The following is a 55,061-nucleotide window of genomic DNA, read 5'->3' on the forward strand; positions in this document are numbered from 1 at the left end:
GGCTCGATCTCGGCGAACTTCGGCTCGATCTCGGCGAACTTCTCTCTGCTTATGTCGCTTGGGTAGGGCTTTCTTTTCACCAAGCAATTGTCGACTCTGAAAAGATCGTAAACAGGCTCTGAGAGCGGCCTGCAAGCCCCTCGCTGCGCCGGCCCCTGCCGGCAACGCAGTGCCTCACCAGCACCGCGCTGCCCGGTGACCTGAGACGCACCCCCAGGCCGCCACGGCCCAGGTGGCGCGCACAAGGCCCGGATCGATCCGGCCGGTGGCGCCAGCGCTCAGTTCCCCCGATATCTCGCGCCGGCCGCCCATGTCGCCCGCTGACGTCCGCACCGCGGCGTCAGAACGGAATCGTCGCCTTCACCAGAAGGCCGCCACCTTCGGCCCGGTTGCGCACGTTGAAATCTTTCTGCCACTTCACCGTGACCAGGAAACCCTTGTCGTTGGCGTAGCGGATCGCAGGGCCGAAGCCGATGGCGCGCGCCTTGCCCTGTGCGCTGCCGGGGCCGCTGTCATCGGTGACCTGGCGGAACACGTGCCCGCCCACGCCCACCACCCAGCCGTTGCCCAGGCCCCAGCCGGCTGCGTAGTCGGCATGCAGCGCCTGGCCGGAACGGGTGTCGGTGTCGCCATTGCGGCGGTTGATGTCGTACATGAGCTTCAGGTCGGCGTTGAAGCCCGAGGGCTGCATGTAGGTGACGGCGTAGACCGGCTGGAAGGCCCAGTAGTTGCGCCCCAGGCTGGAGGGATCGTTGGCGCGGTACTTGCCGGTGGGCGCGACGATGTCCAGCCCGACCACCTGGTGCAGCTGCGGCGACAGGTGGTAGCCCAGCGCCGCGCCGACCGTGATGTCGCCCAGGCCCGAGCTTTTGAACGTGGCGCCGCCCGCGCGGAACTTCACGTCCAGCAGCGGCACCACGGTGTGGAAGGCCAGCTGGCCGCCCGCGATCGTCTGCGGCGTGACCCACACGACGCGCGGTGCCAGCAGGTTCACGTCCACCTTGAAGTCCGGCACCAGCGAATGGCCATCGTTGCCGCGCAGCGTGTCGTAGCGGTAGCCGCCGCCGTACGCCATCATATGCACGCCGGGGGGCGGCAGTGCGCCGACGAAGTAGTTCTCCAGGCCGTCGGGGTAGACGCCCAGGCCGCCGTTTTCCGTGGCATGCGCCGCGCCCGTGGCAGCCAGGCCGGCGGCCACGCCCATCAGGCCTGCCAGGCCCCTCTTCTTGAATGCGGTCTTGCGCATGGTGTCGTCCTTCGTCGTCGGTGGGTGGTTGAAAAGATCGGTACGGTGGGAGAAAGAAAGAAAGAGAGAAAGAGGCCGCAGGGCGCGCAGCGCCATCAGCCGGGCGCCAGCCGCTGCGCGATCTGGTAGCCCGAGCCCGCGCCCAGGCCCGGCCCGGGGTGGGTGCTGGCGCCGATGTGGAACACGTTGGCGAGCGGCGTGCGGTGGCCGCGCGCGCCGTCCGCGCCCGCGAAGGGCCGCAGCCGGAAGAACTGGTCGGGCGAACACAGGCCGCCGTATGGGTCGCCGCCCACCAGGTTGCAGTTGAGGCGCTCCAGGTCGGCCGGCGAATACGCACGGCGCCCGACGATGCGCTCGGCCAGCCCGGGCATCACCTGCTCCAGCCGGGCCTGCACGCGGTCGGCGAAGGCTTCGCGCACGGCCTCGTTCCAGCGCCCGTCGGCGGGCACCGCGATCTCGCCCGCCGCATCGCCGCGCAGGTGGGAGGGCAACTCCTGCATCTGGATCCACAGGATCCAGCCGCCTTCGGGCGCGCGCGACGGGTCCGCCGCGGTCGGCTGCCCGATGCCGAGCGTGGGCCGGGCGGGCAGCAGGCCGTTGTTGGCCTCGGTGACGGACGTGCAGACCTGCTCCATGCCCTCCGTCAGGTGCACCAGCGGTACCTTGAGCAGCTCCGGCTCCTTCCACGCGGGCGGCGCATTCAGGGCGAAATGGATCTGCATGTCGCCGCGCCCATGCTGGAAGGCTTCGGCGCGCTCGCGCACCACGGGCGGCGCGTCGGGCAGCAGCCGGCCGTAGAGCTGCCCGGGCGCGACGCTGCAGACCACCGATTCGCTCGCAGCATGGCTGCGCCCGTCGGCCAGCCGCACGCCGGTGGCGCGGCGCTTGCGACCCTGGCCCTGCGTGTCGATGCGGTCCACCTGGGCGTTGCAGACCAGGTCTCCGCCGTGCTGGCGGATCACGGCGGCCAGCGCCTCCACCAGCCGGCTGCCGCCGCCCTGCACCACCGGCATGCCGCCGCTGACCACGGCCGCGAAGGTGAGTTTGCCGATCAGCGCCGAGGTGGCGTCGTCCGGCCCCAGGCCCGAATGCAGCGTCCATGGCGCCATCAGGGCGCGCGCCATGTCGGAGCGCAGCGTGCGGTGCGACCAGCGCCGGAAGTTCTCCATCGCGCCGCCCGCATAGGCCAGCAAGCCGTCGGTGCCGCGCTGGCGCCATTCGGACCACAGCAGCTTCATGAGCGGCCAGCCGTACGGATCGCCGCCCAGCAGGCCGAAGGTGAGCGCGGCATCGCGGCCGAACAGATCGGCGGCCATGGCCTGGATCGCCGTGCCGTCGCCCGGCGCCACGGCGTCGATGCGGCGCGCGGCGTCGTCCAGGTCCTGGCGCAGGGCGATGCCCCGGCCGTCCGGCGCGACCCAGCCGGTCGTGTAATCGGGCGTGAGAAACCGCAGCCCGGCTCGCTCCAGCGCGGGCTTCAGTTCGGCATAGCCCGGGCTGCCGGTGAAGAGCGGATACCACGAGGCCATGACCTCGTGCCGGTAGCCGGGAAACAGTTCTTCGGTGCGGATGCAGCCGCCGAAGCGGTCGTTGCGCTCCAGCACCAGCACGCGCTTGCCGCGCACGGCCAGCAGCGCCGCTCCCACCAGGGAGTTGATGCCGCTGCCGACGAAGATCACCTGGGGGACTGCGGCGCTGTCCATGGCCGTCACTCCACCAGCGCCAGCACGCGCAGCGGGCTGCCCGAGCCGCCTTCGATTTTCAAAGGCGCCGAGACGATCAGCGCGCCCTGCGGCAGCAGCTGGTCCAGGTTCTTCAGGCACTGCAGGCCGTAGCGGTTGGCACCGTGCATCAGCGTGTGGCACGGATACGGCACGGGCCAGGTGTACGACTGGCCCGCGTCGGTGTTGATGGTCTCCACGCCGAAGCCGTGCACCTGCCGCTGGTGGATCAGCCATTCCACCGCCTCCTGCGTGGGGCCGGGGGTGTGGGCGCCGTCGTCCTTCAGGTTGAGGAACGCGCCCGCGTCGTGGGCCTTGAGCGACCAGTCGGTGCGCAGCAGCACCCAGGCGCCGGCCGGGATGCGGCCATGGCGCGCCTCCCAGGCTTCGAGGAAGGGCACGGTGAGCAGCCAGTCGGCATCGGCCGCCACCTCGGCGCTGGCATCGACCACCACGGCCGGGGCGACGAAGTTCTCCGGCGCGATGGTGTCCACGCTGTTCTGGGGGTGCTCGCGCCCGGTGATCCAGTGGGCCGGCGCGTCGAAGTGCGTGCCGGTGTGCTCGCCGCAGGAAAAGTTGTTCCAGTACCAGCCCGGGCCGTTCTCGTCGTAGTGCGAGATGCGCTCGATCGTGAACGGCTTGACCTGCCCGAACTGCGGCGGCAGCTGCAGCGTCGGGAACGAGGGCGAAAGCGTCTGCGTCAGATCGACGACGCGGACGTGGCCGCCGGCCAGTTGCGCGGCCAGCGCAGCCAGGATGGACGATGGGGCGGAGGGGGCGGCAGAGGAGGAAGCGGGGGTGCTCATGGCAGGCTCCATCGAAAGGAAGGCGGGGGGCGCGGACCTGTGCTCCGGCCGGCAGCGTTCGCTCGGCCGGTGGGCGCAAAGGCAGGTCCGCAGTGCGGGCGGCGTGTCAGGCAGCGGCGGGCTGGGGCAGGTCCAGCGCCGTGAACCGGCCTGCGTGGAAGACCAGCGGCGTGCCCGGTGCGCTGTGCGTGCGGACCACGCGGCCGACCATCAGCAGGTGGTCGCCGGCATGGCGGCTGTGGTCGGCCTCGCTCGCGCACACCAGGGTGGTGACGGCGCCCTGCAGCACGGGCACGCCCTCGGGTGCGTCGACCACGTCCACGCCCGCGAACTTGTCGGGCACCGCAGGGCTGGCGAAGCGCTTGGCCAGTTCTTCGTGCTCGCGCGGCAGGATGTGGATGGCGAAGTGCGTGCAGTCGCGGAACGCCGCCAGGTTGGGCGAGTGGTTGACCAGGCTCCAGAGCACCAGCGGCGGGTCCAGCGAGAGCGAGGCGAAGGAGTTGATGGTCAGGCCCACGGAACGGCCGTCGGCCGTGCGCGTGGTCACGATGGCGACCCCGGTGGGGTAGCTGCCCAGCAGGTTGCGCAGGGTGCGCGGCTGCAGGTCCACGCAGCCCCAGGGGGCGTTGTCGCAGTCGCAGTCGGTGGCGTTGGCGGCGGGGCTGGCGGCTTGCACGGCCAGGGCTTCGGGGGCGAGGCAGGCGGACATGGCGGTCTCCTTGGGTGGTTGCATCAGGCGCGGTCGCTCAGGCCGCGACGGCCTCGGGCGCCTGGTGGCGGGCGATGAGCTGGTCGGCCTCGTCGGCGTCGGCCCACCAGGGGAAGTAGCTGGGCGGGTGGTTGAAGCCGTTGGCGATGGTGCGGGCCAGGGTGGGCATGGCGGCGGCCGTGCCCAGCAGCTTGAGGATGTGCGGCGGCGGGGGCGTGAGCAGCGAGTTGGTCCACTGCACCACCCACTGGGCGTAGTCCCAGAAGCGCTCGAAGGTCTGCTCCATCCAGGCGCGGGTGTAGGGCTGCCCGCCGTGCGCCACGATGGCGTCCAGGTACACCTTGGCGGCCTTGGTGGCGTTGTTGGAGCCCTGCCCGGTGATCGGGTCGTTGGTGGCCACGGCGTCGCCCAGGCCGAACACCAGCCGGCCCGAGGGCAGCGTGAGTACGGGCTTGCGCACGGTGGGTGCGAAGGCGCCGGCCAGGATGCCGTTGGCGTCGGTCAGCTCGGCACCACGGGCGCGCTCGCCTTCCCAGGGCAGGAAGGTGTCGAGGAAGCGCTTGCTGGTCGCCAGATGCTCTTCGGGCGTCTTCACCTCGCGCCAGCAGTCCAGCGGGCCGCCGGGCACGCCCTCGAACACCATGATGTCGCACGGCCCGCTGAGCGTGAGCGAGGGGAACACGAAGTATTCGCCCACGCCCGGAATCAGGTTGAACGACACGCGGGAGTAGTCCTTTGTGGGCTTCAGGCCATGCACGTAGGTCAGGGCCAGCGAACGCTGCGGCTTGTCGAATGGCGAGCGGGCAGCGTCGCGCTCGAAGAGGCGCACCACCTCGCCCTTGCCGGCCGCAAGGATCACCAGGTCGTGCGAGTCCGACAGCGCCTCCAGCTCGGCGATGCCGGCGTCCTGGATCAGCACCTTGCCGCCGCGCTTTTCCACGTTCTCCAGCCACACGGGCATCTTGAGGCGCTGGTCCACCGACTGCGCGGGCTGGTCCAGCCTCGCGCTCCAGTCGATCAGCTTGGCGCCGGCCTGCTCGGGGTTCGGCACGGCGAAGCCGATGCCTTCCACCGGGGGGCATTCGGCCTCCCAGTGGTTGATGCCCAGGTCGCGCTCCACCTGCAGCGCGGGGTCGAACATGCACTGGCTGGACATCACCTTGCCGGCGCGGATCTGGTCGGGCGTGCGGTTGGTCACCACGGTGACCTCGTAGCCCTTGTCCAGCAGACCGAAAGCCAGCGGCAGGCCAGCCTGGCCTCCGCCCACGATTGCAACTCGACGCATGGCAGTCTCCTTGGAAGAAACGAAAAAAAGAGGGGAAAGAAGGTGTCAGGGGAAAAACGCGCTCACGCCGCCAGTCGCGGGATGGCGGGACTGGCCTGCTCGGGGCCCATGGCGGAATAGCCGCCGTCCACCGCGTAGTCGGCGCCGGTCACGAACGAGGCGCGCTGCGAGAGCAGGAAGGCGACGACCTCGCCCACCTCTTCGGGGTTGCCCACGCGCCCCAGCAGGTGGTAGTCCGCCGCCACGCGGTCGGTCTTGGCGCGGTCGCCCTGCGTGAGCTCGTCCATCACCCGCGACCAGGTCCAGCCCGGCGACACGGAATTGACGCGGATGCCGTCCGCGGCGAAGTCCATGGCCATGTTGCGCGTGACCTGCACCAGCGCGGCCTTGGAGACGGGGTAGAGCCAGCGGCCGGTCTGCGCGACCTTGGAGGAAATGCTGGTGAAGTTGACGATGGCGCCGCCGCCGGCCGCCGCCAGATGCGGGCGCACCGCGCGGGCGGCCATCACGGCGCTGACCAGGTTCACGTCCAGCGCGCGCAGCCAGTCGGCGCGCTCGGAGGCGGCACCGTCGTCCAGGTAGGTGGCGGCCAGGTTCACCAGGCCGTCGATGCGGCCGAAGCGCGCGGCCACGTCGGCCACGCCGCTGGCCAGTTGCTCGTCGTCGGCGATGTCCACCGGCCAGAAGCGGATGTTGTCGGCGTCTTCGGCGGCGATGCGGGCGCCGCCCTCGGCGTCGATGTCGAAGAGGGCCACACGGGCGCCCTGGTCACGCAGCGTGCGGACCACGGCCGCGCCGATGAGCGTGGCGCCGCCGGTGACGATGGCGACCTTGCCTTGCAGATCTTTCATGGAGCTGTCTCCTTGCACATGGAACCGGCCGGTTGGGCGCCGCTCGGCGCTTCTTCCGGTGATTTCGCAGCCGTTCGCTGCTTGGGCTCCATGGTGCGGCGAAGACCCGCCGGCGCCTTATCCGGCACCCGCAACCGCTATCCAGCCTCTGCGGGTATCGCCCGCAGGCTTGATCCGGCTGCTTGCCCCTGCAAGGTTTCTCAGGGTTTACGTGGACACAACGCGGGCCTGCCTAGCCCGCCCGTGCGCCCCGCGCCTGCCGAAGCGCTTGCCGTGACGCATGCCCGGGCTTCGAGCGGCGCAGCCCGACCGGGGCTCGGCCAAGGCGGGTCCGAACCCGCTGAACCACCCCACGCCTCTGCCGCCCGCGTTCACGCGGCCAGCGCGGCCTCGATGTCCTTCGCCAGCGCCTCGGGCTTGTCGGTGGGCGCATACCGGCGGATGACCTCGCCGTCCCGGCCGATCAGGAACTTGGTGAAGTTCCACTTGATGGCCTTGGTGCCCAGGATGCCTGGCGCCTCTGCCGTGAGCCAGCGGTAGAGCGGCGTCGCCTCGGCGCCGTTCACGTCGATCTTGGCCATCATCGGGAAACTCACGCCGTAGTTCCGCTGGCAGAAGCCGGCGATCTCGTCGTTGCTGCCCGGGTCCTGCCGGCCGAACTGGTTGCAGGGAAAGCCCAGCACCACCAGCCCCCTGTCCGCGTACTGCTGGTGCAGCGCCTCCAGCCCCGCGAACTGGGGCGTGAAGCCGCAGGCGCTGGCGGTGTTGACGATGAGCAGTACCTTGCCTGCGTATTGGCTGAGCGGCACGGGCGCACCATCCACGGACTGGGCTTCGAAGTCGTAGACACAGGTCATCGCGGGTCTCCTGCAGTGGCGGGTCGGAACGCTGGATGCCGGGCCAGCGGAGGGGGGGTGAGGGACGAACGAAAGAAGAGAGTCGGACTCAGCAGGGGCGCAGCGGCTTGCCGCCCAGCGCCGGGCGCATCCGGTCGATGCGGCCGGCCATGCCCTCGGTCACGGCGGGCAGGCGCAGCACGTACTCGGTGGTGGAGCCGGTGCGTTCCTGCACGACCCGCGCGGTGCGCACGCCCTGGGTGCCAAGCGCCGCCAGCGCGCGTTCCGCGGCCTCTTCGGTGGCATACCGGCCCAGCGACAGGCCCGGCTCCAGCCCCGCGCCCGGGCGGTCGTAGGGGACGTTGCGCGCGCGCAGCTCCGACCGCTTCCGGGCCAGCGCCTCTTCGTCGGCGAAGCGGCCCATGTAGACCATCCAGCGGCTGGACACGGGTGTGCCTTCCAGGTTCCACGCGTCGGCTGGCAGGCCGGCAGCCGCCAGGGCGACGCGCAGCGTGTCGGCCTGGCGCTGGTCGAACGGGCCGGCTTGCAGGCAGGACGCGGTGGGCGTGGCCGCGCCCGCAGCCGCCGGGCCCAAAGCCGGCGCGCCGAGGCTGGGGTTGGCCACGGCCGCGGGCTGCCCGGGCGCCGGCAAGGCCGCAACGGGGGACTGAGCCTCGGTGCCCTGCGGCCGGTGGGCTGCCCCGCCGGCCCCGCCGCCCGCACCGGCCGCACTGCCCGGCGCCTGGGGGCCACCGCTGCCCGCGGTTGCGGCCGCCGGCTGGATGCGCAGCACCTCGGGGCGGATCTGCTGCTCGATGCGGTGCGGCTCGGCCGGATCGGCGGGCGCCAGCCCCCAGCTGCGCAGCCACCCGCCCGACCAGGCGTAGTAGCCGGCGTTGGCCAGCAGCAGGGCGATGAAGGCGATGCGCAGCATGGGCGGAGCGGCGAAGAAGAAAAAGGGCCGCGTCAGGCCGGCGGCAAAGCCCGGCCCGCCGGGCGCACGCTGATCTCGGCACTGGTCACCGACTGCATGCCGGCGGCGGTGAGCACCCGCAGCGCGCCGTCGTCGCCCACGCCGTGGGCCGTGCCGGCCTGCCCGTCGCTGAGGCGGACGGCGCGATCGCGCAGCACGTCGCGCGCGTCGAAGCGGGCCTGCACCGGCGCGAAGCCGAAGCCCTCGAACGACTGCAGCATGGCGACCAGCGGTGCGGCGATGCGGCCCAGCGCGGCGGGGGCGTCCAGGGATGCATCCACCTCGCCCAGGAAGGCCGGTGGGGTGTTCATGCCGTCGCCGGAGCGCGGCAGCAGGTTGATGCCGATGCCGATGACCACGTAGCGCGCCGCGCCCGTCAGCGCCGCCGGGCCAGCGGCACCCTGCGGCGCAACGAAGCTGGCGGTTTCGACCAGGATGCCGCCCAGCTTGCGGTCGCCGTCCAGCCACAGGTCGTTGGGCCATTTCAGGCCGATGCGCGGCGTAGGGCCGCCGGGCGCGGGCAGGCCGGGCTGCAGGCTCTCGGCCACGCTCACGCCCACCGCCAGCGACAGGCCCGACCAGTCGCGCGGCGCGAGTGGCAGGCCGAGGGAGAAGGTGAGGGACGGCAGCGCGCCGGGGCCTTCGGATGCCGCGTCGGTCGCCTGGCTCTGCCAGGGCCGCCCCAGCCGGCCGCGGCCGGCGGTCTGCGTTTCGGCGACCAGCAGCGTGGGCTCGGTGCGGCCCGCGCGGGCCCGGCGCATCAGCTCGGTGTTGGTGGAATCGATCTCCGGCAGGATCTCGACGGTGAAGCCGGGCAGCCGGGGCGCCACGGCCTCCCAGATGGCTTCGGCCTGCCAGCGCACGGGGGCGCGGGTCACCGGCGGGAGCCCCGGCGCCGGGACTGCGGCGCGGTGGTTTCGGTGGCCGGCGCGGTGGCTGCGGCCTGGGGCCGCTGCGGCAACCCGGGCGGCGCCCAGCCGCGCTTGGGGGCCAGCAGCGTGCCGCGGCACGTGGCGGCGCCGCACCAGCAGGGGTATTCGGCCTTGAGCTTCGGGGTATAGCGCTCTTCCACGATCAGGCCGTAGTCGTAGCTCAGCTCTTCGCCTGCGGCGATGTTGCGCAGCGCAGTGATGAAGATGCGGCCGCCCCGCTCGTCGGCGAAGCAGTTGGGCGCGCAGCTGTGGTTGATCCAGCGCGAGGAGTTGCCGCCGTAGTTGGCGTCGATCACGCGGTCTTCGTCGACGTGGAAGTAGAAGGTATGGTTGGGCTGCGCCGGGTCGTGCGGGTGCCGGTCCTGCGCTTCCTGCCAGCTGATGACCTCGCCCACGTATTCGACCAGCACCTCGCCCTCTGCGATGTCCTGCACGGCGAACACGCCCTTGCCATGCACGCCCGAGCGCCGGGTCTGGATGCGCCGGCCCGAGGCGACGGGGGCGGCGACGGGTGGGGCGATGCGGGGCATGGCAAAACTCTGTTAATTTGAATAGGCACACATGCGTGCGCGTGCGCGCATGAAGAAGCGGATTGTAGAAGCGCCTGAAATGGCGAGACCCACAAAATGACCAAGACACTGGTAATTGCAGAAAAACCCTCGGTGGCGCAGGACATCGTGCGTGCGCTCACGCCCATCGCCGGCAAGTTCGACAAGCACGAAGACCATTTCGAGAACGACCGCTACCTGGTCAGCAGCGCCGTGGGCCACCTGGTGGAGATCCAGGCGCCCGAGGAGTTCGACGTCAAGCGCGGCAAGTGGAGCTTCGCCCACCTGCCGGTGATCCCGCCGCACTTCGACTTGAAGCCCGTGGACAAGACCAAGAGCCGCCTGAACGCGGTGGTCAAGCTGGCCAAGCGCAAGGACGTGACCGAACTGGTGAACGCCTGCGACGCGGGCCGCGAGGGCGAGCTGATCTTCCGGCTGATCGAGCAGTACGCCGGCGGCGCCAAGGGCGGTCTGGGCAAGCCGGTCAAGCGCCTCTGGCTGCAGTCGATGACGCCGCAGGCCATCCGCGACGGGTTCGAGAACCTGCGCAGCGACCAGCAGATGCAGGGCCTGGCCAACGCCGCGCGCAGCCGCTCCGAGGCCGACTGGCTGGTGGGCATCAACGGCACGCGGGCGATGACGGCGTTCAATTCGCAAGGCGGCGGCTTCTTCCTGACGACCGTGGGCCGGGTGCAGACGCCCACGCTGTCGCTGGTGGTGGAGCGCGAGGAAAAGATCCGCAAGTTCATCAGCCGCGACTACTGGGAGATCCACGCCGGCTTCCATGCCGAGGCGGGCGAATACCTGGGCAAGTGGTTCGACCCGAAGTGGAAGAAGAACAGCGAAGACCCCGAGGCGCGCGCCGACCGGCTCTGGAACATCCACGACGCCCAGGCCATCGCCGAGGCCGTGCGCGGCAAGGCGGCCACCGTCACCGAGGAAAGCAAGCCCACCAGCCAGGCATCGCCCCTGCTGTTCGACCTGACCAGCCTGCAGCGCGAAGCCAACGGCAAGTTCGGCTTCTCGGCCAAGACCACGCTGGCGCTGGCGCAGAGCCTCTATGAACGCCACAAGGCGCTGACCTACCCGCGTACCGACTCGCGCGCGCTGCCGGAAGACTACCTGCCGGTCGCGAGGGACACCTTCGGCATGCTGGCCACCAGCGGCATGCGCCACCTGGCGCCCTTTGCGCAGCAGGCGCTGGACGGCAGCTACGTGCGCCCATCCAAGCGCATCTTCGACAACGCCAAGGTCAGCGATCACTTCGCCATCATCCCGACCACGCAGGCGCCCAGCGGCCTGTCGGAAGCCGAACAGAAGCTGTATGACCTGGTGGTGCGCCGCTTCATGGCGGTGTTCTTCCCCAGCGCCGAGCATCTGGTCACCACCCGCGTCAGCCAGGTGGTGGGCCACAGCTTCAAGACCGAGGGCAAGGTGCTGGTCAAGCCCGGCTGGCTGGCCATCTACGGCAAGGAAGCGGCCGGCGAGGTCGAGGACGGCAAGGCCGGCGACAAGGGCCAGCCGCTGGTGGCCGTGCAGCCCGGCGAGATGGTGCGCACCGAATTCGCCGAAGCCAAGGGCCTGAAGACCAAGCCGCCCGCACGCTATTCCGAAGCCACGCTGCTGGGCGCCATGGAAAGCGCCGGCAAGCAGATCGACGATGAGGAGCTGCGCTCGGCCATGCAGGAAAAGGGCCTGGGCACGCCAGCCACGCGCGCGGCCATCATCGAAGGCCTGCTGACCGAAAAATACATGCTGCGCGAAGGCCGCGAGCTGATCCCCACCGCCAAGGCCTTCCAGCTGATGACGCTGCTGCGTGGCCTGGAGGTCGACGAGCTCTGCCGCGCCGACCTGACCGGCGAATGGGAATACAAGCTGTCGCAGATGGAAAAGGGCCAGCTCAGCCGCGAGGCCTTCATGCAGCAGATCGCCGGCATGACCGAGCGCATGGTGAAGAAGGCCAAGGAATACGACCGCGACACCATTCCCGGCGACTACGCCACCCTCTCGGCCCCCTGCCCCAACTGCGGCGGCGTGGTGAAGGAGAACTACCGCCGCTACGCCTGCGTCGGCAAATCGGGCGACGGCAGCGATGCCTGCGGCTTCTCGTTCGGCAAGTCGCCTGCGGGTCGCACGTTCGAGACCGCCGAGGCCGACCAGCTGCTGCGCGACCGCCGCATCGGCCCGCTGGAGGGCTTCCGTTCCAAGGCGGGCTGGCCGTTCACGGCGGAAGTCGCCATCGTGCGGGACGAAGAGGCCGGCAATTTCAAGCTCGAATTCGACTTCGGCGACGACCGCGCTGCCGAGGAATCGGGCGAGCTGGTGGACTTCGGCGAGCAGGTCAGCCTGGGCCACTGCCCCATCTGCGGCGCGCCGGTGTTCGAGCACGGCGCCAACTACGTCTGCAGCAAGTCGGTGCCCACGGCCGCGCAGCCGACGCCCAGCTGCACTTTCAAGAGCGGCAAGGTCATCCTGCAGCAGCCGGTGGAGCGCTCGCAGATGAGCAAGCTGCTGGACACCGGCAAGACCGACCTGCTGGACAAGTTCGTCAGCATGCGCACCCGCCGCGCCTTCAAGGCGCACCTGGCCTGGGACGCGGAGGCGGGCAAGGTGAACTTCGAGTTCGCGCCCAGCAAGTTCCCGCCGCGCCCGGGCGCTGCTGCAAAAACCGCAGCAGCCAAGGCAGGAAAGACAAGTGCCGCCGCCAAGAAGACGGCCAAGCCTGCCGCCGCCAAGAAGGCCCCCGCCACCAAGACCGCCGCGGCCAAGGCTCCCCGCAAGGCGGCGGCCGGCAAGGCGCCCAGCGCGGCGCTGGCCGCCGTGATCGGCGCGGAGCCGGTCGCCCGGCCCGAGGCCGTCAAGAAGATGTGGGAATACATCAAGGCCCACAATCTGCAGGACCCCAAGGACAAGCGCACCATCGTCGCCGACGACAAGCTGCGCGCCGTGTTCGGCAAGGAGTCGGCCGGCATGTTCGAGCTGGCGGGCATCCTGGGCAAACACCTGCAAGGAGATGGCGAATGACGGTCGTGACCTCTTCGGCGCAGGCGCCACGGCGCCCACGCTTTGCCTTCTCCGTGGCAGGCGGTAGGGTGGCCCTTCTGGCCTGTGCCCTCGCCATGCTCGGCGGCTGCGGCACTTTGGCGCCGCGCCCTGCCAGTGATCCGGCCACGGGCACGGGCGCCCAGTCGGGCGCGAGCGGGGTCACGGTCTTCGGGACGATCGACATGGGCGCGGGAGCGGTGCGGTCGTCGCGCTGACCGCCCACCGTCGCGCCACCCGTACGTGAGCCGGCTGCGCCGGACTCGCGGCCGCGGCGGTGGCGGGCCCGGCGCTGGCATCGCCGCCCGCACTGCGGAAAGTCTCCATCTCGCGCCGCTGCGTCGCCCAAGTGTCATGTCCGCGCCACGACCCACTTCTAGAGTCGTCCGTCTTTCTACAGGAATGACGATGCTCATGAAAACCACCCTGATGGCCGCTGCGCTGTGCCTCTCCACCCTGGGCCTGGCCGCATGCGGCGGCAGCGACAACGCCGACGATGACGCGCGGCCCCAGGTGATCGCCCACCGCGGCGCCAGCGGCTACCTGCCCGAGCACACGCTGGGCGGCTATGAGCTGGCCATTCGCATGGGCGCGGACTTCATCGAGCCGGACCTGCAGATCACCCGGGACGGCGCGCTCATCGCCATGCACGACGACACGCTGAACCGCACCACCAACGTCGCTTCGCTGTTCGCACAGCGCAACGGCGGCTACAAGGTGGCGGATTTCACGCTCGCCGAAGTCAAGACGCTTACCGTGGTGCCCACCGGCACCGGCAAGACCAGCTACCCCGGCTTCACCCCCAGCGCGCCCAACCCCTACGGCGTGCCCACCTTCCAGGAGGTGGTGAGCTTCGCTCGCCAGCAGACCGGCACGGCCGGCCGTACGGTGGGCCTGTACCCCGAGGCCAAGCAGGCCGACCCGGCCATGGAAGACGGCATTCTGAAAACGCTGGGCGACAACGGCTTCGACGCCCGCAGCAAGCTCTTCATCCAGTCGTTCAGCGACGCCACGCTGCGCAGCCTGCGCGCCAAGCAGGTCGCCCAGAACAACAAGATGCCGCTGATCCTGCTGGGCGTGGCCGTGACGGCACCGGACGGCTCCCCGCGCGTGGGCATCGTTTCGGGCAGCACCGTGCGCACCCTGACGCTGGCCGAGGTGGCCGGATTCACCGAGGGCATCGGCCTTCTCATCAACAACACCACCTATCCGATCAGCAAGGGCTACATCGACCAGGCCCACGCCGCCGGCCTGAAGGTGCACGGCTGGACCTTCGCCCAGGCCGATGCGGCGAAGGCCGCGACCGAGTTCCGCAGCTATCTGGAGATGGGCATGGACGGCATGTTCGCCAACTACCCCGATCTGGCGGTGACGGCGCGGGATGCGTTTGTGAAGCGGTGAGCGGGCGGGCGCCCACAGGCGGCCGGCGCTTTCCGTTTGGCCTTCTCAGGTCATCGTGAATTGGCCGGGTCCGCCTCCGCCTCAGGCCACAGCTGCGGAAACATGAACCGCAGTGCGTGCTGCGGCAGGCCAAAGCGCACCCTCCCCTGCGGCGAGTCGGACTTGAGCAGGCCGCGTTTGACCAATGCACCTAGTACATCAGTTGCGCTGCGCTCACTCATGCCGAGCATGGCTTTGAATTCGCCGCGCGGCATTTCTTCGCCGCTCAGGAACAGGTAGTGCAAACCGCGCAGGGCTTCCTGACGGACGCCTTGTTTGAGCACATTGGCTTCGTACGCCAAGCAGGCCTCGATCCGGTTTTTGATGGCGCCGAAGTCCAGCAGGCCAGCCATGAAGCGGACCTGATCCAGGCAGATGTCCAGCACGTAGTGGGCCCACGCGATCAAGGCCTGCTCACTCAGATTGCCACGCCCGTCCAGGTCACCCCGGCGCGGGCTGTCGGCATCTGCCAGCAGCGCGTAGTAACGCTCGGTACTGCGGGCGAAGCCGCGCAGAGGCGACCAGAGTCCGCCGGTGTAGCCCATCGCCGTCAGCCAGGTGTGGGTGTGCAGCCGCATGACGCGGCCATTGCCATCCACGAAAGGGTGCACCCAGCCCAGTCGCTGGTGCGCGCAGGCCAGGGCCACCAAAGCCGCCTCGCCCCGGCGCACGCCGCCATAGAACGCCGCCCAGCGTTGCAGAAACAATGGCACAGAGGCATGCGTCGGAGCCACATGCTGGCCGACGCGCACTTCGCGCTCGCGGAGCGCACCGGCGACGATGGGCTCGCGCTCGGACGTGAGCAGATCGGTGGCGGGCAGGCGGGAAAACAAAGCATCGTGAATGTCCTGCACCGCCTCTGGCGTGTACAGCCGGGCAGCGCCCTCGGTTCCGGCGTAACGCTGCTCCAGCACCTGTTCAGCCTCGATATGCGCAATGGCCAGACGCTGCTTGGCAGCCAGCACGGAATCTTTGGAGAAGTCTTGCTGAAGGGCCTGCTCGATTTCGTGCGGTCGCGTGTGCTGCCCCTCGATGCGGTTGGTGTAGTACGAATTCATGCTGCGCAGCAGGCTGCGCAATTCCGGGGGCACACGCACGCCTGCCAGACCGGTGGCCAGCCGCGATAAGTCATGCGCCTTGGCAAGCAGGTCCTCCATCCGGACGTCGCTCGGAAGGAGTGGCTCGAACTGGTGAATGTCGGCATACATCCTGCTATTTTGCCAAGATTCAATAGCCTATAACCAATTGAAATAAAAAGACTTTTCCTAAAATTTTGAAATTAAGTGCCAAGTTAATTGCCAAATTAGTTGCCAAGTGGAACGCCGAGCGGACTGCGATATGAAACGACGGCCCGATGGGTCAGACCACCAGCCGCGAATGCCCCACGCCCCCGCCCTTGACCACCCGCACCCGCGCCGATGTGCGCCTTCGTCCCGAAGTCCCACTCGTTGCCTTTCTTGCTTTGGTGCATTTCCGGGGCGCGTGCCTTGCACTCGCTCTTGGTGAAGGTGGGCGCTGCGATGAGTGGGATCCACCACGGTGCCAGCCTTCAGCTGCAACCCCTTGGCTTGCAAGAGCGCATCGAACGTTGCCAGGATCTCATCGGCCAGCTGATGGCGCTCCAGCAGGTGTCGGAAGCGCAGGATGCTCGACTCGCCGGGGATCTGATCGTTTCAGTGGGACGGATCCGCGATGTCCCGGAAGACCGGCACATCGTGCAGCGCTTCTTCTATCGCCGGGACGCTGCGCTTGAACCATGGCTGCATGAAGTGGATGCTCGGCAGCGTGTGTACGGCAAAGGGCTGCTGGCCCTGCGCCCGCTCTCGGGGGCGTAGGGTTTTATCAGCGCCACCAGTTCAGCCCAGGGAACGACCAGTTCCATGGTGTCCAGGAATTCGCGCTTGCGGGTGCGCTTGACGGGGTTGCTCAGGCCCAGGCTGCTTTGCTTCATGGCTGTACTGTCTCGGCTTGCCTGTGCAACACACCGCAACACGTCTCAAACGCGGGTGCTGCCATCCATTTCGCTGCGTTTTGATGGCTGCTTGCGCTTACGGTATCAAGGCTAGCGGCTGATATGGCTCCCATTTTCCGCGGCTATTTGCCGAAAGCCGTCGGATATGCGCGCATCGGCGCTGGCGGCGGCCCAGAAGCTGCGGGCCAGGGCCAGCGCCTGCGGCCACTCGGGCAGGGTGGCTGCGGTGGGTTGCAGGGGGCGGGCGGCAAAGTCGCGCGGCACCAGCTCGCCGCCCACGGGGGCGTAGAGCATGGGCAGCATGTCGTAGGCGGGGGCCAGGGCCCAGTCGTCACCGTCCAGCAGCAATGAGATGTTGCCGTAGTGCCGATCGGTGTTGGCGATCAGCTCGCCATACGCCTCCAGCAGGCGCAGGGTGCATGCGTCGGCAGGGCGCAGCAGCCCACGCTCTTGCATGCGGTTGGCGGTAGCGGCCCAGTTGTCCATGGCGCCCACGTACTCGGCGTCGTACACCTTGAGCGACACCATGCCGATGCGTCCCAGGCCCTGCGGGTTGGCGGCGTTGATGGGGGTGCGGTCGAACCGCTCCACCTCCAGGAACACGCGGCCTGCGCCGGTACTGATGCGGCTGGGGGCGGCGGCAATGCCGGCACGGGCCAGGGTGTGCAGGGCCAAGTGTTCGCAGACCAGCAGGTCGCGGGTACGCTGGTCGGTGGGCGCATGGCCCGCAGGTGAAAACTTGACCAGCACATGGCGGGCGGCCTGGCCCGATCCATCACCCTCTGCGCTGCCCTCCACGATGGTGCAGAACTTGGGCTGCTCGCCCCCGGCGGACGAGCCGCCGATGCTGCCTTGCATGGCGGCGTCGGCCAGGGCCGGATAGTCGGCAGGCGACGCCGCTCGGCGGGCTCGCTGCGGCAGGGTGTGAAAACGCGCAAACGCGGCCTCGCCCACCACCAGGTTGCCGGGCAGGTCGTCGCCGCACAGGGCCAGGGCGCGCAGCACGTCGTCGTCGCTCCAGAAGCGGGGGTCGTTGGCCAGTTGCAGCTCGGGGTGGGTGGTGGCAAAGGTGCGGCCCATGAAACCCTGGGGGCGCATATCGTCCAGAAACCAGGGCAGGCCGTCGAAGCGCTTGGAGAGGCCGTCTTCTTCGTCCACCCACACGGCGCCGCCGGAGAGCGGCACCATGCGCGCAAACGGACTGGGCCGGCCCTGCGCGTCGATGCGCATCACCGGCACGCTGCGGCCCACGTCGCGCACGGTGCGGGGCAGCACATAGCGCTGTTTGCGGGCGGCCCCCACCTTTTGCACTGTGCCCGACTGAATGAGCGGGGCCAGCGCGCGCGACACGGTGGGCTGGCTCACCCGCAGCTGGTCTTGCAGCTCGGCGCTGCTCAATGCCCCGCCCTGGCGGCGCAGGGCCTGCACGATGCTGGCAGAGAGATCTGGAGAGGGCGGCATGAATGATTATATGAATAGATTAATTTTCACAAAAATCGATGCCGATCAATGACTTATCGTCACTCCTGAATAGATACAGAGCGCTGCTGCGGTGGCTGAGGCTGAGGCGGTGCAGGAACTACCGCCCGAGACCGAGGGATGACACCGCCCCCGGGAGCGCCCGCCCTGGGGCCTGCATGAGGCCCAACGACCGCCTGACTGCGGCCGGTGCGGGGAGGTTGCAGAGGCTTGCCGGTACGTTGCGCTCTGTCCGGGCAGTTATGCCGAAAACGCAGCCATCGCCACCGCTGACGATGGAGCATGGCGGCTGAATCGCACCTCAGGCTGCCTGCCCCGTCGCTGATGACAGCCCTACACCACCAACCGCGAGTGCCCCACGCCCCCGCCCTTGACCACGCGTACCTGCGCGGGAATGCGTTCCTTGAGCGCCTCCACGTGGCTGATGATCCCGATCATCTTGCCGCTGGCGTTGAGGGAGTCCAGCGCCGTCAGCGCGACCTCCAGCGTGTCGCCGTCCAGCGAGCCGAAGCCTTCGTCGAGGAACAGCGAGTCGATGGAGGTCTTGTGGCTCACCAGGTCCGACAGGGCAAGCGCCAGGGCCAGGCTGACCAGGAAGCCTTCGCCGCCCGACAGGGTGCGGGTGTCGCGGCAGCTGTCGCCCTGCCAGGCGTCGACGATCTCCAGTTCCAGCTCGCCCGTGGGTTTGCGGCGCAGCAGGAAGCGGCCGTGCAGGCGCGCCAGGTGCCGGTTGGCCAGCTGCAGCAGGTGGTCCAGCGTGAGCCCTTGCGCGAACTTGCGGAACTTGTCGCCCTTGGCCGAGCCGATCAGGCCGTCGAGCCGCTGCCACAGGTCGGACTCGGCGGTCTGGCGGGCGATCTGCTCCAGCAGCGCCTGCTGGTTCGCGCGCAACTGGGCGTCGCGGGCCAGCAGGGCGCGGTGGGCGCCGATCTGCTCGTTCAGCGCCGTGCGCCGGCCTTCGAGCTGCGCCAGCTGGTCGGCCAATGCCTCCAGGGACGGCATGGTGGGCGCCCGGGCCTGCAGCTCGGCGTGCCGGGCCTGGGCGGCCTGCCAGAGGGCGTCGGCGCGTTGGTGAGCGGTCTGCAGGGCACCCGCCAGCGCGGCCAGTCGCTGGCGCTCCGCTGGCGGCAGCAACGCGGCTTCGAAGGCCGGCAGGTCGGCAAAGGGGCTGGCCTGCAACGCGGCCTGCCAGGCCTGGGCGGCCGACTGCAGCGCGGCGGCCTGCTCGGCGCGCACGGCCTCTGCCTGCGCCTGGCGGCCTTCCAGCGCGGCCAGGGTGCGCTGCAGGGCGTCGATGGCGTCGGCGCTGGCCTGCAGCTGCGCGGCGGCGTCCTGCGCCGGCAGGTCGTCGATGCCGTCGATGCCGTCGATGCCGTCGATGTCGCCGGGCACGGCCGATGCTGCATCGCCCTCCGCCGCTCCCGCTCCCGCTCCCGCTCCTGCTGACACTGCGGCACTGCGCTGCGCCCACTGCGCGGCCTGGGCGTGCGCGGTGTCGCAGCGGGCCTGCAGGCGGGTGATGCCCTGGTCCAGCGCCTGCAATTCGGCTTGGGCGTGGCGCCAGCGCTGCCATTCGGCGTCGCGTGCCTGCAGCCAGGCGGTGGAGTCGGCCGGCTCGGCGGGGAGCGTGTAGCCGGCGTCCTCCACGTCAGCGCGCAGGTCGTGCCGCAGTGACTCCCACTCGCCCTGGGTGGTGGCGATCGCATCGCCCAGCGCGGCCAGCTGGCTCTGCGCGGCCTGGGCGGCCTGCTGCACCAGCGCCAGCTGGTGGGTGGCGCCCTGCAGCGCCTGGTCGCACCGGCTGGCGGCGGCTGCGGCCTGCTGGGTGCGGTGCTCGGCTGTCTCGGCTTGCTGCACCGCCTCGCCCCGCTGCGCCAGGGCCGTTTCGGCGGCCTGCTGGCCGGCGGCCAGCGCGGCTGCGTCCTGCCAGCTTTCGGCGGTCAGGGCGGCGAACGGCGGCGGCACGGCGGCGTCGCCGGCAGGCCGCAGGGCCGCGATGCCCTCCGCCCAGTGTTCCGCCCATTCGTGCGTGCGCTCGGCCGTGGCGGCTTGCTGCTCGCGCCGGTCGGCCAGCTGGGCCTGGCTGGCGGCCAGGGCCTGCGCTGCAGCCTGGCCCTGCTCGGCCAGCGCGTCCAGTTCGGCCTGCTTGCGCTGCAGCGCGGCTTCGGTGGCCGATACGTCGAGGGCCTGGTAGGCGTCGATGGCAGGATGCTCGGTGGCACCGCACAGCGGGCAGGCGTCGCCGGGCTGCAGGGCCTGGCGGTGCTGCTCCAGGCTCTGGATGCGGCGTTCCTGGTCCAGCAGCTTCTGCTTGTCGGCGACCTGCTCGCGGGCGGCGGCGTACTGCGCGCGCAGCGCCTGGCGCGCTGCCTCCTGCTGCGCCAGGGCGGCTTGCAGGCGCTGCACCTCGTCGCCCAGGGCTGCCTGCCGGGCCGCCAGTTCACGCCGCTGCCGGCCCAGGGGCACGATCTGCCGCCAGACGTTCACCTGGTGCTGCGCCTCGGCCAGTCGCTCGCGCAGCGCGGCCAGGGTGTCGCCGTTCAGGCGCCGGGCCAGCGCCGCCTGCGCGGCTTCCAGGGCCTGGGCGGCCGCGGCCTGGGCCTGCCGCTCGGTCTCGACCCGCGCCTGTTGCGCCACGGCCTGCTCGCCGTGCCGGGCGATGTCGGCCTGCAGCGTGTGCCCTGCCGTGCGCTGATCCGCCAGCCGGGCGTGCAGCGCCTGCAGTTGCGCGAACTGCTGCCGCCAGCCGCCCAGGCGCTCGCCCAGGTGGGCGTGTGGCGCATGGGCGCTGCAGTAGTCGGCATGGCGCTGCTGGGTGGCGCGGGCCTGCGCGAGTTCGGCGTCGGCCGCCTCGGCCACACGGCGGGCCAGCCGGGCGGCGCGCTGCTGGTGCCGGCGGTGCGATGCCGCTTCGTGCCGGTGCTGCTCCTGCAGCGTGGCGATCAGCGCATCGCTGCCCTGGCAGGCGGCTTGCGCCTGTTGCCAGGCGGCGTGCGGCGCGCGCAGGGCCTGGGCCGGCTCGCTGTCGGCCAGACGCTGCAGATCCGGGGCGGCGGCCTGCCAGGCTGCGGCGGCCTGTTGCAGTTGGCCCTGCGCCGCGTGCGCGGCCTGCGCGGCATCGGCCAGGTCGGCATGCCACTGGCGCTGGGCGGCGGCGCTGGCCCACGCGGCCTGCACCTGGGCCAGCTCGGCCGTCCACGCCTGCACCTCGGCCTGCATGGCGGCGCTGCGCTCGGCGGGCAGCAGTTCTACGCCGTCCGCGCGGGCACGCAGCTGGTCGAGCTGCTGGCGGGCGTCGCGGGCGCGCTCGAACACGCGGGCGGAGATCTCGCCGTAGATCTCGGTGCCGGTCAGCTCTTCCAGCAGTTCCGCCCGCTCGTTGGCGCTGGCATTCAGGAAGGCGGCGAACTGCCCCTGCGCCAGCAGCATCGAGCGGGTGAAGCGGCCGAAGTCCAGCCCGGTGATGGCCGCCACGCGGCGCAGCTTGTCGTGGCTCTGGCTGCTGAGGATGGTGCCCGCGCCGGTGGCGGGGTCGACCTGCGCCAGCTCCACCTTCGGGTCCTGCAGCGCGCCGTCCACCTTGTCGCGCGCGCGGCGCTGGCTCCAGAAGGCGCGGTAGGTGGCGCCCTTCACCTCGAATTCGACTTCGGCCAGGCAGTCGGCCGTGTGGCGCGTGATGATGTCGTTGGCCGACTTGGAGACGCTGGAGAGGCGCGGCGTCTGGTGGTAGAGCGCCAGGCAGATGGCGTCCAGCAGCGTGGACTTGCCCGCGCCCATGGGGCCGGTGATGGCGAAGAGGCTGTTGCCGGCGAAGGGCGGCTGGGTGAAGTCGATCGCCCAGTCGCCCTTGAGCGAATTGAGGTTCTTCAGGCGCAGTTTCAGGATCTTCATGCCGCGCCTTCGGCCAGGCTGCGTACGACCTCGCGGTAGCGCTCGTCCAGCGCGGCCTGCACGTCGGGCGGCAGGCTTTCCTGCGCCAGGCGGCGGGCGAACACGTCGGCCGGGGTCAATTCGTCCAGCGTCTCCAGCACATCGCGCGACAGCAGCACGGCTGCGCCGGCGCGCTGGCGGCGCACGCGCAGCACCTCCATCGGCAGGCCCTGGGTCAGCGCGCCGATGCGTGCGGGCAGGTCGCTCAGGTAGTCGTCCCCGGTCACGGTCACTTCCAGCCACACGGGCTGGGCGGGGCTGCCGGCGCCGGCTGCGGCCGTGATGAGCGGGCCCAGCGCCTGCAGGTCGCCGGTGACGGCCGCCATCGGCTGGAAACAGGGCACGGCCAGCGGCGTAACCGCCCTGAGGCCGGTGGCGTCCAGGTCCACCAGCAGCACCTGCTTGGCCTGCCGCGCCTCGTCGAAACCCAGTGGAATGGGCGAGCCGCTGTAGCGGATGTGCTCCAGCCCGCCCACCTTCTGCGGCTGGTGGATGTGCCCCAGCGCGAGGTAATCGACCGGCGGGAACGCGGCGGTCGGGAAGGCGTCCAGCGAGCCCACGTAGATCTCGCGCACCGATTCGCTGCTGCTGGCGCCGACCGTCGTCAGGTGGCCGGTGGCGATCAAGGGCACGGCATGGCCGCCTTCGCGCAGCAAGGCCGCCTGCCGGGCGACGCCGGCCGCGTGCACCGCCTGGTAGTGGCCCTGGATGGCGGCCTGCAGGGCCTGCTGCTTGTCTTGCGCGCTCTGCCCGGCCTGGCTCTGCAGCACGTCGCGCGGGCGCAGGAAGGGCACGGCGCACACCACGCAGCCAGGCACGCCCTGGCCGCCGCGCCGGGGCAGCACCACGACGTGATCGGCCGGGCTGCCGGCCCCATCGGCCACCACGGTGGCGCCCAGCAGGTGCAGCAGCGACCGGCTTTCGCCCAGCGTGGCGACGGAATCGTGGTTGCCGCCGATCAACAGCAGCGCCACGCCCGCGCGGTGGAGCTGGCCGACCAGGTCGGCATACAGCTCGCGGGCGTAGCTGGGCGGCGCGCCGGTGTCGAAGATGTCGCCCGCGATCAGCACCGCATCGACCGCCTGGTCATCGACTTCGGCCAGCATCCAGTCGATCAGGGCGCGGTGCTCCGCCTGCCGGCTCTTGCCCATGAAGTGCTGGCCCAGGTGCCAATCGGAGGTGTGGAGGATGCGCATGGGTGGGAGAGGTGGGAACGTGCGGCGGGGGGGTGAGGGTGGGCAGTGGGCGGTGGGGCTGCGCGAGGCGCCCGGACTCTTTTGCTTCACTATTGATAGCGCAATGTACCGATGGAACAAGCGCCACAGGCCATTCTGCTTCCATTCTAGGCGGCCGTGGCCCACCCGTCGGCGTGGGGTGAATGGCCGGTGCGGCAGGCAAGGGCATCTCGTCCCGCACCCCGGCCGCGACAGGCACGGCCCGAGCGGACGGTGGCATGCGGGGGCGCTTTTCCGGCGGCGCTCCGCTGCGACCCGCCGCCCTGCCACGCGGGTGCCTGCGCGACACCGCACCGCCCAGCGCGCGGCTAACATGGCCCCCGCGTTTTTTTCTCATCACCCCTCCCTGGAGAGAGACACCCGATGTTCAGCCATGTCATGGTCGGCGCGACCGACCTCGAAAAATCCCGCCAGTTCTACGACGCCCTGCTCGGCACCCTTGGCGTGGGGCCCGGCGTGGCCAACAAGAACCGGTATTTCTACCGCAGCCCCACCGGCGTGTTCGCCATCACCACGCCCCTCGACGGCGAGCCGGCGACGCATGGCAACGGCAGCACCCTGGGCTTTGCCGCGCAGTCGACCGAGCAGGCCGACGCCTTCCACGCGGCCGGCCTGGCCCATGGCGGCACCGACTGCGAAGACCCGCCCGGCTGGCGCGAAGGCCCCGGCGGCAAGCTGTACCTGGCCTATCTGCGCGACCCGGACGGCAACAAGATCTGCGCGTTGCACCGCCCTCCGAAAGCCTGATACGGCGAGCGGCCATTGGATGCTATTGTTTTAATAGCATAAAACGCCCTACAGACGGGCGCGCAACGGCATTTGCATTCTTATTCTGCCGCCATGCCGTCCAGGAAATCCGCCACCAGCGCCGCCACGGCGGCAGGCTGCTCGCGGTGGGGCGAATGCGCCCGCCCCGGCAGCAGGCGCACCTGCGCCGGGCCGGCCGCCCAGCGGGCGATGCGGGCGGGTTGCTCGGGGGAGCCGTACTCGTCGAGTTCGCCGTGCAGTGCCAGCACCGGGCAGGTGACGCGGGCCATGGCGGCCTCCAGCGACCAGCCGGCGAAGGCCGGGTCGAGCCAGCGATCCACCCAGGCGGACAGCACCCAGCGCGCCCGCTCCGGGCTGCCGCCGTGGTAGCGGGCCAGCCGGGCGATCTGCTCGGCGCTGCCGTCGAACTGGGCCTCGGCTTCGCGAATGCCCTGCAGCGTGCGCGCTTCCACGCAGGCTTGAGCGGCGATGGTCACCAGGGCCTCGCAGTCGCCGGGTGACGCCGCCGCACAGTGCGCCGCCATGCCGCCGCCCACGCTGTGCCCCAGCGCCACGAAATGCCCCACGCCCCACTGCGCACGCAGCGCGGGCAGGCTGCGCTCGGCTTCCTCGGCGACGAAGCCCGGGGACGGCAAGCCGGCGCGCGCATCCGAGCGGCCGAAGCCCAGCCGGTCGTAGGCGATGACGTCGCGGCCCGTGGCCTGGCACAGCGCGGCGGGGAAGTCGCGCCACAGGTCCACGCACCCGAGCGAATCGTGGAACAGCACGAAGGACGCGGGCGGGCTGGAAGGCACCGCCTCAGGTGCTGCGGCCGCCACGCTCCAGCGCCGGCTGAAGAGGCGGCCGGCGGGGGTGTCGATCCAGGCGTCCTGCTGCGTGGGGATGGCGGTGTCGTGGTCTTCCATGGCTGCCATTGTGGGCGCCGCCCCGCGCGGGCGAACGACTGCGGGATACTCCGGGCCTGTATTTTCCAGCGCCGTCGCTGCCTTTTCCACCCTCTTGCACCGCGAGGACCGCCTTTGCCATCCGCCAGCCCCAGCACCTTCGACGAGGCCTACTACCAGCGCTTTTATTTCGACAAGAAGACCAGCGTGGTGGACCCTGCCCACATGGAGCGGCTGGGCGCCTTCGTCTGCAGCTACCTGCACTACCTGCGGGTGCCGGTGCTGCGCGTGCTGGACGTGGGCTGCGGCATCGGCCTGTGGCAGGGCATCGTCGAAAAGCACCTGCCCGCCGCCCGCTACAAGGGCGTGGAATTCAGCCCCTACCTGTGCGAACGCTTCGGCTGGCAGCAGGGCTCGGTGGTCGACTTCGCCGCGCACGAGCCGTTCGACTTCGTCATCTGCCAGGGCGTGCTGCCCTATCTGAGCGAGCCCGACCTGGACGCGGCCCTGCGCAACCTGGGACGCCTCTGCCGGGGCGCGCTCTACCTGGAAGCCGTCTCGCGCGAAGACTTCGAGCGCGACATCGTCGACGAAGACCTGACCGATGGCCGCGTCTTCCGCCACAGCGCACAGCGGTACCGCCGCGGCCTGCGCGAGCATTTCGTCGAAATGGGCGGCGGCCTCTGGCTGAGCCGCGAGGCCGAGGTGCCGCTCTTCGAGCTGGAGCATGTGGGCGCATGAGGCAGCGGCATGAGGCAGCGGCATGAGGCAGCAGCATGAGGCAGCGGTTGCCTGCCACGGATGCACGCCCCCGCGCTGCCAGCCAGCGGCATCGGCCCGTCACCGCGAAAGCGCCCGGCCGTGACCGATAGATCCGATGGCCCCCGCCAGGCCGGCGCAGTCCCGCACGCCGTATCCCGCCTGCGCGCCGCCCGCCTGGCGCGCAGTGCCAAGCCCTTCCTGGCCCGGGGCGGGCCGCGGGGCGAGCGCTGCCCGGGCTGCCGCCTGGTGCCCAGCCACTGCCTGTGCGGCGTGCGCCCGCAGGTGTCCACGCGCGCCGGGGTGTGCCTGCTGATGGCCGACATCGAGCCGCTCAAGCCCAGCAACACGGGCTGGCTGATCGCCGACGTGGTGGCCGACACCTGGGCCTTCGGCTGGGCGCGCACGCAGGTGGACCCGGCCCTGCTGGCGCTGCTGCGCGATCCGCAATGGCAACCCTACGTGGTGTTTCCGGGCGAGTTCGTGGAGCCCGGGCGGGTGGTGACGCAGCTGCTGGCGGCAGCGCCGCGGGGCACGGCGCCATCCAGCGGCGCCGGGACGGCGCCCGCCCGGCGGCCGCTCTTCGTGCTGCTGGATGCGACCTGGCCCGAGGCGCGCAAGATGTTCCGCAAGAGCCCCTACCTGGACGCCCTGCCCGTGCTGAGCCTGCAGCCCGAGCAGCTGTCGCGCTACCGGCTGCGCCGCTCCACGCGGGGCGATCATTTCTGCACGGCGGAGGTGGCCGGGCTGTGCCTGGAGCTGGCGGGCGAAGCGCGCGCCGCACAGGTGCTGCAGGCGTACCTGGACGTGTTCACGCACCACTACCTGCAGGCCAAGCACCAGCTGCCGCCGCATGGGGACGGCGCCGAGCATGCGCAGCTGCGTGCGGCCTTGGCCGGCGACGATGCTGCCCATCCGCCCCCGACACCGCCGCCGCCAGGCGAAGCTGCGCCCCCGCCGGCGCCAGGCGACGCCGCGCCCCTTTCACCCGCGGCCGCGCCGGTCAACCCAGCCCGCGATTCCGCCCTGACCTGACGGGCCGCCGCGCCGCGCCCGCCCCTGCGAACGGCCGGCTCAGATAGCGCGACCCCTGCTCGCCGAAGCGCCAGGGCACGTCCGCCGCCTTGGAAATGCCGATGCGGGGCCCCACCGCCACCTCGGCAGCGGCGATGGAAATGGCGGCCGGAGCCCCGCCCCGCGCCGGCTCCAGCAGCTGGAACGGCGCCTGGGCCAGCGACTGCCCGTTGAGCCGCGCATCGATGCCCAGCGCCTGCGCCAGCCGGCCCGGGCCGGCGCACAAGAGGCGCGCGTCTTCCGCGTCATGCAGGCCGCGCCGCGCGCGCATCGCGTCCAGCCCGTGCGTGGGCTCCAGCGCGCGCAGCAGCACGCCGGCACCGTGGCCGGCCTCGCGGCAGACGGTGTTCAGGCACCAATGCAGGCCGTACGAGCGGTAGACGTAGGCGCAGCCCGGCGGCCCGAACATGGCCGCGTTGCGCGCCGTGGGGCCGCCGAAGGTGTGCGATGCCGCGTCGGCCTGGTCGTAGGCTTCCGTCTCCACGATGCGGCCGCCTACGCCGTCCACCAGCAGCGTCACGCCGATCAGGCGGCGCGCCACCTCGTGCGCGGGGGCGCCGAAGTCGATGTCGGCGGGCACCAGCTCCGGCGAGGCCGGGGCCGGGGCCGGCGGCAGCGGGGCTGCAGGGCGCGTCACGGCGACGTCAGCCCGCGCTGTGCGTGCCATTCGGCCAAGGAGGCTTTCGGATAGTTCTGGAACGCGTCGTCCTGCGCCTGGACGTGCGCTTCGACCCAGTCCGGCTTGGAGCCCAGCATCATGTGCGTGACCGACGGTGGCTGCGGCAAGGGCGTGTCCACCGCGCCGGCATGCGGATGCAGCAGCTCGGGCCAGCGCGGGTCGAACATCCAGAGCGCCGTGCCGCACTGGCGGCAGAAGTTGCGCTCGCCCTGGCTGTGCGAGCCGTCCGGCATGCGGGCGCGGTAGACGGTCAGGTGTTCTGCGCCCTCGACCTGGAGCGTGCGCCGGTCGGCACCCAGATTGATGGCGAAGCCGCCGCTCCCGGCCGTCTTGCGGCAGATGGAGCAATAGCAGCGCATGAACGGCACCGGTTCGTGCGCGGTGACGCTGAAGCGCACGGCGCCGCAGTGACAAGAGCCTTCGAGATGCATGGGGATGGTCCTTCCAGAGAGTTGCGCCGGCAGCCCCGCCCGGGCATCGGACGATGCGCCGGGCCCGCTGCGCCGGCCAGGGAGCATCCTGACCGGGCCGCCTCCGCCGCTGCGTCGGCGGATGGCGCTTGTGGTGCCTGTGGCGCGGACCGGTCCGCCCGGTGCGCGCAACCGGCCTGCCCGGCCGGGCCACGCCCCGCCGCAACCTCGCCCGGTCTGGGCGCAGCCGGCCTACAGCCCGCGTTCCACCATGGCCACCAGCCGGCGGGCCAAGGGCTGGATCTGCGCATCGTCCCGGCCTGCCAGCGGCCCGTCGAGCACCAGCAGGGCCATGCCGTGCACGGCGGACCACGCCAGAAACTCGGCGCCCGGCCGGCGCTCGGGCGGCAGCGCGCCCGCTGCCACCATGCCATCCAGCGCGGCGCACAGGTGCTGCAGCGGGTCCCTGGCGCCGGCCGCTTCGGCCGGGCTCTGGGGCGGCTCCGCCGTGCGGCGGCCGAAGCCCGGGCTGAACGCGGTGCGGAACAGCCCCGGCTCGGCCAGCGCGTACCGCAGATAGCCCAGCCCCACGGCCCGCAGATAGGCCCGCGCTCGATCGGCCGGCCCGTCCTGCGGGCGCTGGTCGCCGGGCGGCTGCTGCGCCAGCTCCTGCTGGATGGCGGCGGACATGGCCGCCAGCGCCGCGCGGCGCACGGCGTCCAGCAGGTCCTGCCGGCTGGCGAAGTGCCGGTAGGCGGCGTTGGGCGCCACGTCGGCCCGGCGGGTCGCCTCGCGCAGCACCACGGCGTCCGGGCCACCCTGCCGCGCCAGATCCATGGCCGCATCCAGCAACGCACGGTGCAGATCGCCGTGGCGATACGTCGTGCGACCTGCCGCCCGCGCCGGCGTGGCAGGGGAAGAGGCCGCATCGGGCAGCGGTGGCGGGGGCGAGACAGGCGGGGGCTGGACCATGCGTGCGAAGCGAATGAGCGTGAGGGAGGCAGGCCGTGAAGGCAGGACACAGCCTGGGGAAACTCCGATGTGGACACTGTCCATTCTCTCCGTTATCGTTTGTGGACAGTGTTCACAAATGAGCCTGCCTACCCTGACTGGAGCGTTTCCATGGTCGTTCAACCCTACCTGTTCTTCAATGGCCGCTGCGACGAGGCGCTGGCTTTCTACCAGGCCGCGCTGGGCGCGGAGGTCGCCTCGCTGATGCGGTTCCGGGACAACCCCGACCCCGCTGCCGGCGAAGGCTGTGCCGGCGGACCGCCGCCGTCCGGCGACCAGGTCATGCATGCCGAAATGCGCGTGGGCAGCAGCACGATCCTGATGTCCGACGGCATGGACCGGGGAACGCCCACCTTCCAGGGGTTTGCGCTGACGTTGCAGCTCGCATCGGTGGCGGAAGTGGAGCGCGTCTTCACCCGCCTGGCGGACGGGGGCACGGTGCAGATGCCGATCGGCGCCACTTTCTTCGCCACGTCCTTCGGCATGGTGGCCGACCGCTTCGGCGTCACCTGGACGGTGATCGCCCCGGCCTGAGGCATACCTGGGACACCTGGCACACCTGACACACCTGGCACGCCGCTCCCGCCGGACCACAACGGCTTACAGCGGCGGCAGGGGCACGGGGGTAGGATGGCCGCCCTCGCCCTTCGCCAAGGCGGCCCGCCCGCCCGCCCTCACGCCCTGCCATGCAACGTCGTTCCCTGCTGCTGACCCTTCCCTTCGCCCTCCTCGCCTCGGGCACTGGCGGCATGGCCGCAGCGGCCGGGCCGCGCTACAACGTCACGCGCGAGGAAATCGAGGCCGCGCTCGCGGAGCGCTTTCCGCGCCGCTTTCCGCTCGGCGGGTTGCTGGATCTGAACGTGCAGGCGCCGCGCATCAGCTTGAAGCCCGAGCGCAACCGGCTGGCGGCCGACATGGCGGTGGACGCCGGCGGCCCCTTGCTGCGGCGCAGCTACCCGGGCCGGCTGGACGTGGAGTTCGGCCTGCGCTATGAGCCCTCCGACCGCACGGTCCGGGCGCACGATCTGCAACTGAACGCGCTGGATTTCCCCGACCTGCGCCCCGACGCTGCCGCGCTGCTGTCGCAGTACGGCCCGCAACTGGCGCGGGAGTCGCTGCGCGAGGTGGTGCTGCACACCCTGCGCCCGCAAGACCTGGCGCTGCCCGACGGCCTGGGCCTGCAGCCCGGCGCCATCACCGTCACCCCGCGCGGCCTGGCGGTGGAGCTGGTGCCCAAGCCGCTGTCCTGACGGACGGCCCCGCCTGAGCTCCCGCCTCTATTTGCTATGTTTTTAATAGCAATAAGCCCAACAAAGACGGGCGCCAGCACCCCAAAAGGCCTGTGAATTCGGCGCAGGTGCCTGTCCAGGTGCACATCCGGGTGCGCTGTCGTCCTTCACGCGCATGGCGACGCTTCGGCCATGCTCGCGGAATGACCGCACCAGCCGAACATCCCACCGCTCCTTCCACCGCCGCTGCGCCCGCGCATGCGGACTCGCCCGCCGCTTCCGACACCGGCCACTCCGCTCCGGCCCCCGATGCGCGACTGGCCGGCCAGGTGGCACTCGTCACCGGCGGCGCCCAGGGCATCGGGCTGGGTGTGGCCGAGCGGCTGGCGCGCGAAGGCGCCCACATCGCCCTGCACGTGCGCAAGGAAGACGACCGTTCGGCCCAGGCCCGGCGCACGATCGAAGCGCATGGCGTGCGCTGCCAGGTCTTTGCCGGCGACCTGAGCGACGTGACCCGCATGCGGGCCGTGGTGGCTGAAGCCCAGGCGGCGTTCGGGCGGCTCGACGTGCTGGTCAACAACGCCGGGCTGGAGCTGCGCGCCGACTTCCTGGACACCACCGAGGAGGACTACGACACGGTGCTGGACGTGAACCTGAAGGGCGCGTTCTTCACCGCCCAGGCCTTCGCCCGTGCCCTGCGGGACGCCGGGCGGCCGGGCCGCATCATCCACATTAGCTCGGTGCACGAGGACCTGCCGTTCCCGCACTTCACCTCGTACTGCGCCAGCAAGGGCGGCCTGCGCATGATGATGCGCAACATGGCCATCGAACTGGCGCCCCTGGGCATCACCGTGAACAACGTGGCGCCGGGCGCCATCCGCACGCCCATCAACGACGACCTGCTCAAGCAGCCCGACAAGCTGGCGGCGCTGAAGGCCCAGATCCCGCTGGGCCGCATGGGCGAGCCGCGCGACGTGGCGGGCGCCGTGGCCTTCCTCGCCTCGCCCGACGCGGCCTACATCACCGGCGCCACGCTGGTGGTGGATGGCGGACTTTTGTGGAACTATGCGGAGCAGTGAGAACCGCATAGCAACATGAGCGCCACGATCGCACCGCCGTCCCCCCCTGCCGCTGCCGCTGCCGCCGCCCCGTCCGGCTCCAGCGCGCCGCGCACCACCGGCCGCCACCCGGCCTACCGCATCAACCTGTCGCGGGTACAGGCGCCCGGTGCGCCGCCCTGCGACCACTGCACGCCGGCCGACCGCTACCAGGAACTGTTCATCGCCGTGCAGAGCCAGCAGGTGTTTGCCGACAGCAAGACCTTCGTGGACTGCGCGCCCCGCGGCGAGCCGGAGGCGATCCTCGCGGCCTACCGCGCCGAGCATGCGCAGCCCGGGTTCGACCTGGGGGCCTTCGTGCTGGCGCATTTCTCGCCGCCCGAGATCGCCAACGACGACTATGTCGGCACGCCCGGCCTGTCGATGGCCGAGCACATCGAGAGCCTCTGGCCCGTGCTGACGCGGCGGCCCCAGGAACACCCCGAGCGCGGCACCGCGCTGCCTATGGCCCACGCCTACGTGGTGCCCGGGGGGCGCTTCGCCGAGCTGTACTACTGGGATTCGTACTTCACCATGCTGGGCCTGGCGGCCAGCGGCCGCAGCGAACTGCTGCACGGCATGACCGAGAACTTCGCCCGGCTGATCGACGCCTTCGGCTTCGTGCCCAACGGCACGCGCACCTATTACCTGAGCCGCTCGCAGCCTCCGCTCTTCGCGTCGATGGCGGAGCTGACCGCGCTGGCCGGCGGCCCGCCCGTGTCGCACTACCTGCCGCAGATGCTGAAGGAACATGCCTTCTGGATGGACGGCCTGCACGTGCTGCACCCGGGCGATGCGCGCCGCCGCGTGATGGCCCTGGCGGGCGGCGAGGTGCTGAACCGCTACTGGGACGACCGCGACACCCCGCGCGAGGAATCGTGGCGCGAGGACGTGGAAACCGCCTCGGGCGCCGACCGGCCCTCGCCCGAGGTCTACCGCGACCTGCGCGCGGCCTGCGAGTCGGGCTGGGACTTCTCCACGCGCTGGCTGCGCGCGCCCGACCCCGCCGACGAGGCCACGCTGCAGCTGTCGCAGATCTGCACCACCGACCTGGTGCCGGCGGACCTGAACGCGCTCCTCTACCGCATGGAGGTCTCCATCGCCAAGGCCAGCCAGGCCGCCGGCGACCTGCCCACGGCGCGCCATTTCCACGACCTGGCCGCCCACCGGCGCGAAGCCGTCAACCGGCTGCTGTGGAGCGAGTCGGAAGGCGCGTACTTCGACTACGACTGGAAGACCGGAACACTGCGCAGCTGCCTGACGGCCGCGACGGTGGTGCCGCTCTACGCCGGCATGGCGACCGACGCGCAGGCCGCCGCCGTGGCCCGCACGGTGCGCGCGCGCCTGCTGGCCCCGGGGGGCCTCGCCACCACCGAATGCGCCAGCGGCCAGCAGTGGGACCGGCCCAACGGCTGGGCGCCGCTGCAGTGGATGGCCGTGCGCGGGCTGGAGCGCTACGGCCACAAGGACCTGGCGCTGGAAGTGCGCCGCCGCTGGATCGACACCGTGCGCGCCGTCTACCAGCGCGAAGGCAAGCTGGTCGAGAAATACGCCCTGCGCGCCACCGAGCGCGACAAGCCGGCGGGCGGCGATGGCGGCGAATACCCGCTGCAGGACGGCTTCGGCTGGACCAACGGCGTGGTGCAGTGCTGGCTGGACCCGCGCTACGACACGGTGGCGGCCGCGCAGGCGGTGTATTACGGCCCGGCCGATGACAGCCTGGGCGAAGACGACCCGAACGAAGAGCTGCACGAACGCCCGCACCTACACCCGCTCCAGGACACGGCCGGCTGACCGCTGCTTCCAGGCGGGCAGACCGGCGCAGGCCACCGTCGGCCTCGGACTACGCCAGGCCCGCCCGGCCTTTTCTAGCATGGGGTGCACGGCCCGCGCCCACGGCGGGGCCGGCCCCGCCCGGCCCGCCCGACACCACCCACAGACGGATGGCTGGCCGGCCCGGGCACGATCTTCCGAACCCCCGCCAGCTCCGGGGTCGGCCAGGGTCGCAGCGGCTGGGGCCTGCCGCCCTGTCCATCCGCGACTTTGGCCGCCCCCCCCGCCTCGCAACCCCCTCACCCCCGAGAAAGGACCTCACCGCATGGATATCGCCTCCGCCAACGCCTGGCTGCACGCCGAAACCTTCTGGGGCATGTCGGCCGCCAGCCTGCTGATCGCCACTGTCGCCGCCGTCGTCACCTACCTGGTGCTGACGATGCTGCAGGGCTGGGCCGTCGCCCGCGCCCGACGTGCAGCGAGCGAGCACAGGCAGCGGGGGCCGGCGCAGCTGTTGATGGAGGTGCTCTCGGGCACCAGCCACCTGCTGATCGTGCTGGCGGCCCTGCTGGTGGGCGCCGGCATGCTCGATCTGCCCGGCCGCTGGCCCGCGCGGGTCGAGCAGCTGTGGTTCCTGGCGGTGGCGCTGCAGGTGGGCCTCTGGGGCACGCGGGCGACCGCGCTGGTGGTGGAGCGCTACCGCGTGCATCACGGCGGCACCAGTCCCACGCAGATCAGCGCGTCGGCCACGCTGATGTCGTGGGGGCTGCGCACGCTGCTCTGGGCCACCGTGCTGCTGGCCATCCTGTCGAACGTGGGGGTGAACATCACCGCCTTCGTCGCCAGCCTGGGCGTGGGTGGCATCGCCATCGCGCTGGCGGTGCAGAGCGTGCTGGGCGATCTGTTCGCCTCGGTCGCCATCGCGGTGGACAAGCCTTTCGAGGTGGGCGACTTCATCGTCGTGGGCGGCGTGGCCGGCACGGTGCAGCAGATCGGCGTGAAGACCACCCGCATCAGCGCCCTGAGCGGCGAGCAGGTGGTGATGAGCAACACCGACCTGCTGAAGCAGACCATCAACAACTACCGCTACATGCGCGAGCGGCGCATCGTCTTCCATTTCCGCGTGCCCTACGGCACCAGCGCCGAGGCGGCGGAGGCCATCTCCCAGGCCGTGCGCCGCATCATCGAGGCCGAGCCCAAGGCCCGTTTCGACCGCGCCCACCTGCAGTCGTTCGGCGAGACGGGCCTCACCTACGAGGTGGTCTACATCGTGCTGGACCCGGGCTACAACGTGTACATGGACCTGCAGCAGAAGATCAACCTGGCGCTGATGCGCGCGCTGCAGGCACTGGACGTGCCCTTCGCCGTGCCCGAGCGCCGCGTGCATGTGGCCGACCTGCCCGCCGCGTGGCAGCTGCAGACGCCGCCGCCCGCCGCCGGGCCGATGCCGGTGGGCACCACGGCATGAGTGCCCCGCGGCCGGGCCGGCACGGCGGGCGGGATGCTATCGATTGAGTAGCGCAGCGCGCCCGTAAAATAAGCGCTGCGGCCCTGTGGGGCTGCCATGTCTCCTTTCCCCCGCCCGCCGACCCATTCCCCACCCGCCCGGACCCCGCCATGCCCAAAGACACCGCACGCCAGAAAGAACTGAAGAAGATGGAGCTGTGCGAGCCTTGCGCCGGCATCCAGCGCAACTGGCGCAAGGCGCCCGGCCATGCCGAGCTGGTGCAGCGCGGCAACCGCAAGGAAGAGCGCGAGGACGGCAGGACGGTCACCATCACCCGCTACCTCTGCGACCGCTGCGGCACGGCGTGGGAGTACGAGAACGACAAGGCCGACCAGCACGTGGGCTGGTCCGTGGTGGGCCGCTGAGCGGCCGGGCCGTTCAAGCCTTCGACCCAGACCCGCTCAGGCCAGGCTGCCCGAAGCCGGGGCAGGCTGCGAACACGCACCCGGGGCGTTGAGCGGCCCCGGCAAGCGCCTGCGGCCGGTTTTCAGCCAGCGTCCTACGCCCGCGCTGCACGCCTGCGCCTACAACGCCGTATGCGATTTTTCAGCCCCCGCTCCGACGCATCCTCCCCCGCTCGCATCTCCGCCGACGCGCCTGCGGCCGTGCCTCTGCAACCCGCGCCGCCGCTGGTGGTGGTGATCACCGGCGCCTCCAGCGGCATCGGCCACGCCACCGCGCTGGCCTTCTCCCGGCAGGGCGCCAAGCTGGTGCTGGCGTCGCGCAGCGCCGACACGCTCTCGCCCGTTGCGCTGGCCTGCCGCGCGGCCGGCGGCACCGCCATCGGCGTGCCCACCGACGTGACCGATGCCGCCGCCGTGCAGGCCCTGGCGGACAAGGCCGTGCGCCACTTCGGCCACATCGACGTGTGGGTGAACGGCGTGGGCGTGGGCGCGATCGGCCGCTTCGATGACGTGCCCCTGGCCGCGCACCGCCGCGTGATCGAGTCCAACCTGCTGGGCCATCTGCATGGCGCGCATGCCGCGCTGCGCCACTTCCGCCAGCGCGGGCGCGGCCTGCTGGTGAACATGATCTCGGTCGGCGGCTGGCTGCCCGCGCCCTATGCGGCCGCGTACACGGCCAGCAAGTTCGGCCTGCGCGGCCTGTCGGAAAGCCTGCGCGCCGAAGTGGCCGACCTGCCCTGGGTGCATGTGTGCGACGTCGCGCCCACCTTCGTCGATTCCCCCGGCCTGGACCATGGCGCCAACTACACCGGCCGCACCATCAATCCCACGCTGCCGATGGTGGACCCGCACCGCGTGGCCCGCGCCATCGTCGGCCTCACCCAGGTGCCCCGTCCGCGCGACGTGACCTTCCTGGGCCTGGGCGCCCTGCCCGGCCGCATGGCGCATGCCGTGGCGCCTGGCGGCGTGGCCCGCGCCATGCGCTGGGTTGCCGACTGGGGCCTGGCGCGCGCCGAGCCCACGCAGCACAGCGAGGGCAATCTCTACGCGCCCTCCCAGGGGACCGATGTGGCCGGCGGCCGCCGCGAGCGCATGGCCAGCGGCGCGGCCCTGGTGGCGGCCCTGGGCGTGGCCGGCATCGCCTGGGGTTTCTGGGCGGGGCGGCGCAAGTCTTGAGGGGCGCCTGAAGCCGGGCGATCGGCGCCGAGGGGGGTGGCGCGTCGGTCCGGCAGCCCTCGCCTTTTCCTACACGGCGCACGCCGGCCGCTGCCTACGATGGCCCGGAGCGCCTCAGCCGCGCACACCGGTCTGCCCGCCTTCCACCCCAACGCACCCCAGGAGCCGCCATGTCCCGCCTGCCCTCCACCGGATCCGCCGCCGCGGCCGACGCCACCAGCATCCGCACCTCACCGGTACAGCCCGCCACGCCCTCGGCGGGCGCCACGCAGCCGCCCGGCCAGCCTTTCACGCTGTATGCATCGGCCGGCCGCGTGCTGTGCAGCAACAAGCGCGACAAGCTGGTGGATCTCGGCATTCTGGAGGCCGGTGGCGGCGAAGGCGCCGGCGAGGGAGCCTGGCGCTATCAGCTGGATGGCGACGACACCATCGCCGCCAGCGGCTTTCCTTCTGCCGATGAGGCACTGGCCGACCTGGCGGGCGCCATGACCTTCCTGTTCCTGGACGGGCAGTTCACCGCCCTGGCCGACGTGGGCGAAGGCGGCCGGCCGGAGCTGGCCGACGCCACGCAGATCCACATCACGCTCGACCCGCTGGGCCACGGATCGCCGGCCATCGCGGCGGACGTGTGACGCGCCCCCTTGGGCCGGGCTGACCCGGGGCGCCCTGGGCAACCCAGGCGCCCGACCCGCTTCCGTCAGCGCCGCGGCACCGGCTCCTGCAGCACGGTAGGGTCGGTGTGCACCAGCTCCAGCGGAAAGCGCTGGCCGGCCAGATAGTCGCGGATGCCTTCGAGCACCAGCGGGCTGCGCAGCCGGTCGGCGCAGCTTTCGATGTCCGCCAGCGTCATCCACACCGTGCGCACGATGCCGTCGTCCAGCGAGCGCCAGGCATGCGGCTCGCCCACGCTGCCGGTGAAGGCGAAGCGCAGGTAGGTGATGTCGTCGCCCGTGCGGGTGCGGGTGAAGCGGTTCAGGTACACGCCCACCAGCGCGGCCGGGGTGAAGTCGCGCGCGGTTTCCTCCAGCACTTCACGGATGCAGCCCTGCTGGGGCGACTCGCCCGGGTCGAGGTGGCCCGCGGGGTTGTTCAGGCGCAGGCCGTCGGCGGTGTCTTCTTCCACCAGCAGGAAGCGGCCATCCTGTTCGATGACGGCAGCGACGGTGACGTTGGGTTTCCAGCGGTGAGGCATGGCGGCATTATGACCAGCGCTCCCGCACCGCGCTGCACCGGCTTCAGGGACGCGGCGGCGGCGCCACAGGCCGCAGCACCAGCCACAGCGCACCGGCGATCAGCGCGCCCCCGGCGGCATGCGCCCAGGTGGCGGCCTCGCCCAGCACCAGCCAGCCCCAGGCCACGCCGAAGGGCGGAATCAGGAACGTGACGGTGAGGGCCTTGACCGGCCCCACGTCGGCGATCAGCCGGAAATAGAGCACATAGGCCCAGGCCGTGCAGAGCAGGCCCGTGGCCAGCAGCGCGGCCCAGACCACCGGCGGCGCGGCCAGCCACGCGCCAGGCAGGTCGGGCTGGCGCCAGACCTCCCAGGCCGCGAACGGGGCCAGCGCCAGCAGGGCGCCCCACTGGCTGCCCAGTGCGACCAGGCGGCTGTCGAGGCCGCCCCGTGCGCTGATCCAGCGGCGGGTGAGGAAACCCGCCGTGCCGTAGCAGGCGGTGGCGACCAGGCAGGCCCCGATGCCGCCCAGCGCCTCGGGCGTGAGCGCCACCGGCCCGGCCTGCGCCAGCACGGCCACGCCGGCCATGCCCAGCAGCACCCCGGCCAGGCGCGCGGCGGTGATGCGTTCGCCAAAGGCCAGCGCGCCGACCAGCACGCCCATCAGCGGGGTGGTCGCATTCAGGATGGCGCTGTAACCGGCGGGCAGCACGCGCGCCGCCAAGGCGAACATCAGGAACGGAATACCGGAATTCACCACCCCCAGCACCAGCGCCGCGCCCAGCTTGCCGTGAAAAGCCGGCCGCAGCCGCGCCACCGCCACCAGGGCCATCAGCCCCGCAGCCCCCAGCAACAGGCGGCCGAAGGTGGTGGGCACGGCACCCAGCACCGGCACCGTCATGCGCACGAAGAGGAAGCTGCCGCCCCAGAGGGCGGCCAGGGTGAAGAGACGGACGAGGCTGGCGGTGTTCATGGCGTTGCGGTGTGGGCAGGTGGGCAGGCAGGCGGACAGGCGGACGGGCAGGCAGGGCTTCGGACCGATGGATTGTGCGAAGCCGCGTAAGCCACCACAAACGATTTATCCTCTACAGCTGTTTAGCTTTTCTGAACACCCATGCGTTTGCCACCCCTGATCGCCGTCCGTTTCTTCGAGGCCGCGGCGCGCCATCTCAGCGTGCGCCGCGCCGCAGCCGAGCTGCACGTGACGCCCGGCGCCGTTTCGCAGCAGGTGCGCAAGCTGGAAGACTTCCTGGGCTGCGCCCTGTTCGAGCGGCAGGCGCGCGGCCTCGCGCTGACGGCCGCGGGGCGCGACTACCAGGCGGCCTGCGGCGAGGCGCTGGCGCGCATCGGCCAGGCCACGTCTCGCCTGCTGGCCGCGCACGAGCGGCGGGTGGTGCTGGTCAGCTGCACGCCCGGCTTCGCCGCCCAGTGGCTGGTGCCGCGCCTGCAGACCTTTCTGCAGCAGGCGCCGCTGCTGGACGTGCATGTCAGCACCACGCAGCGCCTGGTGGACCTGCAGGCCGAGGGCGTGCAGTTCGCGGTGCGCCATGGCCGCGGCCCCTACGCCGGGCTGCAGGCCGAGCGCCTGCTGGACGACGACCTGATCGCCGTCTGCAGCCCGCGCCTGGTGGCACCCCGCCGCACCGCCCGCCTGCAGGACATCACGGGCGAGCGGCTGCTGCACGACGGCCAGCGCGACGACTGGCGGCTGTGGTGCCAGGCGCAGGGCCTGACCGGCGTGCAAGGGGTAGATGCCGCCCAGGGCGTGGTGTTCGCCCATTCCAACGGCGCCGTGGAAGCCGCGCTGGCGGGCCAGGGATTCGCCCTGGTGCGGCGCACCCTGGTGGCGCGCGAGCTGGCCGCGCGGTCGCTGATCGGCGTGCAGGGCGACGCCGCGCTGCCGACGCCGCTGGCCTACCACCTGGTCTATCCGCCGGAAACGCTCATCGACCCGGCGCTGCGGCAATTCCGCGACTGGATCGTGGCGCAGGCGGCAGAACCGCTGGATGCGCCGGGCGCGCTAGCCTGAACCGTCGCGCACCATGTAGACGGCGCCCTCGCCATAGCCGGCCAGCCGCTGCCGCTGTGCGGCGCCGGGCAGGTCGCGCACGGCAAAGCCCTGCCGCGCCCAGAAGGCCTGGGTGCCCTGCACCGACACCAGCGCCGCCTGGTGCAGCCCTTCGGCGCGGGCCCCCTGCCAGGCGGCGGCCAGCAGCCGCTGCGCCAGGCCCCGGCCGTGGAACGCGGGCAGCACGGCCATGTCGTGCAGGTAGAGGATGTCGGAGGCGGAGTCGGCGTCGGAGGCGGGCGATCCACCGAAGTCGCCGTGCAGCGGCGTCACCTGGCCGAGCGTGCTGCGGTAGGCGGCCAGGTAGCCGAGCAGCGGCGAAGCGCCCGCCCCACCCGTGCCGGCCACCAGGGCAAGCGAGCGCTGCGCCGGGCTGGCCAGCCGCCGCGCATACACCGCATCGCTCTCGATCAGCCCGTCGCCATAGCAGGCCCGCTGCACCGCCAGCAGCACGGGGAGGTCGGCCGCGCACAGCGGGCGGAGGATCCAGGAGATCTCACGCGGCAGGAAGGAAAAATCCCGAGCGGATGCAGCCAGAGAGGACATGAGAACGAAAAGGCCCGCGCCATCCGACGCAGGGACACCAGACGAGTTGCTATTATTTATATAGCTACAAACCTTTGATGCACCAGCGCGGAATGGCAAAAACACCCTGAAAACTCGCCTGAACCCGAACCCGAACCCGAACGCGAACCCGAACCCGAACGCGAACTCGAACCCGAACCCGAGCCCACACCGGACGCACCCAGGTCCTCAGCGCGGCAGGGCCGGCGGCTGCACCAGGTCGTCGAGCGACAGGCCCTTTTCCTTCAGCAGCGCTTCCAGCACCGGGGTCAGGCGCCCCAGGCTTTCCTGCACGGCCTCGCGCACGGTATCGACCACCACCTGGGTGCTGCGCTCGATCTCGATATTGAGCGCATCGCCCACCCGCTTTCCCTCGAACACGGTGGCGCGGCGGGTCTCGGGAATCAGCCAGACCTCGAACCAGCCCTCCTGCCGGTTGACCTCGGCCACCGTCAGGCTGGCGCCGTGGATGGCGATGTAGCCCTTGGCGAAGACATAGCGGCGAAAGGCCTCGGGCACGGCCACGCGCCAGACCAGGTTGTTGTCGAACTCGCGCCGCTCGGCCAGCGTGCCGGTGAAGTCGATGTGGCCCGAGAGCGGATGGCCGCCGATCTCGGCGCCGTCCTTGGCGGCGCGCTCCACGTTCACCCGGTCGCCCTCGGCATAGCTGCCCAGCGTGGTGATGTTCAAGCTCTGCAGCATCACGTCGAAGTTGGCGCGCGTGGGCGAGACGATCTCGGTCACCGTCAGGCACACGCCGTCGGTGGCCACACTGGCGCCGATGGCGAGGTCTTCGCAGAAGCCCTCGGGGAAGTCGAGCGTGAAGGTGCGCAGGCCGGCGCGGTCGTGGATGGCGGCGATGCCGGCCGTGGCTTGGACGATGCCTGTGAACATGGGGCGCGGGCTTTCGGGTGAAGGGCGGGCGGGCGCAGCGCGAACGCAGCGAAAGCCGCGGATTCTGCCACCCGCCCCCCCCGGCCGCGCAGTCCCGCCCGCAGAGCCCGCAGCCGGGGCCGGGTCAGCGGGCGCGCAGGAAGTCGGCCTGTTGGGGGGCGCGGCTGACCAGCATGCTCGGCAACACACACCGCACCGAGCACCAGGACCCCGGATCAGTTCTGCTGCGCCACGCTGCCTGCGAATCACCGGCACCGTGAAGAACCGGGCTCCACTTGCCGCGGCCGATTCCGCGTTCCAACGGATGCGGCAACCTCAACCTCAACCTCTTCCTCAACCTCTTCCTCTTGGCCTCTGGCCTCAGGCCAACGCCGGAGTGCGGCTGCATCGACATCTCTCCCGTGCAGGGTGCCGTGCAGACCACCTCCAGCGGACGGCTGGAGTCAAACGTCGAAACGAACGCCCTGCGCCAGGGGAAGCGCGCCGCTGTAGTTGATCGTGTTGGTGGCGCGGCGCATGTAGCCTTTCCAGGCGTCAGATCCAGATTCGCGGCCACCGCCCGTTTCCTTCTCGCCACCGAAGGCGCCGCCGATCTCAGCACCGGAAGTGCCGATGTTCACGTTGGCGATGCCGCAGTCGCTGCCTGCGGGCGACATGAACCGCTCGGCGTCGGCCAAGCTGCCGGTGAAGATGGCCGATGACAGCCCCTGCGGGACGTCGTTCTGTATCGCGATGGCTTCTTCGGTGTCGCCGTCGTAGGTGACCGCATAGAGGATGGGCGCGAAGGTTTCGCTCTGCATCACCTTCGATGGCGCGGGCATGCGCACCAGGGCAGGACGAACATACCAGGCGTCGCTGCCCAGCTCTTCGCAGACACGTTCGCCACCCACCACCGTGCCGCCTTCGGAACGCGCATGGGCCAGGGCCTGCTGCATCGCGTCGAACGCGGCGCGGTCGATCAGCGGCCCCACCAACGTGCCTTCGGCCAGAGGGTCGCCGACGGAGACGCTGCCATAGATGTTCTCGAGACGCTGAAGCAGCGGATCGGCGACCGAACGGTGCACGATCAGCCGCCGCAAGGAGGTGCAGCGCTGCCCCGCCGTGCCCACCGCCGAGAAAGTGATGGCGCGCGCGGCCAGTTCCAGGTCCGCCGTCGGCGTGATGATCATCGCGTTGTTGCCGCCGAGCTCCAGGATCGAACGGCCGAAGCGCTGCGCGACCGCGACAGCGACCTGGCGCCCCATGTGCGTGGAGCCGGTCGCGCTCACCACCGCCACCCGGGGGCTGGCTGCCAACGCTTCACCCACCTCGCGCCCCCCGATCAGCAACGGGCAGATGCCGTGGGGCACGGTATCCGGGCGCTCCAGGTTGAATGCATCGATGGTCTGCTGCATCAGGTGCTGGCAGGCGATGGCCGTGAGCGGCGTCTTCTCCGACGGCTTCCAAACCACCGCGTTTCCACACACCAGGGCCAGCGCGGCATTCCACGCCCACACGGCAACCGGGAAATTGAACGCGGAGATGACGCCCACCACGCCCATCGGGTGCCAGGTTTCCATCATGCGATGGCCGGGCCGCTCGCTAGCGATGGTCAGGCCATGCAGTTGCCGCGACAGGCCGACGGCGAAGTCGCAAATGTCGATCATCTCCTGCACTTCGCCCAGGGCCTCGGAAACGATCTTGCCCGCCTCCAGCGACACCAGCTCGCCCAGGGCAGCTTTGTGCTGCCGCAAAACGGCGCCCAGCCTCCGCACCAGCTCGCCACGCACGGGTGCGGGCACGCTGCGCCAAGCGACATAGGCCCGCTGCGCGCCAGCGATCGCCTCGTGCGTCTCTTCGAGGCTGTGCGCGCGCAGGGTGGCGAGAGGCTGGCCATCTCGGGGCGCGTAGCTGGTCCACTCGCTGCCTTCGTGGGGTCGCAGGTCGAGGCCCAGCGCTTCCAGCACGGTGTGAAATCGTTGGCGGGAATCCGACGTCATGTGTGTCCTTGTTGATTGCATCTGTTTGGCGCTGACCGGGGGTGGAGCGCTCAGCGCTCCACCGTGCGGTTCCAGCGCTTGTTCCATTCGGGGCGCTCGGCATTGATGACGTCCCAGTCGAGGGTCGCGGCCGTCTTGAGGATTGCGTTCATGCGCGCCTGCTCATCCGCCGCTTTGCCTTTGAGCACCGTCTTGGGGTTGACCGGGTTGTAGGAGCCGTTCTCCATCGCCAGCGCCTGGGCGTCAGGGCTGATCAGGTAGTCCACGAGCTTGTGCGCCAGTTCCGCATCGGGGTTGTCCGCCAGCACGCACTGGGCTGTCAGCAGAACCACTGCACCTTCTTTGGGCCCGACGAACTCCATCGGCATGCCTTTGGACTTCATCAATTCAACCTGCGTGAGGGTGTAGGGGAACAGCGCGGCATCGCCAGCCTGCATCATCTCCACCACCTTGGACGAGTTGGGGATGTATTCGACGACGTTCGGGCCGATGCTGGTGGACCAGGCCTTGAAAGCGGGATCGACGTTCTTGTCGGTGCCGCCTTTAAGGCGGTTGAACATGAGAAATGCGCTCAGGCCGAAGGACGAGGCGGGCATCGACTGAACGACCACCTTGCCCTTGAACCGCGGATCGGCCAGGTCGCTCCAGGAGGTAGGGGCTGCCCAACCCTTTTCGGCGAAGATCTTGGTGCTGTAGCCCAGACCGATCAGGCCCATGGACAAGCCTACGGCGTGGTCATCCTTGAGGCGGGCGATGGGAGGCACGGCGGACAGGTTGGCAGAGGGCTTGAGCTTCTCGCACAGGCCCATGCCGATGGCGCGGACCATGATGCCGTCGTCCAGCACCATCGCATGCATCTGCGCCTTGCCCTTGGCGGCCTGCGCCTTGGCCAGGATGTCGGTCGACGTACCCGGCACGACCACGACCTTGACGTTGTTCGCCTTCTCGAACGGCGGGAAGACGAACTGCGTGTACGTGCGCTCCATGTTGCCACCGTTCATGCCGATGTAGAGCGTTTTGGTTTGCGCCTGCGCGGCCTGCGCAGTCATGAGGAGGGCGCAGGCTGTGGCGACGGCGAGCGTGGTAGTGGTGCGGTAGGACACGGGAACTCCTTGGAATGTCAGGTGGGTGCGGGGAGGAAACGACGGATGGCAAATGAATCGATCGGTGTCTCGGTGCGACCTTCGGCGACCAGCTCGGCCATCACGTCGCCGACGCCCGGCCCGAGCTGGAAACCGCCACCGGCGAAACCGAAGGCGTGGAACAGGCCGGGGCAGCGCGCACTGGCGCCCAGCACCGGCTGGTTGTCGGGCAGGTAGCCTTCGGTGCCGCTCCAGGTGCGGATCACATGGGCGGTCCGCAGCTGCGGAAGCAGCGCCACCAGCTGCGGCAGTTGCTCCAGGATGGCGACGTGGGACGAGCGCGCGCGCAAGCTGTCAAGCGTGTAACCGCGCCCGCCACCGAACACCACGTTGCCGCGGCGAACCTGGCGGCAGTAGACGCCGCCGCCCTCCACGCCGAGGCTCCAGGTCAGGAAGAAGGGCAGCGGCTCCGTCACTCCCATGGTGGGAGGCAAGGCCTGCAGCGGCACGGGCTCGTCCCACTGCGCGGCGAAAGGTGCTGCCCAGGCGCCAGCGCAGTTCACCAGCGCCGGAGACTTGATGCGGAGCGCCTGGCCGTTCTGGAGGAATTCGACGACGAAACGCGTGCCGTCGTGTTCGACCGCCTGTACGGGAGCGTGCTCGCGAACGTCGGCTCCCGCAGCCCGCGCAGCATGGGCGAAAGCCGGCGACAACAGCCGCGGGTTGGCCTGGCCATCCTCGGGGCACAGCGATCCGCCCACCGCATCAGCGCCGACGGCCGGAAAGAACTTGCGCAGCGCCGACCGTCCCTCGATCAGCTGCAGTCCCAAGCCGTGGTCCCTCGCCTGTTCGGCATAACGATTCAGGGATTCCATGTCGGTCAGGCTGCGCGCGATCTTGAAATGGCCGCTGCGCTCGTACTCGGCCTCTATGCCGATCAGCTCCTTCAGCCGGCCCCAGATCTGGTGAGAGCGCTGTGCGAGCGGCATCTGCGCCATCGGCCGGCCCTGGCGTCGCACGCCACCGAAGTTCACGCCGCTCGAACGGGAACCGCACAAGTCGCGCTCCAGCAGGGTGACGGTCAGCCCGCGCCGACGCAGAAACAGGGCCGTGGCGCTGCCCATGATGCCTCCGCCGATGACGACCACATCGCACGCTAGCGAGTCAGCCATGGGGCACCTCGTGCGTCGGTTGCACGGTGACGTCCACCGGCAAGGGCTTGAGCGGCGCCTGGGCGCGGAGCCGGCCCACGTCGGCCAGGGGAATCGATTGCACTTGCGCCAGGATTTCAGCCGCCGCGGTGCCGCACATGCGGCCCTGGCATCGGCCCATTCCGACCCGGCACAGGGCCTTGAGTCGACCCATGTCGCGCGCCCCCGTCTCCAGGGCGGTCTTGCGCAGCGTGCCTGCGCTGATGTTCTCGCAGCGGCACACCACCAGGTCGTCCTCCGCCTGCGCGGCCCAGTCGCGGGGAAAGGGGAAAGCGATTTCCAGGGCCTGCCGGAAGCGCTCGGTCTTGGCCAGCCGCCGCTGAAGCAGGGCGATCCGCGCCGCATCGACCGGTATCCGCCGATCCTGCAAGAGCGCCAGCGCCGCCAACTCGCCGGAGCTTTCGGCGGCATCTGCGCCCATGATTCCGGCACCGTCACCGGCCAGGTACACGCCCGCCACCGAACTGCGGCGCATGGCATCGGTGCGGGGCACGTGGCAGCGGTGCAGCGCGGAGAATTCGAATGCGCAATCCAGCAGATCAGCCAGCTGACTTTCCGGCCGCAAGGCATGGCCCAGTCCCAGCGCCGAGCAGGTGGTGTGCTGCACACGTCCGGCGCTGTCTTCCCACACCAGTCGCTCCAGCCCCGCAATGCCTTCCGCACGCAGCAGCCGAACCCCGTGATGCACGGGGGTGCCATGCAGCCGCAGCCGGGCGACGAGCGCCAGGCCCTTGGCCATGACCGCCGGCTGGCGCAGCATGCCGGGTGCCGCCTTGTAACGCTGGATGGCGGGCGCCGTGTCCAGAACCGCCGCCACATGGGCCCCGGCCCGGACGTATTGGCTGGCGACGAGATACAGCAAGGGCCCGGTACCTGCGAAGACCACGGCATCCCCGATGGCGCAGCCCTGGTATTTCAGCGCTACCTGGGATCCTCCCAGCGAATAGACGCCAGGCAGTGTCCAACCGGGGATCGGCAGCACCCGGTCGGTCGCGCCGGTCGCCACGATCACGTCGCGCCAGGCCAAGCTGCTCAGCGTGCGGGTCGGGGCATGCAGCAGGTCCAGAAGATCCGGCTGCGCGTTCCAGACCAGCGTCTGCGGGCGGTAATCGACGCGGTCGCAGATCGCGTCGAAGCTGTCGTGCACGTCTTGCGCACGCCCGGCTTCGGTGCCGTACAGCTCTGCGCCACTGCGGCGGAAGCCTTCGGGGGGACGGCGGTAGATCTGGCCACCCGCCCGTGGCGATTCGTCCAGCACCACCGGCCGCAGGCCATGGGCCAGCACGGTCTGCGCGGCGCGCACGCCGGCCGGGCCAGCACCCACGATGACGGGGGGAAGGTCCTGGCAGACCGCGCGTTGGGGAAGGGAGCCCTGCGTCATGGTGGGGCATCTCCCAGGGCGAAATCCTGCGTGCACACATGCATGCCGGGCTCGATCAGGGCCTGACAGGCCCGCAGCGAGTGGCCGTCCTCCAGGCGCACCCAGCAATCCTGGCAAGCTCCCATCATGCAGAAGCCGGCGCGGGGTTGGCGGCTGAATTCGTTGGTGCGCAACTGGCGCGCCTGCGTCAGCACCGCAGTCAGCACGGTGTCGCCCGCCAGGGCTTGCGCCGGACGGCCGTCCAGCACGAAAGCGACCACCGGGCGGTCACGCTCCTTGAGGCGGCGCAACTGCGCGCCGGAGACCTGCGCGGAAAGGTTGTTCATACGTTCTTGCCGATCAGGATGCGATCCAGGCCATACACCCGGTCCAGCAGCAGCATCAGCGCCAGCGTGAGGCACACGATGAGTGCAGAGACGGCAGCCATCATCGGATCGAGCGATTCGGTGGCATACATGTACATGCGGACCGGCAGCGTCACGGTGGACGGCGACACCACGAAGATCGACATCGTCAGTTCGTCGAAGCTGTTGATGAAGGCCAGCAGCCATCCGCCGGTGATGCCCGGCAGCATCAGCGGCAGCGTCATGCGGCGGAACACCGTGAGGCTGCCCGCCCCCAGCGAAGAGGCGGCCTGCTCGACGGTTCGGTCGAAGCCCACCAGCGCTGCCATCACCAGCCGCATGATGTACGGGGTCACGATCAGGGTATGGGCCAAGATCAGCCAGCCGAAGCTGCCCTGCCCGCCAACCAGCGAGAACATGCGCAGCAGTGCCACTCCCAGCACCAGATGCGGAATGATCAGCGGCGACAGGAACAGCCCCTGCAGGAACGCGCGCCCGGGCACCTCGTAGCGGACGATGGCCAGGGCGGCGGGCACCGCCAGGATCGTCGCGAGCGTCGCGGACACTGCGGCGAGGATGAAGCTGTTCCAGAACGACTGTACGAAATCCGGGTGGTGCAGCACGCGATCGAACCACCGCAGCGAGAACTGCGTCGTGGGCAGCGTCAACGTCTCCGAGGGCGTGAAGGCCACGATGCAGACGATGACCAAGGGCGCGAGCATGAAGGTGATCACGAGCGCGTTGAAGAGCAGGGCGAAGGGACCGTTCTTTTGCATGGCGCGGCCTCCTCAGCCCAGGGTCTTGCGATAGCGGCCCTCGACCATGCGGTTCCAGCCCAGCATGATCACCAAGTTGGCCGCCAGCAGGATGAAGGCGATGGCAGCCCCTAGCGGCCAGTTCAGTTCGTTGAGGTATTCGTCGTAGATCAACGTCGCGACCATCTTGACCCGGCGTCCGCCCAGCAGGCCCGGGATCGCGAAGGAGCTGGCCGACAGTCCGAAGACGATCAGGCTGCCCGACAGGATGCCGGGCATGACCTGCGGCAGCACCACGCGCCGCAGGGTGGTGAAGTGAGACGCCGACAGCGACAACGCGGCGTTCTCGACCCACGGATCGAGCTTCTGCAGCGAAGTCCACACCGGGATCACCATGAACGGCAGCATCACGTGCACCAGGGCGATCACGATGGCCGTTTCGTTGTAGAGCAGCTTGGCGGGCCCCAGGCCGACGAGCCGCAGCACCTCGTTGACCAGCCCCTCGGGGCCCAGCAGCATGCTCCAGCCGAAAGCGCGCACCACCACCGAAATCAGCAGGGGCGCCAGGATGATGAGCAGGAAAATGGAGCGCCAGGGCGATCCCATCCGGCTGAGGATGTAGGCCTCCGGTGCACCGACCAGGATGCATACCAGCGTCACCAGTGCCGAGACTCGCAGCGTGCGCCAGAAGATCTCGTAATAGTAGGAGTCCTGCGCCACATGCAGGTAGTGCCCCAGGGTGAAAGTGCCCGCGACCGGGCCCTTGTCCGCATCGAACGCGTTGAAGGACAGCAGGAACGTCAGCGCCAGAGGCGCCAGCAGCATGACGGCGAACAGGATCAGGGCGGGCGCCGCCAATCCCCAGGGCGCCCAGTTGACGCGCGCCTTCATGCCCGCTCCCCGGAGGAGACCACCCGCAGGTTGCTGTCGTGCCAGTCCATGCCCACCGACTGGCCGACCTCATGCGGGGCGCTGCCGTCGTTGACGGCCGAAACCAGCAGTTCACCCAGCGGGCTGCGCACGGTGTACATCCACTGGTTGCCCAGGAAGAAGCGCTGGTGCACCAACCCCTCGCAGCGACCGGAACCCGGGGCGGTGCAGTAAAGCTTCTCGGGCCGCAGCGCCAGTATCGCGTCGCCGCCGGCACAGGCACCCATCGGCACCGCCAGCTGCAATGGCCCCACCTTGGCAAACATCTGACCATCGGCGCCAGCCTCGACCGTGGCCTGCAACAGGTTGGCCTTGCCGACGAAGGTGGAGATGAAGGCGTTGCGCGGATGCTCGTACACCGACAGCGGTGCGTCCACCTGGGTGATGCGGCCAGCCTCCATGACGACCACGCGGTCGCTGATGGACATCGCTTCAGCCTGGTCGTGGGTGACCATGATGGTGGTGGTGCCGACCTGCCGCTGGATCTCGCGCAATTCGAACTGCATCTCTTCACGCAGCTTGGCGTCGAGGTTGGACAGGGGCTCGTCGAGCAGCAGCACCGGCGGCCGGATGACCAGCGCACGCGCCAGCGCCACCCGCTGCCGCTGGCCGCCCGAGAGTTCACGCGGGTAGCGATCGGCATGGCGTTCGAGATGCACCAGTGCGAGCGCGTGCGCCGTGCGATCGCGCCGCTCTGCAGCCGGGCACCTGCGCATCTCCAGTCCGAAAGCCACGTTCTCCTGCACGGTCATGTGCGGGAACAACGCGTACGTCTGGAACACGATGCCGAGTCCGCGCGCATTGGCTTTCGTACGCGTGATGTCCCGCCCTTCGAGTTCGATCACCCCCTCCGACACCTCCACGAAGCCCGCGATCATCTGCAAGGTAGTGGTCTTGCCGCAGCCGGACGGCCCCAGCAAGGACACGAACTCTCCTTTTGCGACTTCGAGGCTGAAGTCGTGGACCGCCCTGACGTTGCCGTAGGCCTTGGACACGTGCTGGAGACGCAGGAAGCTCATGGATCACCCCTGTCGGCGGAAACGCCGCCTGTTGGCTTGATGAAATAGATGCGGCGCTTTTTGCAATTGTTGTGCCCGAGGAAAATGCACCCCTAGGTAGAAACTCTGATTCTGGAATATTTCTACAATTTATTCCGCAAAACGGAATAACATGCCACTCATCAATTTTGTTATTCCAACCATGACAGCTGCCGCAGAAGACGACGCTCACCAACGTGGGGCCATGCACCGCACCTTTCAGATCCTGCGCACGCTGGCGGTGCACCAGCGCGAAGGCATGCGTGTCACCCATCTCGCCAAGACACTCGGAATGACGCCCCCCACCACGCATCGCCTACTGCAGGGCCTGGTGCAGGAATCGATGGTGGAGCAGGACGCGCAGAACAAGCTCTACCGTCTCAGCCTGGATCTGTTCTGCCTGGGGGCCCAGGCGGGCGCGGTGCACGATCTGCGAGCGCTGGCGCGGCCGGCGCTGCTGCGACTCAACGCCAGCCTGGGCGACACGGTGCTGCTCCTGGTGCGGTCCGGCTTCGATGCGGTCTGCCTGGACCGCGTCGAAGGGCAGTATCCGATCCGTACCTTCACCGGCGATGTGGGCGGACGGGTGGCGCTCGGCGTAGGCCAGGGGGCGCTGGTGATCCTCGCGCATCTCCCCCAGGCAGAAATGGAGGAGGTGCTGCGCTACAACCTGCCGCGCATCCAGCACTACAACGTCTACGACGAGGTGTACCTGCGCACCGAAGTCCAGCGCACCCGCGAGCTCGGCCATTGCGCGACCTCCAGCGGACTCCTGGAGGGCATGTCAGGCGTTGCGGTACCCGTCTTCGATCGCAACCGCAACGTGGTGGCGGCGCTGTCCGTCGGCACGCACACCAGCCGTCTGAACGAAGAAAGGCTTCCGATCGTGAGAGACATGCTCGCGCGCGAGGCGAAGCAACTTTCGCTGCAGATCAATCCGTTCGATCCGACCCTGCGACACCCCATGCATTCCCTGGTGGCCAGCACCGCCAGCCGTCCGCTGTGAAACCGATGCCGCTGCCTCCTGTCAACCTCGTGATCAAAAGCGGAGGTTCGGCCGCCATGGCGGAATGGCGCGACCTTTTCGCCGAAGCGGCGCCGCATGTGCAGGTGCATGACTGGAACGACCCGGCGCTCGTCGCCGACTGCATCGACTTCGCGCTCGTCTGGGAGCCAGAGGCGGGGAGACTGGCCCGCCTGCCGCGACTCAAGGCCGTTCTCAGCTCTGCGGCGGGCGTTGATCACATCCTGGCCGACCCGTTCCTGCCTGCGGGCTTGCCGGTCGTGCGCATGGTGACTGCGGAGACCCAGACCCGCATGGCCGAGTTCTGCACCATGGCTGCCTTGATGCTGCAAAAGGACATGCCGCGCGCTATCGCCCAGCAGCGGGAACGTCGGTGGCAGGAGTTCAGTCCGGCGACGACCGCCAGCGGGACGACGGTGGGCATCCTGGGTCTGGGCAGCCTCGGTGCGAACGTTGCCAAGATGCTGCAGGCGGTCGGGTTCAACGTGCTGGGCTGGTCGCGCAGTCGCAAGCGAATCGACGGCGTGGAGAGTCTTGCCGGCCCCGACGAACTGCCCTCGTTGCTGAAGCGCAGTCAGATCCTCATCTGCCTGCTGCCGGATACGCCCGATACGAAAGGCCTATTGGACGCCCGACTGTTCGGCCAGTTGCCTCCGGGAGCGCACTTGGTCAATGCCGGGCGTGGCGCGCAATTGTGCGCCGCGGACTTGCTGGCCGCGCTCGACAGCGGGCAACTGGGCAGCGCCTTGCTCGATGTGACCGATCCCGAGCCGCTGCCTGCCGATTCGCCGCTGTGGCGCCATCCACGCATCGTGGTCTCCCCGCACACCGCCGCCTCGGCCAGCCGACGCGCCAAGGCTCGGCAGGCCGCGTTCAGCATGGGCCAGTGGCAGCGCGGGGAGCCCCTGTCGAACATCTACCAGAGCGACCGGAGATATTGAGTACCGCATGGACTACCGCAGATCGCACGGAGGACGCCGGCCACCCGGGTGCGTGGAGCATGCGGCTCCCAGCGCATCTGCAAGGGCCTTCGAGAAGCCGAGTAGACAGTGTTCCGACAGCGATCCGACAGCGGTCCGGTTTGCCGTGAGAGCGCTTCAAGCCGTGGCTTGCCGTGCCGCCTCGGCCAGTCGGCGAACGGCCTCCTCGATCTGCCGCACATCGAATGCAGCGAATGAGAGTCGCAGAGCCCTGACCTCTCCGCCGTCAGGATAGAAGGCGCCGCCCGGCACGAACAGCACCTGCTGCGCCACGGCTGCGTCGAACAGTGCGCGCGGGCGGATGCCGGGCGATAAAGTCGCCCAGACGAACATGCCGCCCGAGGGCGGTTCGCAGTGGACACGGCCGCTCAGCGACGCGGTGATTCCGCGCACGAGCGCCTGCATCCGCCGCTGGTACTCGGTCCGCGCGTGGTGCACCGTCGCAGCGTAGCGACCGCCCTGCAGGTAACGGGCCGCCACCACCTGCGCGAGTGGGGAGGTGCACAGGTCCACTGTCTGCTTGGCGATGGTGCAGCGGCGCAGCAAGGCGCCATCTCCCACCATCCAGCCCACGCGCAAGGCGGGCGCCACGGTCTTCGACAGGCTGGAGAGATACACGACCGGATTGACGGCCGTTCCTGGCGCCTCGCCCAGGGCGCGCAAGTTGGCCGGCATCGGAGACGCGTCGCCATCCAGCCTGTCGAAGCGTAGCTCGCCGTAGGGGTCGTCTTCCACGATCCAGAAGCCGTATGTGCGCGCCAGCTGCACCAGCGCCGCGCGCCTGTCGGCAGAAAGGAGCGTGCCGCGCGGGTTGGAGAAATTGGGCACGGTGTACAGCAGCTTGGGCCTGCGTGCGGCGGGCAAGGTGCGCAGCAGTTCCGCCAGGGCCTCCGTCTGCAGTCCCTGCTCGTCCATGGGGACGGGGAGGATGCGAGCCTGCGCCAGGCGGAGCGCCTGCAATGCCGCTGGATAGGAGGGAACCTCCACCAGCACCGTGTCTCCAGGCTCGATGAGCACGCGCACGATCAGATCGAAGGCCTGCTGGGAACCAGTCGTCACGATCAGATCGTCGGCCTGCGCCTGCATGCCGCGCTCGCGTGTCAGGTCGGCCAGCAGTTCCCGCAGGGCCGGCAGCCCTTCGGTCGGACCGTACTGCAGGGCTTGCGCACCATCGGCCATGGCCTCAAGGGCGGCCTGCGCCAAACCTTCGGTATCGAAGAGGCTGGGTGACGGGTAGCCGCCTGCCAGCGAGATCATGCCTGGGCGCGACAAGTAGGGGAAAAGCTCGCGGATGGGAGATCCCGCCGGCTCGGCGAACATGGCGGCAAATGCGGGCGCGCCCGGGAAAGCAGTGGCGGTCGTCATGCGGTTGGCGCGGCCGGCACGCCTCGCAGAGCAGCGCGCACGCTGTCGACCGATCGCTGTTGCGCGGTTTCGTACAGTGCGAATTGATCGTGAACCGGCATGCCTAGCGCAGACTCGAATGCCTGCTGGGCTGCCGCGCCCTCGTATCGTCTCTGCTCTACGCCGCCGAGGTTGGATTGGAAAATGCCTGCCGCACTCACCGGCAGGAAATCCTCGTACGTGATCGGATCGGCCTGCACCCAGCCCATCGCCAGCAGTTCCTCCATGTCGGCCTCGGCGCGGGCTGCACGCAACGCGGCAGGCTGTGCCTCCATCTGCGCCGTCGGCTTGTAGCGGTAGAAGGCCAGCCCTTGCGTGCGCAGCGCTTCGTGGCTGTCCGGAAAGTCACGGAACACCTGAGCCAGCCGCAGGTCGTAGTCGGGCGCTGCACTGCCTGCAGCGTCCTTGTCACGCACCGCAGCCAGCAGCCGGTCATAGAGTGCAAGACCGGTGCGGGTGAGCGCGACCCCGCGTTGTTCGATCTCGCCGAACCGAGCAGTGTGGGCGCCAGCGCTGCGCCCCCCCTCGCCTCCCACGAAATGCACCGCCTCCTGCAACGCCTTGAAGCTGGTCTGGCGCAACAGGATCGGACAGGCGCGGCGCGGGGGGCCCTCGACGACTTCCTTGGCATCGATGCCGTGCGCGATCATCGCGGACTGCGCGGCATCGATGTCGAGCGTGCGCGGGGTCAGATGATTGATGTGCGGCCCTCGGAAACACACCACGTCGGCCACCAAACGATGGGCCGATTGGAGGGCGAGATAGGTCTGCGCATCCACTGTGGCGGTGTCGTGCCAACGGAATGTTTCCAGCGCCTCGGCCACGAAGATGTCCGCATCGGTTTCGCTGAGGCCGCCGTCGGTCTCGCTGCGGACGATCAGTTCCAACGCTCTCGCGGTGAACACCCGGCGCTGCGCCAGGGTGGCTGCAGCCCTCTCCCGCAGCTCCGTGTCGGCGATCAGTTCCAGACGCAATAGCGACGTGAACACGCGGAACGGGTTGGCCCGCAGTGCGTCGTCGGTCACCGGGCGGAAAGCGGTCGAATGCACCGGCACGCCGGCCACGGAAAGGTCGTAATAGCCGACGGGTTCCATCCCCATCACGGCGAACAGGCGGCGCAGGGTCGCCAGTTCGGCGGGGGTTCCCACCCGAATGGCGCCGTGGCGCTCCACATCCAGGCGCTCCAGTTCGCCGGCTTGGGCCCATCGCGCATGCAGCGCGGGCTGGGACGCCAGAGTGCGTGCATTGATGTCTGCCACCAGGTCGAGCAGTGCCCCGTACTGCGGCACCTCCTCGCGGTACATCGCAGACATGGCCCGCGAGAAACGGGCGCGAATCGCATCCGGTGCGATGAAATCGGGGTGATCGAGGTTGTTCTTGTCACGCATGGTGAATGGCATTGCAAGGGAGTGAGAGCACCGCCGATGCTAGGAATGCCCTCCCCTGCGGTCAAACGACCATTCGGTCTTCGGTCATTCCGTCGGAGAATGACGTGCCGGCCACCTCGGCTTTGATCGATAGCCTCATGTTCCCGATTCGCCGACTCCTGCCCCCCATGTCGCTGCTGTGCGCGTTCGAGGCGGCTGCACGCCATCGGAGCTTTACCGCCGCTGCCGCCGAACTCCATCTCACGCAAAGTGCGGTCAGCCGCCAGATCCGCGCGCTGGAGCAGAAGCTGGAGACCGAGTTGTTCATACGCGAACGCCAGACCGTTCGACTCAGTGCGGCGGGCGAGGCCTATGTGGAGGAAATTCGTGCCGCCCTGGTTCGCATTTCGAATTCCACGCTGGTGTGCCGCTCGAACTCACAGGGCGGCAACCTGAATCTGGCCATCCTCCCCACCTTCGGTACCCGATGGCTTGCGCCGCGCCTCCCCCGGTTCTTCGCGGAGCACCCGGGCGTCACCGTCAATCTCACGACCAAGCTGTCGCAGTTCGATTTCCGGAGCGAGGATGTGGATGCGGCCATCCACTTCGGTTCCGCGCATTGGCCCGGTGCGGACATGGTCCCGCTGATGCGCGAAACCCTGGTGCCGGTGTGCAGTCCCGCGCTGCAGGCACGTTACGGGTTCACCACGCCAGCGGATCTACTGAAAGCGCCATTGCTCCACCTCGCCTCCCGGCAGAACGCATGGTCGGATTGGCTGTCGAGCCATGGGGTGGAGAGTGAAGGTTTTCCACGGGGCATGGTTTTCGACCAGTTCGCAACGGCTGCCCAGGCAGCGATCGTCGGCCTGGGTATTGCTCTGCTCCCGCGATTCCTGATCACGCATGAATTGCAGACGGGCGACCTGCGGAATGTGGTCCCGACGGTGGCAGACTTTGAAGGCGTCGATCTCTACTACCTGGCATGGCCGAACGCCAAAGCCGGCCATGTACCGCTCCAGGCTTTTCGCTCGTGGCTGCTGGGGGAGGTGGAAGCCTTCGTTCGCGAGTCGGCTGCACTGCCGAACCACGGCGTC

The 55,061-nt window shown here is 69.9% G+C and carries 49 protein-coding genes and 2 pseudogenes (1 of these 51 running past the window's edge); 18 read left to right on the top strand and 33 right to left on the bottom strand.

Annotation, left to right across the window (positions count from 1 at the left end):
• Nucleotides 1-340: 340 nt before the first annotated feature.
• The 10 genes from ASF94_RS03030 to ASF94_RS03075 form a co-directional block, all read right to left on the bottom strand.
• A complete protein-coding gene (locus ASF94_RS03030; protein WP_056661414.1) occupies nucleotides 341-1,246 on the bottom strand; it encodes a transporter in 906 nt (301 codons plus the stop codon).
• A 95-nt stretch (nucleotides 1,247-1,341) separates the two neighbouring features.
• A complete protein-coding gene (locus ASF94_RS03035) occupies nucleotides 1,342-2,949 on the bottom strand; it encodes an NAD(P)/FAD-dependent oxidoreductase (protein ID WP_056661417.1) in 1,608 nt (535 codons plus the stop codon).
• Nucleotides 2,950-2,954: 5 nt separating this feature from the next.
• Nucleotides 2,955-3,773, bottom strand: a complete 819-nt coding sequence (locus ASF94_RS03040; RefSeq protein ID WP_082492961.1) for a cyclase family protein — start codon at nucleotides 3,771-3,773, stop codon at nucleotides 2,955-2,957.
• A gap of 106 nt (nucleotides 3,774-3,879) precedes the next feature.
• Nucleotides 3,880-4,482, bottom strand: coding sequence for a flavin reductase family protein (locus ASF94_RS03045; protein WP_082492951.1), 603 nt, complete (start codon nucleotides 4,480-4,482; stop codon nucleotides 3,880-3,882).
• Between the two features lie 37 nt (nucleotides 4,483-4,519).
• Nucleotides 4,520-5,767, bottom strand: a complete 1,248-nt coding sequence (locus tag ASF94_RS03050) for a styrene monooxygenase/indole monooxygenase family protein (protein ID WP_056661420.1) — start codon at nucleotides 5,765-5,767, stop codon at nucleotides 4,520-4,522.
• A 62-nt stretch (nucleotides 5,768-5,829) separates the two neighbouring features.
• Entirely contained in the window at nucleotides 5,830-6,618 is a 789-nt protein-coding gene (locus ASF94_RS03055; RefSeq protein ID WP_056661423.1) for an SDR family oxidoreductase, read from the bottom strand.
• A gap of 371 nt (nucleotides 6,619-6,989) precedes the next feature.
• Nucleotides 6,990-7,475: a glutathione peroxidase gene (locus ASF94_RS03060; RefSeq protein WP_056661426.1), complete on the bottom strand. Its 486-nt coding sequence runs from the start codon at nucleotides 7,473-7,475 to the stop codon at nucleotides 6,990-6,992.
• A gap of 88 nt (nucleotides 7,476-7,563) precedes the next feature.
• A complete protein-coding gene (locus ASF94_RS03065) occupies nucleotides 7,564-8,388 on the bottom strand; it encodes an SPOR domain-containing protein (RefSeq protein WP_056661429.1) in 825 nt (274 codons plus the stop codon).
• Between the two features lie 32 nt (nucleotides 8,389-8,420).
• Complete coding sequence (locus tag ASF94_RS03070; protein ID WP_056661432.1) at nucleotides 8,421-9,305, bottom strand: biotin--[acetyl-CoA-carboxylase] ligase; 885 nt, start codon at nucleotides 9,303-9,305, stop codon at nucleotides 8,421-8,423.
• On the bottom strand, nucleotides 9,302-9,889 hold the full coding sequence (locus tag ASF94_RS03075; protein WP_056661435.1) for an SET domain-containing protein: 588 nt from the start codon (nucleotides 9,887-9,889) through the stop codon (nucleotides 9,302-9,304). Before ASF94_RS03075 ends, ASF94_RS03070 begins: the two co-directional genes overlap by 4 nt.
• Before the next feature lie 96 nt (nucleotides 9,890-9,985).
• On the opposite strand from ASF94_RS03075, the gene ASF94_RS03080 reads away from it, so the two are divergent.
• From ASF94_RS03080 to ASF94_RS03090, 3 genes are all read left to right on the top strand, one after another.
• Nucleotides 9,986-12,931 carry a DNA topoisomerase III gene (locus ASF94_RS03080; protein ID WP_056661438.1) on the top strand — a complete coding sequence of 982 codons (2,946 nt, stop codon included), beginning with the start codon at nucleotides 9,986-9,988 and terminating at the stop codon, nucleotides 12,929-12,931.
• Nucleotides 12,928-13,167, top strand: a complete 240-nt coding sequence (locus ASF94_RS03085; RefSeq protein WP_056661441.1) for a hypothetical protein — start codon at nucleotides 12,928-12,930, stop codon at nucleotides 13,165-13,167. Before ASF94_RS03080 ends, ASF94_RS03085 begins: the two co-directional genes overlap by 4 nt.
• Nucleotides 13,168-13,363: 196 nt before the next feature.
• Nucleotides 13,364-14,350: a glycerophosphodiester phosphodiesterase family protein gene (locus ASF94_RS03090; RefSeq protein WP_162244625.1), complete on the top strand. Its 987-nt coding sequence runs from the start codon at nucleotides 13,364-13,366 to the stop codon at nucleotides 14,348-14,350.
• A gap of 50 nt (nucleotides 14,351-14,400) precedes the next feature.
• On the opposite strand, the gene ASF94_RS03095 is transcribed toward ASF94_RS03090, so the two are convergent.
• From ASF94_RS03095 to sbcD, 5 genes and pseudogenes are all read right to left on the bottom strand, one after another.
• Complete coding sequence (locus tag ASF94_RS03095; RefSeq protein WP_056661447.1) at nucleotides 14,401-15,597, bottom strand: Fic family protein; 1,197 nt, start codon at nucleotides 15,595-15,597, stop codon at nucleotides 14,401-14,403.
• A 197-nt stretch (nucleotides 15,598-15,794) separates the two neighbouring features.
• Nucleotides 15,795-16,340: pseudogene (locus tag ASF94_RS21520) on the bottom strand (transposase); the annotation flags it as partial.
• A 111-nt stretch (nucleotides 16,341-16,451) separates the two neighbouring features.
• Nucleotides 16,452-17,822 carry a type II toxin-antitoxin system HipA family toxin YjjJ gene (yjjJ, locus tag ASF94_RS03105; RefSeq protein ID WP_056661452.1) on the bottom strand — a complete coding sequence of 457 codons (1,371 nt, stop codon included), beginning with the start codon at nucleotides 17,820-17,822 and terminating at the stop codon, nucleotides 16,452-16,454.
• A gap of 351 nt (nucleotides 17,823-18,173) precedes the next feature.
• On the bottom strand, nucleotides 18,174-21,731 hold the full coding sequence (locus ASF94_RS03110) for an AAA family ATPase (protein WP_056661455.1): 3,558 nt from the start codon (nucleotides 21,729-21,731) through the stop codon (nucleotides 18,174-18,176).
• The gene (gene sbcD, locus ASF94_RS03115; RefSeq protein WP_056661458.1) at nucleotides 21,728-22,966 is read right to left on the bottom strand and encodes an exonuclease subunit SbcD; all 1,239 of its coding nucleotides are present in this window, start codon (nucleotides 22,964-22,966) and stop codon (nucleotides 21,728-21,730) included. The genes ASF94_RS03110 and sbcD overlap by 4 nt, the downstream gene beginning before the upstream one ends.
• A gap of 402 nt (nucleotides 22,967-23,368) precedes the next feature.
• Between sbcD and ASF94_RS03120 the strand changes: the two genes are divergently transcribed.
• Nucleotides 23,369-23,752, top strand: a complete 384-nt coding sequence (locus ASF94_RS03120) for a VOC family protein (protein ID WP_056661461.1) — start codon at nucleotides 23,369-23,371, stop codon at nucleotides 23,750-23,752.
• A gap of 80 nt (nucleotides 23,753-23,832) precedes the next feature.
• Here ASF94_RS03120 and ASF94_RS03125 read toward each other — a convergent pair whose 3' ends face one another.
• Nucleotides 23,833-24,678, bottom strand: a complete 846-nt coding sequence (locus tag ASF94_RS03125) for an alpha/beta fold hydrolase (protein ID WP_056661718.1) — start codon at nucleotides 24,676-24,678, stop codon at nucleotides 23,833-23,835.
• Nucleotides 24,679-24,792: 114 nt separating this feature from the next.
• Between ASF94_RS03125 and ASF94_RS03130 the strand changes: the two genes are divergently transcribed.
• Nucleotides 24,793-25,398 (top strand): bifunctional 2-polyprenyl-6-hydroxyphenol methylase/3-demethylubiquinol 3-O-methyltransferase UbiG, encoded by a 606-nt coding sequence (locus ASF94_RS03130; RefSeq protein WP_056661464.1) that lies wholly within the window; start codon nucleotides 24,793-24,795, stop codon nucleotides 25,396-25,398.
• Between the two features lie 120 nt (nucleotides 25,399-25,518).
• A pseudogene (locus ASF94_RS03135) lies at nucleotides 25,519-26,304 on the top strand (tRNA-uridine aminocarboxypropyltransferase); the annotation flags it as partial.
• 115 nt (nucleotides 26,305-26,419) lie between these two features.
• Here the strand turns inward: ASF94_RS03135 and ASF94_RS03140 are convergent.
• The 3 genes from ASF94_RS03140 to ASF94_RS03150 all read right to left on the bottom strand — a co-directional run bounded on the left by ASF94_RS03140 (nucleotide 26,420) and on the right by ASF94_RS03150 (nucleotide 28,551).
• The gene (locus tag ASF94_RS03140) at nucleotides 26,420-27,157 is read right to left on the bottom strand and encodes a DNA-3-methyladenine glycosylase (protein ID WP_082492953.1); all 738 of its coding nucleotides are present in this window, start codon (nucleotides 27,155-27,157) and stop codon (nucleotides 26,420-26,422) included.
• Nucleotides 27,124-27,600, bottom strand: coding sequence for a GFA family protein (locus ASF94_RS03145; RefSeq protein WP_056661467.1), 477 nt, complete (start codon nucleotides 27,598-27,600; stop codon nucleotides 27,124-27,126). Before ASF94_RS03145 ends, ASF94_RS03140 begins: the two co-directional genes overlap by 34 nt.
• 231 nt (nucleotides 27,601-27,831) lie before the next feature.
• On the bottom strand, nucleotides 27,832-28,551 hold the full coding sequence (locus ASF94_RS03150; RefSeq protein ID WP_082492954.1) for a TetR/AcrR family transcriptional regulator: 720 nt from the start codon (nucleotides 28,549-28,551) through the stop codon (nucleotides 27,832-27,834).
• Between the two features lie 150 nt (nucleotides 28,552-28,701).
• Between ASF94_RS03150 and ASF94_RS03155 the strand changes: the two genes are divergently transcribed.
• The 8 genes from ASF94_RS03155 (at nucleotide 28,702) to ASF94_RS03190 (ending at nucleotide 36,408) form a co-directional block, all read left to right on the top strand.
• Nucleotides 28,702-29,124 carry a VOC family protein gene (locus tag ASF94_RS03155; RefSeq protein ID WP_056661470.1) on the top strand — a complete coding sequence of 141 codons (423 nt, stop codon included), beginning with the start codon at nucleotides 28,702-28,704 and terminating at the stop codon, nucleotides 29,122-29,124.
• Nucleotides 29,125-29,276: 152 nt separating this feature from the next.
• Nucleotides 29,277-29,840, top strand: coding sequence for a hypothetical protein (locus tag ASF94_RS03160; RefSeq protein ID WP_056661473.1), 564 nt, complete (start codon nucleotides 29,277-29,279; stop codon nucleotides 29,838-29,840).
• A gap of 182 nt (nucleotides 29,841-30,022) precedes the next feature.
• Complete coding sequence (locus tag ASF94_RS03165) at nucleotides 30,023-30,898, top strand: SDR family NAD(P)-dependent oxidoreductase (RefSeq protein WP_082492955.1); 876 nt, start codon at nucleotides 30,023-30,025, stop codon at nucleotides 30,896-30,898.
• A gap of 15 nt (nucleotides 30,899-30,913) precedes the next feature.
• Nucleotides 30,914-32,710: an alpha,alpha-trehalase TreF gene (gene treF / locus ASF94_RS03170; RefSeq protein ID WP_056661476.1), complete on the top strand. Its 1,797-nt coding sequence runs from the start codon at nucleotides 30,914-30,916 to the stop codon at nucleotides 32,708-32,710.
• Between the two features lie 304 nt (nucleotides 32,711-33,014).
• Nucleotides 33,015-34,157: a mechanosensitive ion channel family protein gene (locus ASF94_RS03175; RefSeq protein WP_056661479.1), complete on the top strand. Its 1,143-nt coding sequence runs from the start codon at nucleotides 33,015-33,017 to the stop codon at nucleotides 34,155-34,157.
• A 149-nt stretch (nucleotides 34,158-34,306) separates the two neighbouring features.
• The gene (locus ASF94_RS03180; RefSeq protein ID WP_056661482.1) at nucleotides 34,307-34,561 is read left to right on the top strand and encodes a hypothetical protein; all 255 of its coding nucleotides are present in this window, start codon (nucleotides 34,307-34,309) and stop codon (nucleotides 34,559-34,561) included.
• A 171-nt stretch (nucleotides 34,562-34,732) separates the two neighbouring features.
• Nucleotides 34,733-35,776 carry an SDR family oxidoreductase gene (locus tag ASF94_RS03185; protein WP_082492956.1) on the top strand — a complete coding sequence of 348 codons (1,044 nt, stop codon included), beginning with the start codon at nucleotides 34,733-34,735 and terminating at the stop codon, nucleotides 35,774-35,776.
• Between the two features lie 170 nt (nucleotides 35,777-35,946).
• The gene (locus tag ASF94_RS03190; protein WP_156382414.1) at nucleotides 35,947-36,408 is read left to right on the top strand and encodes a hypothetical protein; all 462 of its coding nucleotides are present in this window, start codon (nucleotides 35,947-35,949) and stop codon (nucleotides 36,406-36,408) included.
• Between the two features lie 65 nt (nucleotides 36,409-36,473).
• On the opposite strand, the gene ASF94_RS03195 is transcribed toward ASF94_RS03190, so the two are convergent.
• Nucleotides 36,474-36,968, bottom strand: coding sequence for an NUDIX hydrolase (locus ASF94_RS03195; RefSeq protein ID WP_056661485.1), 495 nt, complete (start codon nucleotides 36,966-36,968; stop codon nucleotides 36,474-36,476).
• Between the two features lie 43 nt (nucleotides 36,969-37,011).
• Nucleotides 37,012-37,920, bottom strand: coding sequence for a DMT family transporter (locus ASF94_RS03200; protein WP_056661488.1), 909 nt, complete (start codon nucleotides 37,918-37,920; stop codon nucleotides 37,012-37,014).
• Between the two features lie 141 nt (nucleotides 37,921-38,061).
• Between ASF94_RS03200 and gcvA the strand changes: the two genes are divergently transcribed.
• The gene (gene gcvA, locus ASF94_RS03205) at nucleotides 38,062-38,976 is read left to right on the top strand and encodes a transcriptional regulator GcvA (protein WP_056661491.1); all 915 of its coding nucleotides are present in this window, start codon (nucleotides 38,062-38,064) and stop codon (nucleotides 38,974-38,976) included.
• Here gcvA and ASF94_RS03210 read toward each other — a convergent pair.
• From ASF94_RS03210 to ASF94_RS03255, 10 genes are all read right to left on the bottom strand, one after another.
• Complete coding sequence (locus tag ASF94_RS03210; RefSeq protein WP_156382415.1) at nucleotides 38,968-39,561, bottom strand: GNAT family N-acetyltransferase; 594 nt, start codon at nucleotides 39,559-39,561, stop codon at nucleotides 38,968-38,970. The genes gcvA and ASF94_RS03210 overlap by 9 nt on opposite strands.
• Before the next feature lie 207 nt (nucleotides 39,562-39,768).
• Complete coding sequence (locus ASF94_RS03215) at nucleotides 39,769-40,473, bottom strand: riboflavin synthase (protein WP_056661494.1); 705 nt, start codon at nucleotides 40,471-40,473, stop codon at nucleotides 39,769-39,771.
• A 443-nt stretch (nucleotides 40,474-40,916) separates the two neighbouring features.
• Nucleotides 40,917-42,452, bottom strand: coding sequence for an aldehyde dehydrogenase family protein (locus ASF94_RS03220; RefSeq protein WP_056661497.1), 1,536 nt, complete (start codon nucleotides 42,450-42,452; stop codon nucleotides 40,917-40,919).
• A gap of 50 nt (nucleotides 42,453-42,502) precedes the next feature.
• Nucleotides 42,503-43,501, bottom strand: a complete 999-nt coding sequence (locus ASF94_RS03225) for an extracellular solute-binding protein (RefSeq protein WP_056661732.1) — start codon at nucleotides 43,499-43,501, stop codon at nucleotides 42,503-42,505.
• 71 nt (nucleotides 43,502-43,572) lie between these two features.
• Complete coding sequence (locus ASF94_RS03230) at nucleotides 43,573-44,706, bottom strand: FAD-binding oxidoreductase (RefSeq protein ID WP_056661500.1); 1,134 nt, start codon at nucleotides 44,704-44,706, stop codon at nucleotides 43,573-43,575.
• Complete coding sequence (locus tag ASF94_RS03235; protein ID WP_056661503.1) at nucleotides 44,699-46,126, bottom strand: NAD(P)/FAD-dependent oxidoreductase; 1,428 nt, start codon at nucleotides 46,124-46,126, stop codon at nucleotides 44,699-44,701. The genes ASF94_RS03230 and ASF94_RS03235 overlap by 8 nt, the downstream gene beginning before the upstream one ends.
• Nucleotides 46,123-46,452, bottom strand: coding sequence for a (2Fe-2S)-binding protein (locus ASF94_RS03240; RefSeq protein ID WP_056661506.1), 330 nt, complete (start codon nucleotides 46,450-46,452; stop codon nucleotides 46,123-46,125). Before ASF94_RS03240 ends, ASF94_RS03235 begins: the two co-directional genes overlap by 4 nt.
• Nucleotides 46,449-47,246 carry an ABC transporter permease gene (locus tag ASF94_RS03245; protein ID WP_056661509.1) on the bottom strand — a complete coding sequence of 266 codons (798 nt, stop codon included), beginning with the start codon at nucleotides 47,244-47,246 and terminating at the stop codon, nucleotides 46,449-46,451. The genes ASF94_RS03240 and ASF94_RS03245 overlap by 4 nt, the downstream gene beginning before the upstream one ends.
• Nucleotides 47,247-47,258: 12 nt before the next feature.
• Entirely contained in the window at nucleotides 47,259-48,116 is an 858-nt protein-coding gene (locus tag ASF94_RS03250; RefSeq protein WP_056661512.1) for an ABC transporter permease, read from the bottom strand.
• Nucleotides 48,113-49,174 (bottom strand): ABC transporter ATP-binding protein, encoded by a 1,062-nt coding sequence (locus ASF94_RS03255; protein WP_056661514.1) that lies wholly within the window; start codon nucleotides 49,172-49,174, stop codon nucleotides 48,113-48,115. The genes ASF94_RS03250 and ASF94_RS03255 overlap by 4 nt, the downstream gene beginning before the upstream one ends.
• A 151-nt stretch (nucleotides 49,175-49,325) precedes the next feature.
• Between ASF94_RS03255 and ASF94_RS03260 the strand changes: the two genes are divergently transcribed.
• Nucleotides 49,326-50,198 carry an IclR family transcriptional regulator gene (locus tag ASF94_RS03260; RefSeq protein WP_369818626.1) on the top strand — a complete coding sequence of 291 codons (873 nt, stop codon included), beginning with the start codon at nucleotides 49,326-49,328 and terminating at the stop codon, nucleotides 50,196-50,198.
• 5 nt (nucleotides 50,199-50,203) lie between these two features.
• Nucleotides 50,204-51,157: a glyoxylate/hydroxypyruvate reductase A gene (locus ASF94_RS03265; protein ID WP_056661735.1), complete on the top strand. Its 954-nt coding sequence runs from the start codon at nucleotides 50,204-50,206 to the stop codon at nucleotides 51,155-51,157.
• 156 nt (nucleotides 51,158-51,313) lie between these two features.
• On the opposite strand, the gene ASF94_RS03270 is transcribed toward ASF94_RS03265, so the two are convergent.
• On the bottom strand, nucleotides 51,314-52,561 hold the full coding sequence (locus ASF94_RS03270) for a PLP-dependent aminotransferase family protein (protein WP_056661520.1): 1,248 nt from the start codon (nucleotides 52,559-52,561) through the stop codon (nucleotides 51,314-51,316).
• Nucleotides 52,558-53,988 (bottom strand): VOC family protein, encoded by a 1,431-nt coding sequence (locus tag ASF94_RS03275; protein WP_056661738.1) that lies wholly within the window; start codon nucleotides 53,986-53,988, stop codon nucleotides 52,558-52,560. Before ASF94_RS03275 ends, ASF94_RS03270 begins: the two co-directional genes overlap by 4 nt.
• A gap of 137 nt (nucleotides 53,989-54,125) precedes the next feature.
• On the opposite strand from ASF94_RS03275, the gene ASF94_RS03280 reads away from it, so the two are divergent.
• On the top strand, nucleotides 54,126-55,061 hold the 5' portion of the coding sequence (locus ASF94_RS03280) for a LysR family transcriptional regulator (RefSeq protein ID WP_056661741.1). 18 nt of this gene lie beyond the right edge of the window; 936 of the gene's 954 nt are visible here — the first part of the coding sequence; the start codon lies at nucleotides 54,126-54,128; its stop codon lies off the right edge, out of view.

This window comes from Acidovorax sp. Leaf160 (genome assembly GCF_001424265.1).
Classification (GTDB): Bacteria; Pseudomonadota; Gammaproteobacteria; order Burkholderiales; family Burkholderiaceae_C; genus Paracidovorax.

What these genes read in the sequence shown, in the direction of transcription:
- ASF94_RS03045 (WP_082492951.1), bottom strand. Translation starts at nt 4,482, where the DNA reads ATGTCCGCCTGCCTCGCCCCCGAAGCCCTGGCCGTGCAAGCCGCCAGC.
- ASF94_RS03175 (WP_056661479.1), top strand. Translation starts at nt 33,015, where the DNA reads ATGGATATCGCCTCCGCCAACGCCTGGCTGCACGCCGAAACCTTCTGG.
- ASF94_RS03155 (WP_056661470.1), top strand. Translation starts at nt 28,702, where the DNA reads ATGGTCGTTCAACCCTACCTGTTCTTCAATGGCCGCTGCGACGAGGCG.
- ASF94_RS03245 (WP_056661509.1), bottom strand. Translation starts at nt 47,246, where the DNA reads ATGCAAAAGAACGGTCCCTTCGCCCTGCTCTTCAACGCGCTCGTGATC.
- ASF94_RS03270 (WP_056661520.1), bottom strand. Translation starts at nt 52,561, where the DNA reads ATGACGACCGCCACTGCTTTCCCGGGCGCGCCCGCATTTGCCGCCATG.
- ASF94_RS03250 (WP_056661512.1), bottom strand. Translation starts at nt 48,116, where the DNA reads ATGAAGGCGCGCGTCAACTGGGCGCCCTGGGGATTGGCGGCGCCCGCC.
- ASF94_RS03240 (WP_056661506.1), bottom strand. Translation starts at nt 46,452, where the DNA reads ATGAACAACCTTTCCGCGCAGGTCTCCGGCGCGCAGTTGCGCCGCCTC.
- yjjJ (WP_056661452.1), bottom strand. Translation starts at nt 17,822, where the DNA reads ATGCCGCCCTCTCCAGATCTCTCTGCCAGCATCGTGCAGGCCCTGCGC.
- ASF94_RS03235 (WP_056661503.1), bottom strand. Translation starts at nt 46,126, where the DNA reads ATGACGCAGGGCTCCCTTCCCCAACGCGCGGTCTGCCAGGACCTTCCC.
- ASF94_RS03095 (WP_056661447.1), bottom strand. Translation starts at nt 15,597, where the DNA reads ATGTATGCCGACATTCACCAGTTCGAGCCACTCCTTCCGAGCGACGTC.
- ASF94_RS03200 (WP_056661488.1), bottom strand. Translation starts at nt 37,920, where the DNA reads ATGAACACCGCCAGCCTCGTCCGTCTCTTCACCCTGGCCGCCCTCTGG.
- ASF94_RS03140 (WP_082492953.1), bottom strand. Translation starts at nt 27,157, where the DNA reads ATGGCACGCACAGCGCGGGCTGACGTCGCCGTGACGCGCCCTGCAGCC.
- ASF94_RS03230 (WP_056661500.1), bottom strand. Translation starts at nt 44,706, where the DNA reads ATGGCTGACTCGCTAGCGTGCGATGTGGTCGTCATCGGCGGAGGCATC.
- ASF94_RS03185 (WP_082492956.1), top strand. Translation starts at nt 34,733, where the DNA reads ATGCGATTTTTCAGCCCCCGCTCCGACGCATCCTCCCCCGCTCGCATC.
- ASF94_RS03125 (WP_056661718.1), bottom strand. Translation starts at nt 24,678, where the DNA reads ATGGAAGACCACGACACCGCCATCCCCACGCAGCAGGACGCCTGGATC.
- ASF94_RS03265 (WP_056661735.1), top strand. Translation starts at nt 50,204, where the DNA reads ATGCCGCTGCCTCCTGTCAACCTCGTGATCAAAAGCGGAGGTTCGGCC.
- ASF94_RS03065 (WP_056661429.1), bottom strand. Translation starts at nt 8,388, where the DNA reads ATGCTGCGCATCGCCTTCATCGCCCTGCTGCTGGCCAACGCCGGCTAC.
- ASF94_RS03120 (WP_056661461.1), top strand. Translation starts at nt 23,369, where the DNA reads ATGTTCAGCCATGTCATGGTCGGCGCGACCGACCTCGAAAAATCCCGC.
- ASF94_RS03090 (WP_162244625.1), top strand. Translation starts at nt 13,364, where the DNA reads ATGAAAACCACCCTGATGGCCGCTGCGCTGTGCCTCTCCACCCTGGGC.
- ASF94_RS03055 (WP_056661423.1), bottom strand. Translation starts at nt 6,618, where the DNA reads ATGAAAGATCTGCAAGGCAAGGTCGCCATCGTCACCGGCGGCGCCACG.
- ASF94_RS03220 (WP_056661497.1), bottom strand. Translation starts at nt 42,452, where the DNA reads ATGACGTCGGATTCCCGCCAACGATTTCACACCGTGCTGGAAGCGCTG.
- sbcD (WP_056661458.1), bottom strand. Translation starts at nt 22,966, where the DNA reads ATGCGCATCCTCCACACCTCCGATTGGCACCTGGGCCAGCACTTCATG.
- ASF94_RS03040 (WP_082492961.1), bottom strand. Translation starts at nt 3,773, where the DNA reads ATGAGCACCCCCGCTTCCTCCTCTGCCGCCCCCTCCGCCCCATCGTCC.
- ASF94_RS03035 (WP_056661417.1), bottom strand. Translation starts at nt 2,949, where the DNA reads ATGGACAGCGCCGCAGTCCCCCAGGTGATCTTCGTCGGCAGCGGCATC.
- ASF94_RS03050 (WP_056661420.1), bottom strand. Translation starts at nt 5,767, where the DNA reads ATGCGTCGAGTTGCAATCGTGGGCGGAGGCCAGGCTGGCCTGCCGCTG.
- ASF94_RS03190 (WP_156382414.1), top strand. Translation starts at nt 35,947, where the DNA reads ATGTCCCGCCTGCCCTCCACCGGATCCGCCGCCGCGGCCGACGCCACC.
- ASF94_RS03060 (WP_056661426.1), bottom strand. Translation starts at nt 7,475, where the DNA reads ATGACCTGTGTCTACGACTTCGAAGCCCAGTCCGTGGATGGTGCGCCC.
- treF (WP_056661476.1), top strand. Translation starts at nt 30,914, where the DNA reads ATGAGCGCCACGATCGCACCGCCGTCCCCCCCTGCCGCTGCCGCTGCC.
- ASF94_RS03255 (WP_056661514.1), bottom strand. Translation starts at nt 49,174, where the DNA reads ATGAGCTTCCTGCGTCTCCAGCACGTGTCCAAGGCCTACGGCAACGTC.
- ASF94_RS03145 (WP_056661467.1), bottom strand. Translation starts at nt 27,600, where the DNA reads ATGCATCTCGAAGGCTCTTGTCACTGCGGCGCCGTGCGCTTCAGCGTC.
- ASF94_RS03160 (WP_056661473.1), top strand. Translation starts at nt 29,277, where the DNA reads ATGCAACGTCGTTCCCTGCTGCTGACCCTTCCCTTCGCCCTCCTCGCC.
- ASF94_RS03180 (WP_056661482.1), top strand. Translation starts at nt 34,307, where the DNA reads ATGCCCAAAGACACCGCACGCCAGAAAGAACTGAAGAAGATGGAGCTG.
- gcvA (WP_056661491.1), top strand. Translation starts at nt 38,062, where the DNA reads ATGCGTTTGCCACCCCTGATCGCCGTCCGTTTCTTCGAGGCCGCGGCG.
- ASF94_RS03165 (WP_082492955.1), top strand. Translation starts at nt 30,023, where the DNA reads ATGACCGCACCAGCCGAACATCCCACCGCTCCTTCCACCGCCGCTGCG.
- ASF94_RS03215 (WP_056661494.1), bottom strand. Translation starts at nt 40,473, where the DNA reads ATGTTCACAGGCATCGTCCAAGCCACGGCCGGCATCGCCGCCATCCAC.
- ASF94_RS03210 (WP_156382415.1), bottom strand. Translation starts at nt 39,561, where the DNA reads ATGTCCTCTCTGGCTGCATCCGCTCGGGATTTTTCCTTCCTGCCGCGT.
- ASF94_RS03195 (WP_056661485.1), bottom strand. Translation starts at nt 36,968, where the DNA reads ATGCCTCACCGCTGGAAACCCAACGTCACCGTCGCTGCCGTCATCGAA.
- ASF94_RS03030 (WP_056661414.1), bottom strand. Translation starts at nt 1,246, where the DNA reads ATGCGCAAGACCGCATTCAAGAAGAGGGGCCTGGCAGGCCTGATGGGC.
- ASF94_RS03080 (WP_056661438.1), top strand. Translation starts at nt 9,986, where the DNA reads ATGACCAAGACACTGGTAATTGCAGAAAAACCCTCGGTGGCGCAGGAC.
- ASF94_RS03225 (WP_056661732.1), bottom strand. Translation starts at nt 43,501, where the DNA reads ATGACTGCGCAGGCCGCGCAGGCGCAAACCAAAACGCTCTACATCGGC.
- ASF94_RS03110 (WP_056661455.1), bottom strand. Translation starts at nt 21,731, where the DNA reads ATGAAGATCCTGAAACTGCGCCTGAAGAACCTCAATTCGCTCAAGGGC.
- ASF94_RS03260 (WP_369818626.1), top strand. Translation starts at nt 49,326, where the DNA reads ATGCCACTCATCAATTTTGTTATTCCAACCATGACAGCTGCCGCAGAA.
- ASF94_RS03085 (WP_056661441.1), top strand. Translation starts at nt 12,928, where the DNA reads ATGACGGTCGTGACCTCTTCGGCGCAGGCGCCACGGCGCCCACGCTTT.
- ASF94_RS03275 (WP_056661738.1), bottom strand. Translation starts at nt 53,988, where the DNA reads ATGCGTGACAAGAACAACCTCGATCACCCCGATTTCATCGCACCGGAT.
- ASF94_RS03075 (WP_056661435.1), bottom strand. Translation starts at nt 9,889, where the DNA reads ATGCCCCGCATCGCCCCACCCGTCGCCGCCCCCGTCGCCTCGGGCCGG.
- ASF94_RS03150 (WP_082492954.1), bottom strand. Translation starts at nt 28,551, where the DNA reads ATGGTCCAGCCCCCGCCTGTCTCGCCCCCGCCACCGCTGCCCGATGCG.